The organism is Lentzea sp. NPDC051208, from assembly GCF_040682435.1.
Classification (GTDB): domain Bacteria; phylum Actinomycetota; class Actinomycetes; order Mycobacteriales; family Pseudonocardiaceae; genus Lentzea; species Lentzea kristufekii.
Genome location: NZ_JBFBAW010000001.1, coordinates 294401 through 351124 on the forward strand (window position 1 = coordinate 294401; position 56724 = coordinate 351124).

52 protein-coding genes (1 of these 52 running past the window's edge) are annotated in these 56724 nt (G+C 70.7%); 22 read left to right on the forward strand and 30 right to left on the reverse strand.

Annotation, left to right across the window (positions count from 1 at the left end):
- Positions 1-165: 165 nt before the first annotated feature.
- Both AB0M48_RS01160 and AB0M48_RS01165 read right to left on the reverse strand, forming a co-directional pair.
- Positions 166-1536 carry a glycoside hydrolase family 2 TIM barrel-domain containing protein gene (locus AB0M48_RS01160; protein WP_363835115.1) on the reverse strand — a complete coding sequence of 457 codons (1371 nt, stop codon included), beginning with the start codon at positions 1534-1536 and terminating at the stop codon, positions 166-168.
- The gene (locus tag AB0M48_RS01165) at positions 1533-1865 is read right to left on the reverse strand and encodes a discoidin domain-containing protein (protein ID WP_363835117.1); all 333 of its coding nucleotides are present in this window, start codon (positions 1863-1865) and stop codon (positions 1533-1535) included. Before AB0M48_RS01165 ends, AB0M48_RS01160 begins: the two co-directional genes overlap by 4 nt.
- A gap of 181 nt (positions 1866-2046) precedes the next feature.
- On the opposite strand from AB0M48_RS01165, the gene AB0M48_RS01170 reads away from it, so the two are divergent.
- Positions 2047-2949, forward strand: a complete 903-nt coding sequence (locus AB0M48_RS01170; RefSeq protein ID WP_363835119.1) for a DUF1996 domain-containing protein — start codon at positions 2047-2049, stop codon at positions 2947-2949.
- A gap of 185 nt (positions 2950-3134) precedes the next feature.
- Here the strand turns inward: AB0M48_RS01170 and AB0M48_RS01175 are convergent, their stop codons facing one another.
- From AB0M48_RS01175 to AB0M48_RS01205, 7 genes are all read right to left on the reverse strand, one after another.
- Positions 3135-5333, reverse strand: a complete 2199-nt coding sequence (locus AB0M48_RS01175) for a discoidin domain-containing protein (RefSeq protein WP_363835121.1) — start codon at positions 5331-5333, stop codon at positions 3135-3137.
- A gap of 94 nt (positions 5334-5427) precedes the next feature.
- Positions 5428-6441: a LacI family DNA-binding transcriptional regulator gene (locus AB0M48_RS01180; RefSeq protein WP_363835123.1), complete on the reverse strand. Its 1014-nt coding sequence runs from the start codon at positions 6439-6441 to the stop codon at positions 5428-5430.
- Positions 6442-6480: 39 nt separating this feature from the next.
- Positions 6481-9573: a PA14 domain-containing protein gene (locus tag AB0M48_RS01185; protein ID WP_363835124.1), complete on the reverse strand. Its 3093-nt coding sequence runs from the start codon at positions 9571-9573 to the stop codon at positions 6481-6483.
- A 129-nt stretch (positions 9574-9702) separates the two neighbouring features.
- Positions 9703-10356: an HAD-IA family hydrolase gene (locus AB0M48_RS01190; protein ID WP_363835126.1), complete on the reverse strand. Its 654-nt coding sequence runs from the start codon at positions 10354-10356 to the stop codon at positions 9703-9705.
- Positions 10353-10610 (reverse strand): DUF6510 family protein, encoded by a 258-nt coding sequence (locus AB0M48_RS01195; protein ID WP_363835128.1) that lies wholly within the window; start codon positions 10608-10610, stop codon positions 10353-10355. The genes AB0M48_RS01190 and AB0M48_RS01195 overlap by 4 nt, the downstream gene beginning before the upstream one ends.
- A gap of 13 nt (positions 10611-10623) precedes the next feature.
- Entirely contained in the window at positions 10624-11364 is a 741-nt protein-coding gene (locus AB0M48_RS01200) for a ferredoxin reductase (RefSeq protein ID WP_363835129.1), read from the reverse strand.
- Entirely contained in the window at positions 11334-11933 is a 600-nt protein-coding gene (locus AB0M48_RS01205; RefSeq protein ID WP_363835130.1) for a sulfite oxidase-like oxidoreductase, read from the reverse strand. The genes AB0M48_RS01200 and AB0M48_RS01205 overlap by 31 nt, the downstream gene beginning before the upstream one ends.
- A 55-nt stretch (positions 11934-11988) precedes the next feature.
- On the opposite strand from AB0M48_RS01205, the gene AB0M48_RS01210 reads away from it, so the two are divergent.
- The gene (locus AB0M48_RS01210; protein WP_363835132.1) at positions 11989-12774 is read left to right on the forward strand and encodes a crotonase/enoyl-CoA hydratase family protein; all 786 of its coding nucleotides are present in this window, start codon (positions 11989-11991) and stop codon (positions 12772-12774) included.
- Here the strand turns inward: AB0M48_RS01210 and AB0M48_RS01215 are convergent.
- From AB0M48_RS01215 to AB0M48_RS01225, 3 genes are all read right to left on the reverse strand, one after another.
- On the reverse strand, positions 12752-14851 hold the full coding sequence (locus AB0M48_RS01215) for a penicillin acylase family protein (RefSeq protein ID WP_363835133.1): 2100 nt from the start codon (positions 14849-14851) through the stop codon (positions 12752-12754). The genes AB0M48_RS01210 and AB0M48_RS01215 overlap by 23 nt on opposite strands.
- A gap of 91 nt (positions 14852-14942) precedes the next feature.
- Complete coding sequence (locus tag AB0M48_RS01220) at positions 14943-17240, reverse strand: FtsX-like permease family protein (protein WP_363835135.1); 2298 nt, start codon at positions 17238-17240, stop codon at positions 14943-14945.
- The gene (locus AB0M48_RS01225; protein WP_363835136.1) at positions 17237-17929 is read right to left on the reverse strand and encodes an ABC transporter ATP-binding protein; all 693 of its coding nucleotides are present in this window, start codon (positions 17927-17929) and stop codon (positions 17237-17239) included. The genes AB0M48_RS01220 and AB0M48_RS01225 overlap by 4 nt, the downstream gene beginning before the upstream one ends.
- 137 nt (positions 17930-18066) lie before the next feature.
- Here AB0M48_RS01225 and AB0M48_RS01230 point away from each other — a divergent pair, with 137 nt between their 5' ends.
- Together AB0M48_RS01230 and AB0M48_RS01235 are read left to right on the forward strand one after the other, a co-directional pair.
- A complete protein-coding gene (locus AB0M48_RS01230; protein ID WP_363835137.1) occupies positions 18067-18852 on the forward strand; it encodes a histidine kinase in 786 nt (261 codons plus the stop codon).
- On the forward strand, positions 18849-19505 hold the full coding sequence (locus AB0M48_RS01235; RefSeq protein WP_363835139.1) for a response regulator transcription factor: 657 nt from the start codon (positions 18849-18851) through the stop codon (positions 19503-19505). The genes AB0M48_RS01230 and AB0M48_RS01235 overlap by 4 nt, the downstream gene beginning before the upstream one ends.
- Here AB0M48_RS01235 and AB0M48_RS01240 read toward each other — a convergent pair.
- Entirely contained in the window at positions 19489-22194 is a 2706-nt protein-coding gene (locus AB0M48_RS01240; RefSeq protein ID WP_363835141.1) for an AAA family ATPase, read from the reverse strand. The two genes, AB0M48_RS01235 and AB0M48_RS01240, sit on opposite strands and share 17 nt — an antisense overlap.
- 109 nt (positions 22195-22303) lie before the next feature.
- On the opposite strand from AB0M48_RS01240, the gene AB0M48_RS01245 reads away from it, so the two are divergent.
- Both AB0M48_RS01245 and AB0M48_RS01250 read left to right on the forward strand, forming a co-directional pair.
- Complete coding sequence (locus AB0M48_RS01245; protein ID WP_319983827.1) at positions 22304-22624, forward strand: hypothetical protein; 321 nt, start codon at positions 22304-22306, stop codon at positions 22622-22624.
- On the forward strand, positions 22621-23130 hold the full coding sequence (locus AB0M48_RS01250) for a YceI family protein (protein WP_363835142.1): 510 nt from the start codon (positions 22621-22623) through the stop codon (positions 23128-23130). Before AB0M48_RS01245 ends, AB0M48_RS01250 begins: the two co-directional genes overlap by 4 nt.
- Here AB0M48_RS01250 and AB0M48_RS01255 read toward each other — a convergent pair.
- The 5 genes from AB0M48_RS01255 to AB0M48_RS01275 all read right to left on the reverse strand — a co-directional run bounded on the left by AB0M48_RS01255 (position 23118) and on the right by AB0M48_RS01275 (position 27997).
- Positions 23118-23273 carry a hypothetical protein gene (locus AB0M48_RS01255; protein WP_363835144.1) on the reverse strand — a complete coding sequence of 52 codons (156 nt, stop codon included), beginning with the start codon at positions 23271-23273 and terminating at the stop codon, positions 23118-23120. The two genes, AB0M48_RS01250 and AB0M48_RS01255, sit on opposite strands and share 13 nt — an antisense overlap.
- Positions 23274-23411: 138 nt before the next feature.
- On the reverse strand, positions 23412-23684 hold the full coding sequence (locus AB0M48_RS01260; protein WP_363835146.1) for a prolipoprotein diacylglyceryl transferase family protein: 273 nt from the start codon (positions 23682-23684) through the stop codon (positions 23412-23414).
- A 61-nt stretch (positions 23685-23745) separates the two neighbouring features.
- On the reverse strand, positions 23746-25527 hold the full coding sequence (locus AB0M48_RS01265; protein WP_363835148.1) for a CocE/NonD family hydrolase: 1782 nt from the start codon (positions 25525-25527) through the stop codon (positions 23746-23748).
- A 120-nt stretch (positions 25528-25647) separates the two neighbouring features.
- Positions 25648-26766 carry an acyl-CoA desaturase gene (locus tag AB0M48_RS01270; RefSeq protein WP_363835149.1) on the reverse strand — a complete coding sequence of 373 codons (1119 nt, stop codon included), beginning with the start codon at positions 26764-26766 and terminating at the stop codon, positions 25648-25650.
- A 163-nt stretch (positions 26767-26929) separates the two neighbouring features.
- A complete protein-coding gene (locus AB0M48_RS01275; RefSeq protein ID WP_363835151.1) occupies positions 26930-27997 on the reverse strand; it encodes a ferredoxin reductase in 1068 nt (355 codons plus the stop codon).
- 86 nt (positions 27998-28083) lie between these two features.
- Between AB0M48_RS01275 and AB0M48_RS01280 the strand changes: the two genes are divergently transcribed.
- The 7 genes from AB0M48_RS01280 to AB0M48_RS01310 all read left to right on the forward strand — a co-directional run bounded on the left by AB0M48_RS01280 (position 28084) and on the right by AB0M48_RS01310 (position 34243).
- The gene (locus tag AB0M48_RS01280; RefSeq protein WP_363835153.1) at positions 28084-29226 is read left to right on the forward strand and encodes a helix-turn-helix domain-containing protein; all 1143 of its coding nucleotides are present in this window, start codon (positions 28084-28086) and stop codon (positions 29224-29226) included.
- Positions 29227-29323: 97 nt separating this feature from the next.
- Complete coding sequence (locus AB0M48_RS01285; RefSeq protein WP_363835155.1) at positions 29324-29878, forward strand: RNA polymerase sigma factor; 555 nt, start codon at positions 29324-29326, stop codon at positions 29876-29878.
- Positions 29879-29945: 67 nt separating this feature from the next.
- Complete coding sequence (locus AB0M48_RS01290; protein ID WP_363835157.1) at positions 29946-30734, forward strand: zf-HC2 domain-containing protein; 789 nt, start codon at positions 29946-29948, stop codon at positions 30732-30734.
- Complete coding sequence (locus tag AB0M48_RS01295; protein WP_363835158.1) at positions 30731-31489, forward strand: ABC transporter ATP-binding protein; 759 nt, start codon at positions 30731-30733, stop codon at positions 31487-31489. The genes AB0M48_RS01290 and AB0M48_RS01295 overlap by 4 nt, the downstream gene beginning before the upstream one ends.
- A gap of 83 nt (positions 31490-31572) precedes the next feature.
- Positions 31573-32334, forward strand: a complete 762-nt coding sequence (locus tag AB0M48_RS01300; RefSeq protein WP_363835159.1) for an ABC transporter ATP-binding protein — start codon at positions 31573-31575, stop codon at positions 32332-32334.
- Positions 32331-33683, forward strand: coding sequence for a hypothetical protein (locus AB0M48_RS01305; RefSeq protein ID WP_363835160.1), 1353 nt, complete (start codon positions 32331-32333; stop codon positions 33681-33683). Before AB0M48_RS01300 ends, AB0M48_RS01305 begins: the two co-directional genes overlap by 4 nt.
- A complete protein-coding gene (locus AB0M48_RS01310) occupies positions 33680-34243 on the forward strand; it encodes a hypothetical protein (protein ID WP_363835161.1) in 564 nt (187 codons plus the stop codon). Before AB0M48_RS01305 ends, AB0M48_RS01310 begins: the two co-directional genes overlap by 4 nt.
- On the opposite strand, the gene AB0M48_RS01315 is transcribed toward AB0M48_RS01310, so the two are convergent.
- From AB0M48_RS01315 to AB0M48_RS01335, 5 genes are all read right to left on the reverse strand, one after another.
- Positions 34240-35454 (reverse strand): GDSL-type esterase/lipase family protein, encoded by a 1215-nt coding sequence (locus AB0M48_RS01315; RefSeq protein WP_363835163.1) that lies wholly within the window; start codon positions 35452-35454, stop codon positions 34240-34242. The genes AB0M48_RS01310 and AB0M48_RS01315 overlap by 4 nt on opposite strands.
- A gap of 59 nt (positions 35455-35513) precedes the next feature.
- Positions 35514-36170 (reverse strand): response regulator transcription factor, encoded by a 657-nt coding sequence (locus AB0M48_RS01320; RefSeq protein ID WP_363835165.1) that lies wholly within the window; start codon positions 36168-36170, stop codon positions 35514-35516.
- Complete coding sequence (locus AB0M48_RS01325; RefSeq protein WP_363835166.1) at positions 36167-37291, reverse strand: histidine kinase; 1125 nt, start codon at positions 37289-37291, stop codon at positions 36167-36169. Before AB0M48_RS01325 ends, AB0M48_RS01320 begins: the two co-directional genes overlap by 4 nt.
- Positions 37288-38115 (reverse strand): CPBP family intramembrane glutamic endopeptidase, encoded by an 828-nt coding sequence (locus AB0M48_RS01330; RefSeq protein ID WP_363835167.1) that lies wholly within the window; start codon positions 38113-38115, stop codon positions 37288-37290. Before AB0M48_RS01330 ends, AB0M48_RS01325 begins: the two co-directional genes overlap by 4 nt.
- Before the next feature lie 67 nt (positions 38116-38182).
- The gene (locus AB0M48_RS01335) at positions 38183-39190 is read right to left on the reverse strand and encodes a MerR family transcriptional regulator (protein ID WP_363835169.1); all 1008 of its coding nucleotides are present in this window, start codon (positions 39188-39190) and stop codon (positions 38183-38185) included.
- A 207-nt stretch (positions 39191-39397) separates the two neighbouring features.
- Between AB0M48_RS01335 and AB0M48_RS01340 the strand changes: the two genes are divergently transcribed.
- The 8 genes from AB0M48_RS01340 (at position 39398) to AB0M48_RS01375 (ending at position 47885) form a co-directional block, all read left to right on the forward strand.
- The gene (locus tag AB0M48_RS01340) at positions 39398-40372 is read left to right on the forward strand and encodes a TerC/Alx family metal homeostasis membrane protein (RefSeq protein WP_363835171.1); all 975 of its coding nucleotides are present in this window, start codon (positions 39398-39400) and stop codon (positions 40370-40372) included.
- Between the two features lie 90 nt (positions 40373-40462).
- Positions 40463-41269 carry an IclR family transcriptional regulator C-terminal domain-containing protein gene (locus AB0M48_RS01345; protein ID WP_363835173.1) on the forward strand — a complete coding sequence of 269 codons (807 nt, stop codon included), beginning with the start codon at positions 40463-40465 and terminating at the stop codon, positions 41267-41269.
- A gap of 74 nt (positions 41270-41343) precedes the next feature.
- A complete protein-coding gene (locus tag AB0M48_RS01350) occupies positions 41344-42762 on the forward strand; it encodes an amidohydrolase family protein (RefSeq protein ID WP_363835175.1) in 1419 nt (472 codons plus the stop codon).
- The gene (locus AB0M48_RS01355) at positions 42762-43898 is read left to right on the forward strand and encodes a CoA transferase (RefSeq protein ID WP_363835177.1); all 1137 of its coding nucleotides are present in this window, start codon (positions 42762-42764) and stop codon (positions 43896-43898) included. Before AB0M48_RS01350 ends, AB0M48_RS01355 begins: the two co-directional genes overlap by 1 nt.
- Positions 43885-44652: a citryl-CoA lyase gene (locus AB0M48_RS01360; RefSeq protein WP_363835179.1), complete on the forward strand. Its 768-nt coding sequence runs from the start codon at positions 43885-43887 to the stop codon at positions 44650-44652. The genes AB0M48_RS01355 and AB0M48_RS01360 overlap by 14 nt, the downstream gene beginning before the upstream one ends.
- A gap of 3 nt (positions 44653-44655) precedes the next feature.
- Positions 44656-45522 carry a dioxygenase gene (locus AB0M48_RS01365; RefSeq protein ID WP_363835181.1) on the forward strand — a complete coding sequence of 289 codons (867 nt, stop codon included), beginning with the start codon at positions 44656-44658 and terminating at the stop codon, positions 45520-45522.
- Positions 45507-46394, forward strand: a complete 888-nt coding sequence (locus AB0M48_RS01370) for a zinc-binding alcohol dehydrogenase family protein (RefSeq protein WP_363835182.1) — start codon at positions 45507-45509, stop codon at positions 46392-46394. Before AB0M48_RS01365 ends, AB0M48_RS01370 begins: the two co-directional genes overlap by 16 nt.
- Before the next feature lie 45 nt (positions 46395-46439).
- Positions 46440-47885, forward strand: a complete 1446-nt coding sequence (locus tag AB0M48_RS01375; RefSeq protein ID WP_363835184.1) for an FAD-binding oxidoreductase — start codon at positions 46440-46442, stop codon at positions 47883-47885.
- A 55-nt stretch (positions 47886-47940) separates the two neighbouring features.
- Here the strand turns inward: AB0M48_RS01375 and AB0M48_RS01380 are convergent, their stop codons facing one another.
- The 4 genes from AB0M48_RS01380 to AB0M48_RS01395 all read right to left on the reverse strand — a co-directional run bounded on the left by AB0M48_RS01380 (position 47941) and on the right by AB0M48_RS01395 (position 53497).
- The gene (locus tag AB0M48_RS01380) at positions 47941-48843 is read right to left on the reverse strand and encodes a S1 family peptidase (protein WP_363835185.1); all 903 of its coding nucleotides are present in this window, start codon (positions 48841-48843) and stop codon (positions 47941-47943) included.
- 314 nt (positions 48844-49157) lie between these two features.
- Positions 49158-49598, reverse strand: coding sequence for a GNAT family N-acetyltransferase (locus AB0M48_RS01385; protein ID WP_363835187.1), 441 nt, complete (start codon positions 49596-49598; stop codon positions 49158-49160).
- A gap of 79 nt (positions 49599-49677) precedes the next feature.
- A complete protein-coding gene (locus AB0M48_RS01390) occupies positions 49678-51957 on the reverse strand; it encodes a proprotein convertase P-domain-containing protein (RefSeq protein ID WP_363835188.1) in 2280 nt (759 codons plus the stop codon).
- Positions 51958-52210: 253 nt separating this feature from the next.
- Positions 52211-53497, reverse strand: coding sequence for an MFS transporter (locus tag AB0M48_RS01395; RefSeq protein ID WP_363835190.1), 1287 nt, complete (start codon positions 53495-53497; stop codon positions 52211-52213).
- 154 nt (positions 53498-53651) lie between these two features.
- Here AB0M48_RS01395 and AB0M48_RS01400 point away from each other — a divergent pair, with 154 nt between their 5' ends.
- Positions 53652-54206 carry a class I SAM-dependent methyltransferase gene (locus AB0M48_RS01400; protein WP_363835885.1) on the forward strand — a complete coding sequence of 185 codons (555 nt, stop codon included), beginning with the start codon at positions 53652-53654 and terminating at the stop codon, positions 54204-54206.
- Here the strand turns inward: AB0M48_RS01400 and purU are convergent.
- The 3 genes in view from purU to AB0M48_RS01415 are tightly spaced (each overlapping or abutting the next) and all read right to left on the reverse strand, a layout consistent with a single transcriptional unit that may run on beyond the window.
- Positions 54203-55045, reverse strand: coding sequence for a formyltetrahydrofolate deformylase (gene purU, locus AB0M48_RS01405; protein WP_363835191.1), 843 nt, complete (start codon positions 55043-55045; stop codon positions 54203-54205). The two genes, AB0M48_RS01400 and purU, sit on opposite strands and share 4 nt — an antisense overlap.
- Positions 55027-55623, reverse strand: coding sequence for a sarcosine oxidase subunit gamma family protein (locus AB0M48_RS01410; protein WP_363835193.1), 597 nt, complete (start codon positions 55621-55623; stop codon positions 55027-55029). The genes purU and AB0M48_RS01410 overlap by 19 nt, the downstream gene beginning before the upstream one ends.
- A protein-coding gene (locus tag AB0M48_RS01415; RefSeq protein ID WP_363835195.1) for a 2Fe-2S iron-sulfur cluster-binding protein crosses the window boundary here: on the reverse strand, positions 55613-56724 show its final stretch. 1726 nt of this gene lie beyond the right edge of the window; 1112 of the gene's 2838 nt are visible here — the last part of the coding sequence; its start codon lies beyond the right edge, outside the window; its stop codon occupies positions 55613-55615. Before AB0M48_RS01415 ends, AB0M48_RS01410 begins: the two co-directional genes overlap by 11 nt.

The following is a 56724-nucleotide window of genomic DNA, read 5'->3' on the forward strand; positions in this document are numbered from 1 at the left end:
CCCTGTGTGTGGGGCGGTCGCTGCCCCCCCCGACCCTGTGGTGGGAGCGCGGCCACGGGCGGGTTCGTCACGGCGATCTGGTCAGCACCAGCGCCTTCGAGCCGGCGGAAGGCGTGGTCGTGTTCGTGGAACTGGTGTAGCTCAACGCCGGCGGACGCCGGACGGCTACGGCGCCACGACCCGCACCGAGCGGGTCTCGATGCCGGTGTTGCCGCGCCCGTCCTCGGCCATGACGTAGACCTTCCACACGCCGAGCCGGTCCGGGGCGGTGACGGTGAGCCTGTTCCCGCCGACCCGCACGGGCGTTCCCGCAAGGCCACCGCTGTTGTCGATGTACTTGCTGTTGAACGCGGCCGACCACGCGAGGGCGTCGCCGTCGGGATCGGCCGCGGTAACGTCGACGGTCAGCGGCGCACCGGCCGCGACGGTCCGGGGCACGGTCATCGCGGAGATCACCGGCGGGGTGTTGGCGGGAGTGGCGCCGCCGAACGCGCGCTGGACCGAGTAGAACGAGAGCCGCTTCTTGCCCGCGGGGGTGAGGTTGAACCAGACCGCGCCGAAGTCGTACTCCGTGCCGTAGTGGAAGAGCGTGCCGCCGAAGGACACTCCGGTGTGGCCGGTGATGCAGTTCCAGGCCTGGGTGTAGCCGTCGCGCTTCTGCAGGTCGGTCGGCTCGGCCGGCACGCCGTTGGCGTCGTTCGGCACCTCCCACTCCCCCGCCGGCCCGGCCTCGGTGAGGACGTACGGCTTGGTGTAGCCGCCGGAGATCCAGTCCTGCCGCACCTGGCAGACGTTGCCGTAGGAGTTGACGGAGTACAGGTCGAGGTCGGGCGTGTGCGCCTTGAGGTACACCCACGCACCGGTCCACGCGTCGGTGTTCGTCACCGGGTGGTTCGTGTCGATGGCGTGGATCACCCGCGCCGCCTCGTTCAGGTAGCGGGCGTACGCGACGCGCTGGTTCTCCAGTTCCGTGCCGGAGTAGCAGTTCTGCAGACCGAGGATGGACTCGTTGCCGACGTTCCACATCAGGACACCGGGGTGGTCCCTGTAGGTGGTGACCCACTGGCGGATCTGCCCGAGCATGTCCGCCTTGTACGGGGCGTCCGTCACGTAGTTCACGCAACCGCCGGAACCGGGACCACCGCCGGGCTGCAGCCAGAAGCCGTTGATCACGCGCAAGCCGTGGGACGCGGCCGCGTCGAGCAGCGGGCGGGTCGAGGCGTCCGTGCCCCAGGTCCGCAACGTGTTGACGCCCATGGACTTCAGCTCCGGCATGTACCGCGCAGCGTCGGCGGCGGGCGGCCCCCAGGTCAGGCCCTTCACGACCCACGGCCGGCCGTCGACCGTGAGCTGCCAGTTGCCCTGCGACCCGGTGACGTGCACACCACTTCCCGGTCCGACGCCCTGCGTGCCGTAGACCCGGAACTCCCACAGCGAGACGCCGTACCCGTTGGCGCGCTGGGTGGCGTTCACCCGGACGAAGCGACCGGTGCCGGTGACGTCGTAACCCTGCCTGCCGCCGGTGGACCCGGTCACCGAACGGATCGGCTGCACGCGTCGCCGTCGGCCGAGACCTGGATCTCGAACACCGTCGCGTAGGCGCCCTCCCAGTCGAGCTCGACCCTGCTGAGCGTCGCGGAGGCGCCGAAATCGACGCGCAACCACTGCGGGGCGCTCCACTCGCTGGACCAGCGGGTGTCACCGTTGCCGTCGACCGCGGCCGACGCGGGCGTGCCGCTGTTCTCGGTTGACGAGGCGAGGGCGGGTTTGCCCTGGGAGAGCAGGGTGGGGGCGGCCTGTGCCGGGACCACCGCGAAGCCGAGGAGCACGGCGACCACCGTGCAGATGGAGCGGACGCGAGCCATTGCGCCTCCTGCCACGAAGTAGGGATGTGTGAGGAGAGCGCTCTCACAACCCTGCCGCCGACGGTACGACCAGACGTCGGCAGTGTCAAAAGAACCGGTCTTGACACCTCGCGAGGACGAGCGGGACGCTGGGTGGGAGAGCGCTCTCCAAGCCGGTTCCCCACTCGGCAGGAGGACAAAGGTGTCCAGAAAACTCAGCGCGTTGACGATGACGGCCGCCCTGGTGGCGGCCGTGGTCGTGACCGACTCGGCTCAGGCCGACGACCTGGTCACGCACCACGAGTTCCAGGCGAACTGCTCGGTCACGACCCACCTCCCGGACGACCCGATCGTCTTCCCGGGACTTCCGGGCGCGTCGCACATGCACACGTTCCTCGGCAACCAGTCCACGAAAGCGAGCAGCACCAACGACTCGCTCAAGGCAGGGCAGACCAACTGCAGGACGCCCGACGACAAGTCCGCGTACTGGTTCCCGTCGGTCGTCAACGGCGACCAGATCGTCCCGCCGGACTTCCCGCAGGTCATCTACTACAAGTCCGGGATCCTGAGGTACCAGGACGTCGTGCCGTTCCCGCCGGGCATCCGGTTCGTGGTCGGCAGTCCCGCGGCGACGCAGGAGCAGTTCCGCACCGCGCCCGGCGCGGTCGAGGGCTGGGAGTGCGGCGACAGCTTCCACAACTGGGACATCCCGGCGTACTGCCCGCCCGGTACGCAGCTCAACATCCGTTACCAGGCCCCGAGTTGCTGGAACGGCCGCGACCTCGACTCGGCGGACCACAAGTCGCACATGGCCTACCCGGACCGCGCGACGCTGGTCTGCCCGCCGAGCCACCCGGTCGCGGTGCCGATGATCGAGTTCAAGATGGCGTTCCCGGTGTCCGGTGACATGTCCCGCGTGCGGCTCTCCAGCGGGCGCGGGTACACCTGGCACTACGACTTCATGAACGCCTGGGACGCGCCCACGCAGGCCGCGCTGGTCCGCCACTGCATCAACGGCGGGCTGCAGTGCGATCCGCGCGGGTTCGACCTGTACAAGCCGAATCGAGGCGCCGCACTGGGACCGGACTACCGATTGCCGCGGTGAGGCTCCTCGCCTCATGCACCCCAGGGCGGCGCGTGCCCTGGGGTGTTTCCGCGTTGCCGCTGTTCGCGGGGTGCGCCTGGGTCGCAGCAGCACTCAGGACCACAGGAGAACGGAACGGACGCCGCGACCAAGGAGGTCGCGGCGTCCGTCGAGTCACCCCGCAGGGATCAGCTCAGCACGCTCGGTCAGGGGTAGTTCACGACGTACCGGACCTGGTTCGCCAGGTCCGCCTGCCCGCCCGTGCCGTTGATGACGTTGGCGATCGTGCCCACGCCACCCAGTGACACCGTCACGAGGTGCGTGAACCGGACTCCCGAGCGGTTCGGCGCCTCGAAGCCGTTGTCCGTCACGATGCTCGGATCGGCCTGGTTGAAGGCGTACACACCGACACCGAACGCCTCGTGCGTCGTCACCGAGTCGGCGACCTTGTAGCCGGCCCAGCCCCGCTTGGACCCGTTCATCCACGCGGCCTGGTTCGGCGGGTCGTACGGCAGCTCGTTCTGGTACAGGTAGACGCGGCCGCCGTTGCCGTTCCAGATCAGGTTGTGCTGCTGGTAGTGCTCCACGAACAACCCGTACGCGATCACGTTGTCGCCGTTGACGACCACGCCGTTCTGGCCGGGGTTCGCGGTCCAGCTGACGCCCGCGCCGTGGTCGGCCCGCCACACCCAGGTGTGGTCGATGATCGTGTTGCGGCTGTTGACGCGCATGCTGACCGTCGCCTTGCCCGCCTGCGACCCGCCGACGCGCAGGTACACGTCGTGCAGCGAGGTCGGGTTGGCCGCGTGCGAGTTCGCGCTGGAGTCGCCGACCTCCAGCAGCACCGGGGAGTTCTGCACGCCGGCGTCGACCAGGAACCCGGCCAGCCTGACACCGTCCACATCGGACGTCGTGAGCGCGGCCCTACCCGTGGTCGGCGTCAGCGTCGCGAGGCCTAGGCCCAGCACGACGGTGTTCGGGCGGGTCACCCGGATCGTGTCGTCCAGCTGGTGGATGCCCGGCGTGAGCAGCAGGTGCTTGCCCTGCGCCAGCGCGGCGTTGATCGTCGCGGCCGGCGTGCCGGGCTTGACGATGAAGAAGTCCGCGAGCGACACGGACGTGCCGGGGTTGCCGTTCTCCCAGCTCGTGCCGCGCGAGTTCTGGCGCAGCGCGGGCAGGAAGACCCGGTACTCACCGGAGTTGTCGAAGTACAGGTACGGCTTCTCCCGCGTCACCGGCGAGGTGTCCACGGTCGTGTGCGACGGGTTCGGGAAGTGGTTGGGCGGTGCGCCCTGCGTGCCGGCGAACACCATGTTCCACACCGAACCGGACCAGCCGCCGACGAGGTTGCTGTTGCGGGTCAGGAACTGCTGCTGCGAACCGGACACGGTCACGCCGTCGATCTTGCTGTCCACGATCAGGCCACCGCTGGCCCAGCCGTCGTAGCCGTTCCACAGGTGTGCCTGGCCGCGCAGGTGCATCCGCCGGTACGCGGTGGCCTGCGAGACGGCCCAGCGCTCGATCTGACCGGGAGGCAGCGTGACCGAGAGGTTCTCGGTGCCGCGCCAGAAGTTCTGCGTGGCGTTGCCGAGGTTGTTCGGGTCGTTGCCCTGCTGCAGCCAGTCGGCCTCGACGCGGATGTGGCCGTTGATGTTCACGTCGTCCGGCATCAGCCCCAGACCGACGATCTGCGTGTAGAACCGGAGGTTGACGTCGGCGTTGTAGCTGCCGGGCTTGAACAGCACGGCGTGCCGCTGCGGACCGAACTGGTTGGTCTTCATCTGCGCCGAGATCGAGTCGAGCCGCGACTGCATCTCCGACTGCGACGAACCCGGACCGTAGACGTGCACGTTCGGGCCGAAGTCCGGGTTGCGCGGGTCCGTCGGCGTGACGCCGGGGGTGTCGGGCGTGGTGGTGAAGACTCCCAGCTCCCACAGGGAATAGCCGTAGCCCGTGCCGCGCTGGGTGCCCAGCACGCGCAGGTAGCGGCCGGACCCGGTGACGTCGACGGACTGCGTGCCACCGGTGCCGGTGGTGGTCGAGTAGACGGTGCGCCACGAGCCGGAGTCCGCGGCGTTGTCGGTCACCTGGACCTGGAAGGCCTTGCCGTACGCGCCTTCCCAGCTCAGGGAGACGCGGCAGACCTCCTGCGTGGAGCCGAGGTCGACCTGCAGCCACTGCGGGTCGGAGAACTGCGACGACCAGCGCGTACCCGCGTTGCCGTCGACCGCGGCAGACGCGGGCGTGCCGCCGTTCTCCGTCGAGGACGCGGTGGCGGGCCGGTTGAGAGCGACGTTGGAGGTGCCGCACGCGGCGGCTCCGGCTTGGGAGGTGACGCTGATCGTGGTCACGAGACACAGAGCGGCAGCGGTGAACGCGGCGGCCCTGGACAGGGTTGAGCCCATGGTCCTGCCTGACGGGGGAAGGGCTGAAAGCCTTGGACAGGGGCGTGAGAGCGCTCTCCCAAGGGACGTTAACGCCGGGTGTCGAACAGGTCAATCAGGCAGAGGCCCGTACGACGAGTTCCGGTTCGAAGATGACGGATCTCGGCCGTTGTCCCGGTTTTTCCAGCTCCGCGAGCAACAGGTCGGCCATCTGAGCGGCCATGCGCTCCACCGGCTGCCGGATCGTGGTGAGCTGCGGGCGGCAGGCCAGGGCCGGCGCGCTGTCGTCGAACCCGACCACGGCGACGTCCTCCGGCACGCGCAGCCCGTGCTCCAGCAGCACGTCCACGGCCGCCTGCGCCATCAGGTCGTTCGCGGCGAACACGGCGTCGAGGTCGGGGCACTCGGTGAGGAGCCGGTGCATCGCGGCCGCGCCGCTCTCGGCGGTGAAGCCGCCCTCGGCGGTCGGGACGTACGGGAACCCGTGGCGGGCCATGGCGTCGCGGAAGCCGGCGTGCCGGTCCTGGCTCGCCAGCACGTCCATCGGGCCGGAGATGGTGGCGATGTTGTACCGCCCCGCCGCGACCAGGTGGTCCGCGGCCAGCCGCCCGCCCGCGCGGTGGTCCATGTCGACGTAGCCGATCGGCATCGGCCTGCCGGGCCGCGCGTAGAGCACCGAGGGGACACCGGCTTCGAGCAACCGCGGGGGCAGCGGGTCGGCCGGGTGCGTGGACACCAGCAGCGCGCCGTCGGCGCTGCCCTGTCTGAGGAACTCGACGACCTCGGTCCGCGCTGGGTCGGAGTCGGCGAGCATGAGCACCGGGTGCACGCTGTGGCCGCGCAGGAAGTCGACCACCCCCGCCGTCACCCGGCCGAAGAACGGGTCGGTGAACACGTCCGATCCCCCGCCCGCGCCGGAGATCACCAGCGCGACCGTGCCGGTGCGGCGCGTGACGAGAGACCGGGCCACGCGGTTGGGCGTGTACCCGGTCTGCTCGATCGCGTTGCGCACCGTCTCCTGGAGCTCAGGATCGACGTTGCGCGTCCCGTTGACGACCCGGGACACCGTCGCGCGGGACACGCCCGCGACTCTGGCGACGTCCTCCAACGTGGGTGCGACCCTGCTCATGCACCGGTTGTACCACGTCAGGAGAGCGTTCTCCCAACATCATGAGGTGACGACCACGTCCTTGATCGCACCTCGCCAGAAGTCCACGTTCTGGCCGTTGTACTTGGCTCGTCCCACCGCGAACGCGCCGGTGCTCTCGATGGCCGGTCCCGCCGGTGCCGTGGCGACCAGCGCGCCGTCGAGGTAGAGCCGGATCTCGCCGGCCTTCCGCTCGCCCTTCAGTTCGTACCAGCGGCCGATCTCCGGCGTGATCTCGTAGCGGGCCCGGTTGCCACCGGGCGTGCTGAACGCGAACGCGCCCTGGCCGTACTGCAGGTAGAAGGGGTTCTCCGCCTGACGACCGTCCTGGCTCACCGCGGAGGCGTAGTTGCCGGGCAGTTCGTCCAGCCGCACCTTCGCGGACACCGAGTAGTCCTTGGTCGTGTCGACGACCGGGCCGTAGGTGTCCGCCGAGCCGTTGCGGAGTTCCAGCGCGCCGTCCTTCCAGGTGGCGCCGGTCGGGCTGAGCGTCAGCGGGTTGCGGCCACTCGAGTCCTTCGCCGTCGTTCCCGTGGTCTCGTTCAGCTTCCACTCGCCGCTGCCCGCGTACGGGTACGGCTTGCCCGCGTTCGCCCCGGCCTCGATCACCCGCCGGTTGATCTCGCGGACGGGACCGGGATCGACCTTGATGCGCTTGCGGTCGTAGGTCCACAGGCCGTTGAGCTCGCCCTCCAGGTCGGTGACCTGCGTGTAGACCGACGCGGACATCTCCTGGCGCGCCTGGCCCAGGTAGAACGTGCGGGTGTTGTCGACGTACTTCGCCGTCAGCGCCGCCTTGTCCGGCACGCCGCTGTAGATGGCGATCGGCGCACCGGGCCACTGGTGTCCCGGCGTGCGCAGCGTGAAGCCGCCGTGCTCGCCGTCCATCACGACGCGCTTGCCGTCCGGACGGGCCGGGTCGGTGTTGTTGTAGTCGTGGTGGTCGATGACGTCGCCCTTGCCGCTGTCGCCCTTGGAGGCGCAGCAGTTCACGCCGCTGTGCGCGCTGACGATCCGGCTCGGGTCGGCCGCCTTGACGTCGTCGGTGATCTGGCCGGTGACGGTGCGGTCCCACTCGCCCCATCCCTCGTTGAACACGATCCACGCGTAGATCGACGGGTGGTTGTGCATCTGCTGCATCAACTCGCGGCTCTCCTTGAGGAAAGCCTGCTGGGCCGTCGGGTTGCTGCCGTCCTCGACCGACACGAAGTCCTGCCACACCAGCAGTCCCAGCCGGTCCGCGTGGTAGTACCAGCGGGCGGGTTCGGCCTTGATGTGCTTGCGGACGGAGTTGAAGCCGAGGTCCTTCTGCGCCTTCAGGTCGAAGATCAGCGCCTCATCACTCGGCGCCGTGTTCAGGCCGTCCGGGTAGAAGCCCTGGTCCAGCTGCATCAGCGAGAAGATCGGCTGGCCGTTGAGCGTCAGCTTCGGCGTGCCGCCGACGTTCGCGATCCCGGTGGACCGCATGCCGAAGTAGCTCTTGACCTTGTCCTTGCCGAGCGTGACGTCGAGCTTGTACAGGTACGGGTCGTCCGGCGTCCACAGGTGCGGGTTCGGCACCGGCAGCGTCAGCTTGGTGTTGGCCGGTCCGGTGACGGTGCCGACCTGCTTGCCCTTGGCGTCCCTGGCGACCGCGGTGACGGTGGCGGTGCCGGCGGACCTGACCTCGACGGCCAGCGAGCTGGTGGCGAGGTCCGGGGTCGTCCTGATCTCGTCGATCCCCTTGTCGGCCACCGGTTCCATCCACACGGTCTGCCAGATGCCCGACGACGGCGTGTAGAAGATGCCGCTGGGGTTGGGCGACTGCTTGCCCTTGGGCTGGTGCGGGCCGGTGGTGTCGGTGACCGCGACGACGATCTCCTGCTCACCGCGCTTGAGCACGTCGGTGATGTCCGCGCTGAACGCCGTGTAGCCGCCGGTGTGCTCGGCGACGAGCGTGCCGTTCACCCAGACCTTCGCGTGGTAGTCAACCGCGCCGAAGTGGAGCTTCAGCCGTTGCCCGGACCCGATCCGCCAGTCGTGCGGAACGCTGACCGTGCGGCGGTAGAACATGTGGTCCTCGTGCCGTTCGAGCCCGGAGAGCTGCGACTCGATCGGGTAGGGCACGACGACCTTCTCGCGCAGCTTCTTCCCGAACACCGGCTGCTCGCCGGCCTTGGCGGCCGCGAACTCCCAGGGGCCGTTGAGGTTGAGCCACTTGTCGCGTTCCAGCTGCGGCCTCGGGTACTCCGGCAACGGGTTGCGCGTGTCGACGTTCTCGCCCCACGGCGTCCTGAGCCGTTCCGTGGAGACGTTGCCGACCGTGCGCGCGGTCTTCTCGACCTTCTTGCCGTCGACCGCGAGCGCGCCGGCGCCGTCGTAGTAGATGCGGACCCGTTGGCCCTTCAGCACTTCCTCGGCCAGCCGGATGGTGAGGCGGTTGCGGCTCGTCGTGACGACCGAGATCGGCATCGGCGTCGCGTCGACGTCGATCCGCAGGTGGTCCTTCAGGTCCGACGTGCCCGAGATCCGGCCGTCGAACTCCGCGGTGAGGGTCCGGCCGTCCTTCGAGACCCCGGCCGTGCGCGGCACGACCTGGAAGCCGGCCGGCGGCGTGAACGCGGACTCCGGCACGATCTGCTTGGGCGTGGTCGCGCTCGACCAGCGCAGGAACATGTTGGCGCCGCCGACGTCCTGGAACATCTCCAGCCGGAAGTCGTACTGGCGCCCGGCGGTGAGCGTCACCGGCGCGCTGGTCTGCTCGCGGTCCCAGTCCGGCACCCAGTGGTCGATCACCGGCTTGCCGTCGATCAGCAGCCGGAACCCGTTGTCCCCGACGGCGTGGAACGTGTAGTCGCCGGTCTGCGGCACCGCGATCTGCCCGGTCCACCGCGCGGTCGTGTGCTCGGTGCGGCCGTTCAGGAACCCGAACACACCGGTCAGGTCACCGTGGTTCACGTCGGCGTCGAGCACGGTGCCGCCCAGGGTCGCGAAGTCCCGCGCGCCCGGTGCCGACATGCTGAAGTACTCGCCCTTCAGACCGTGCACGGGCTCGGCGGCACCCGCGGACGGCGTGCCGGGCGCTATGCCCAGCGCCAGCAGCAGCGCGACGAGTACGGGGGCGGTTTTCTTCATCAGCGAAGATCCCCTTCGTTTTTACAACGTTGTAAGAGCGCTCCCATACATCCACGCACACGGCTCGGAGGCCGGGCTACGGCCGAACGGAGGTATCGGGCATGTCAAACCGGACAGGTTTCTGGGACGTCACGAAACGCGGAGGTCCTCGGTCACCTCGATGCCGTGCCCGGTCCACCGGACGGCCCGCAGGTCAGGCCCGACGACGGGTGCGGGTGTCTGCAGGGCGCCGGTGCCGACACCGACCACGGTGGCGGCCCCGGCGGCGAGACCCGCGGCGACCCCGTTGCCGCTGTCCTCGAAGACGACGCACTCACCGATCGGCAGCCCGAGCTTGTCCGCGGCCTTCAGATAACCCTCGGGGTCGGGCTTGCCGCGCGTCACGTCGTCGCCGTTGATGACCACCGACGGCAACGGGATCCCCACCGCGGCCAGCCGGACCGTGAGCAGTTCGGGCGGAGCGGACGTGACCACGGCCCAGTTGCCCGGCAACGAGTCCAGCAGCTCGCGGGCTCCGGGGATCGGGGCGGTCGAGCCGGCGTCGGCGACCTCGATCTCGTTGATCCGCCGCAGCGCGCCGGCCTGCGCGGAGGCGGGCACGTGCAGGCGGACGGTGTCCGCGGCACGACGGCCGTGCAGGCCGCACAGGACCTCAGCCGGGTCGACGCCGAACTCGTGCGCCCACTGCGTCCACGCGCGTTCGGCGGCGACCGTCGAGTCGGTCAGCACGCCGTCCATGTCGAACAGCACCGCCCGGCAGGCCAGGTTCGTCGTTGCACTCACGGCAGCGGGATCTCCAGGCTCACCGTGCCGCGCAGGTCCAGCCACGCGCGGTCGCGTCCCCGGACCAGCCGCAACACGACCTCCTCGCAGTGCGGGCAGCGCGCCACGGTGCCCGGAGCGCTCTGGTAGACGCGCAGGCTCGCCACCGGACCTTTGTAGCCGCAGCTAGAGCACTGCCCGGTCGCGGCGGTCAGGTCCACCGCGAAGATCTCGCGGAGGTCTCCCGCCAGCGCGTTCCCGTCCACATGGCTCATCGGTGCTCTCCTGTCAGCCGAAGCGTTCGGTGCGGACGCGCCGCGGGTCGTGGCCCAGCGCCACGAAGATGTCGGACACCGTCTCGACGAACCCGGTCGGCCCGCACACGAAGACGTTCGGGGTGAAGTCGGCCGGCCATGCGTGGGTGTTGAGCGTGGCCAGGCCGAGGCGCCCAGGTGGTTGCGCAGAGCCTTCCGGGGCCTGGCGGGTGTGCACGACGTGGACGTCGAGGCCACTGTCCTCACGCGCGCGCCGCCGCAGTTCGTCGGCGTAGTAGACGTCCTCGGGCGTGCGCACCGAGTAGATCAGCCGGAACGGCACCCTGCTGCCCTCCGCGGCCCGCGTGCGGATCATCGCCATCAACGGTGCGATGCCCGATCCGCCCGCCACGAGCGTGACCGGTGCCTGGTCGGCCGCGCGCCAGACGAACCAGCCGCCGACCGGGCCGCGCAGCTCGATCCGGTCGCCGGGCGAGAGCACGTCGCACAGGTACGGCGACACCTCGCCGTCCTCGACCCGCTGCACGCTCAGCTCGAACCGCTCCCCGTCCGGCGCGGAGGAGATCGAGTAGCTGCGCTGCACCGAGTAACCGTCCTCGGCGGTCAGGCGCACGTCGACGTGCTGGCCCGGCAGGTGCCCGGGCCAGCCGGGCACGTCGAACACCAGGCTGCGCGCGCTCTTGGTGATGTCGGTGGCCTCGGCCAGTTCGGCCTCCCGCCAGTTCAGTCGCCCTGATACCGCTGCTCGCGCCATGGGTCTCCGTAGTCGTGGTAGCCCGCGCTTTCCCAGAAGCCGGGTTCGTCCTCCAGCAGCAACTGGATCCCGCGGACCCACTTCGCCGACTTCCAGAAGTACAGGTGCGGCACCAGCAACCGCGCCGGCCCGCCGTGTTCGGGCGTGAGCTCGTCGCCGTCGTAGCGGTACGCGATCCACGCCTGGCCGTCGATCAGGTCCTCGAGCGGCAGGTTCGTGGTGTAGCCGCCGTAGGACTGGACGAGCGCGAAGTCGGCGGCCGTCTCGACGTCCTCCAGCAGCACGTCCAGCGAGACGCCCTTCCAGCGGGTGCCGAGCTTGGACCACTTGGTGACGCAGTGGATGTCCGTCGTGATCTTCTCCGCGGGCAGCTCCATCAGCTGCTGCCACGACCAGTCGTACCGCTGACCGGCCTCGGTGTTGATCCTGAACTGCCACCGGTCGGTCGGCACGCGCGGCGTCGGCCCCGCCGTGAGGACGGGGAAGTCCTCCGCCAGGTACTGACCGGGCGGCAACCGCACGTCCGGTGACTGGCGTCGCCCGGTGAAACCGGGAGAGACGATTGGCATCGTGTCAGTACACGCCAGCGGCGCGCCGTTCGCCACTGCTGATCACGGAGGTCACATGGACGTCAGGGTCGAGATCACCGGCACGACGACGTTGATCAGGATGAATCGCCCGGACCGGCGCAATGCGGTCGACGGGCCGATGGCCGCCGAGCTGCGGGACGCCTTCCTGGCGTTCGAGGCGGACCCGTCGCAACGGGTGGCGGTGCTCGCCGGCGAAGGCGGGACGTTCTGTGCCGGGGCGGACCTGACCTCCGTCAGTGACCCGGTCCGGCGCAACGAGCTCGATCCTTCCGGGGGCGGGGCCGGGCCGATGGGGCCGACCCGGTTGCAGCTGAGCAAGCCGTTGATCGCGGCCGTCAGCGGCTATGCGGTGGCGGGCGGGCTGGAGCTGGCACTGCTGGCCGACCTGCGGGTGGTCGAGAGCGACGCGGTGTTCGGGGTGTTCTGCCGGCGGTGGGGCGTGCCGTTGATCGACGGCGGGACCGTGCGATTGCCCCGGATCGTGGGGCTGGGGCGGGCGTTGGACCTGATCCTGACCGGACGTCCGGTGCACGCCGAGGAGGCGCTGGCGATCGGGCTGGCGAACCGGGTGGTCGAACCGGGGCAGGCGGTGGCGGCGGCGCTGGAGCTGGCTGAGCAGATCGCCGGGTTCCCGTTCGAGTGCGTGCTGGCCGACCGGGCGTCCACCTACGGCGGGCTGGACCTGCCGCTGGCGGACGCGTTGCGGGCGGAAGGGGCGGCGGGGGTGCCGATCGTGGCGCGGGAAGGGGCGGCCGGCGCCGCCCGGTTCGCGGGCGGCGCCGGACGGCACGGGCAGTTCAGCGGAGACGGCGAACGCTGAGATCGGGATTGGCGGCGATCTCCCGTTCGGTGAACTCCCCCTTGACCCACTGCTTCCTCGCGTACAGCCGGGCCTGGTCGGTGTGGTGCGGCGAGGCCGGGTCCGCGGACTGCCCGTAGATGAGCATCGAACTCATCCTCGGGCCGTTCTTCGTCAGCTCCACCGCCATCACGAAGCTGGAGCCGTGCGGGATCTCGGGGGCCATGCCCGGCCGGGGCGGGCCGGGCACCGAGATGACGTTGAAGCAGCCTTCCGGGCCACGGCACCCGTGGATCGGGATGCCCTCGTACTGCTGCACGGCGTCGAGCGGCACGTCCACCGCGACTCCGGCGGCCGCGAACATCCGCACCGCGTCGGCGAAGGCACGCTGGACGCCGGGGTCGTGCGCGTTGATGCCGCGCGGGGTGTGGACGGGGTCGGCCGGGTCGAACGGCACCTGCCACAGCTCGGTGCCGGGGCGGCCGGTCAGCGCGAGGAACGAACGCCAGAAGTAGGCGCCCCGGCTGCTTTCGCCGGTGTCACCGGTTCCGGGCCAGGCCGCCAGAGCCGCACAGGCCGCGCGGACGTCCACGGGCTGACCGTCGGTCGCGGGCAGAGCAGGATTCGCCTGGCACATCGCCACGACGGCGGCCCGGCCCTGTTCGGCGGTGAGGTTGCGGTTGCCGACCATCGCGGATTCCAGAGTGGACAGTGTGAAGTCGTTGGTGCCGATCATGTCCAGACCCATGCGGGTGCGGGCGGAGCGTTCGGTGCCCACGTCGCCGACGATGGACGGGTAGCCGGTCAGCGGCGCGGCCGGGTTGGCGAGCCACGGGCTGTCGTTCATGTTGCTCACGTGGTCGTGCCGGATCAGGTGCGGCAACCGGCCCGGGCCGAACCTGCCCGGTGTCACGGCGTCGGGGTCGGTGCCCCAGCCGCAGTCCGACCGGCTGCCGTCGAGGACCACCAGGCCGATGGGTGTGCTGACACCGCAACGGGTTCGCTGGTCGTCGGTGACGTGCGGGACCACCTGGACGTCACCGTAGTAGGCGGTGCCGGTGGCGTCCGAGGCGAGCGTGTTGACCCACGGCAGGGCCTGGTGCCGGACGAGCGCCTTGTGCAGGTCGGGCACGCTGCGGGCGCGGGCGATGGCGAGCCACTGGTCGACGACCTGCAGGTTGCCGTGGTTGGCGTCGCGCAGGACGAACGCGCTGGTGTCCGTCCACTGCAACGCGCGGTCGTCCTCGACCACCGGGCCGTCCGGGGTGCGGTAGAGGGTTCTCGTGGTGCCGCCGGCGGTGACCTGTTCGGCGATCATGCGGTGCGCCTTGCCGTCGACGACGTAGCTGGTCGGGTCACCGGGGACGAGCGTGAGCTTCGAGAGCGTGATCGTCTGCGCTTCGGAGGCCGTGTGGGTCCAGCCGAGCTTGTCGTTGTGGCCGATGTTGACGAGCGGCAGGCCGTACAGGCCGGCGCCGCTGACGTTCAGCTCGCCGGGGATCGTGAGGTGGTGCTGGTAGAAGCGCCAGGTGTCGTCCCAGTCGAAGTGCGGGTTGCCGAGCACCATGCCGGTGCCCGACGCCGTCGCGTCACGACCGAGAGCGATGCCGTTGCTGCCGGGGCGTTCCGTCGCGACACGGGCGGGCGCCGTGACCGCTGATCCGGGCGGCTGCGCCGACACGAGTTGCTCCTGGAACCCCTCGCCGCCGGTCAGCCCCGCCACCTGGTGGACGCGCCGCCAGACGTCGATCTCGGTGATCGGCCGCGCGTACGTCTTGCAGGCGGCGGGCAGGCCGTTCTCGGTGAGGTAGCGGTTGAACCCGGCGACGTAACCGCGCACCAGATCGCGTGCCTGCTTCGACGGACCGCGGGCCAGTTGCCGTTCGACCACCTCGGACTGGTTGAGCCGCTGGTAGTAGAGGTCGCTGTCCCCGTTGTCCGGCCCGAACCAGCGGGACCGCTCGGCCGCGAGCGTCACGACGATCTCGGCCATCACGCAGGCGTTGTCCTCGGCGAACGCGTACCCGAGGCCTTGGCCCGCACCGCGGTAGTCGGCGGCCAGCACGTGCGGGATGCCGTAGGACGTCCGTCTGATCACCGTGCCTCCACCGGCGACGGCGGGCGGACTGGTGGCCAGAATCCCTGCTATCACAAGCGATAATGCGATGAACCTGCGCACTGTGATCCCCCTATTCGTTGTGCAGGACGGTGGCGATCGAAAGCCGCGCCGCTCCCCTGGCCGGTACGACGGCGCCCAGCACGGCGATGACGACGCCGGTGAGGGCCAGCAGTGCGAGCAGCGGCGCGTGGTAGACGTTCATGAGGATGTCGACGGCGTCGGCCTGGCCCGCCTGCGCCATCGCGGGCACGACGAGCCGGTGCACGGCGATGCCGATGGGCACGCCGGCCACACCGCCGAGCACCCCCAGGCCGCCCATCGACGTCACGAGCAGCACGGTGACCTGGCGCGGTGTCATGCCGATCGACTTGAGCATGCCGAGGTCGCGGCGCCGTTCCCGGGCGTTGAGCACGACGGTGTTGAACACCCCGAGTGCCGCGACGGCGCCCAGCACCAGCGTCAGCACGACGGACGCGCTGATGATGATCACGGCGGTCGAGGAGGTGCCGTCGCGCGGCGGCAGGACGCGCAGTCCTGGATCGGCGGCCCGCACCGCGCTGGTGAAGGTGCCGCGGTCCGTGCCGGGAGCCATCTGCACGAGGTAGGTGTCGGCCCGGGCACCCGGCACCAGAGCGTCCACCGCGGACCAGTCGGCGAAGATCTCGTCGGCATTGTTGGTCAGCACGACCCCGGCGATCCGCACCTGCGTCCGGTTCCCCTGCGCCTGCACCGTGATGGTGTCGTTCAGGGCGAGCCCGCGCTGGTTCAGGAACCTCGACGGCACCACGACCTGACCCGGACCGTCCGGCCAGTGCCCGGACAGCACGCGAGGCCGGAAGACCGTGTCCCCGCGGTGGAACAGGATCGTCGTCTCCTGGGTGCCGCCCGCGACCTCGGCGTCGAGCCGGGTCGTGGCCAGCACCGCCTCGGCACCGGGCAGCGAGCGCAACATCGCCTCGTCCCCGGCGTCGCTCAGCCTCGCCGCCGGCGGTTCCTCACCGGGCAGCCGGAGTGCGGGCGCGCCCGGCGGTGATCCGGCCATCAGCTCGAGCCGGTCCGTGCGGTCGGGCCTGACCCCGTCGTTGTACGCCGTGACCGACGAGGTCAGCCCGGTCGCGAGCGTCACGATCATGACACCGAGCACGACCGACGCCAGGGTGAGCGCGCTGCGGCCGATGCGCGCGAACGGCATCCCGAGACCGAGGCTGACCGACCGCGGCAACCTCGTGCCGCTCAGCCAGCGCTGGATCCTGAGTGCCCGCCCGGTGTGCGTGGTGGTGCCCGCGCTGATCGCCCGTGCCGCCGGGAGCCGACGGGCGCGCAGGGCCGGGACGAGCGCGGCCGACGCCACCAGGACCGGCATGCCCAGCGCGGCGACGAGGTTCACCCACGGCGCGAAGCTCAGCTCCTCGACGCCGAAGCCCTCCACCGCGTCCTGCACGATCGGCTTGGCGAAGAGGTTGCCCGCGACCGTGCCGAGCGCGCAGCCCGCGACCGCCGGGATCGAGACCATCACCAGGTACACGGCCATGACCTGGTTCGGGGTGAAGCCGATCGCCTTGAGCATGCCGATGTGCCGCAGTCCCGCGACGACGGCGCCGCTCACGACGTTGGCGACGATCAGGATCGCGACGGCCAGACCGAGGATGCCGAAGATCATCAGGAACGGGATGAACACGCCGAGCTCGGAGGTCGCCTTGTCCTTGACGGTGAGGTGCGAGAGCGTGCCGAGCAGCCCGTCGCGCGGCAGGCTCGCCGTCGCCGTGGCCATCTCGGCGGCCGTGCCGGCCTGGGCGAACCGGTAGAGCACCTGCACCGCGTCCGGTCGCAGCGCCTCGACCTGCTCCGGCGTGACCCAGGCGTCGGCGGATCCCGTGACCGAGTGGGCGAAGCCGACGACGGTCAGCACCGGGCGTCCGGGCGGTGCGATCCGGAAGCCCAGGCCGATCCGGCCTTCCGCGCCCCGTGTGCGGTTGAGGACGATCTCGCCGGAACCGGTGGCCCACCTGCCCTGCCACACCGACAGGCGGTCGACCTGACCACCGGGATCCGCCCGCCCGGCGACGGTGAGCGAGCCCAGGAAGACCTCCCCCGCCGAAGTGTCCACAGTGGCCTGCCGGAACGGCCCCGCGGTGGCTTGCGCGGCAGGGTGCGAGAGTCCGGTCGCCTTGTCCAAGTCGTACTCGGCGGCGAGGTGCGCGCCCTGCTGGGCGGCGAAGGCGCGGTCGAACGGCGCCGCCGCCGCTTCCAGCAGGCCGAGCGCCATCACGAGCGTCGCGCTCGCCGCGCAGACCACGACGCCGATGACGATCGTCTGCAGCTTCCGCCGGCGCACCGCCGCCCAGGCCGCCGACCACACCGCGGTCATGCCCGCTCCAGGCTGTTCTCGCGGGCGATCCGGCCGTCGGCGACCTCGATCAGCCGCGTCGCGCAGCGGGTGGCGAGGCGTTCGTCGTGGGTGACGAGCAGCAGCGTCTGGCCGATCTGGTTGAGGTCCAGCAACAGGTCCATGACCTGCTCGCCGGACCTGCTGTCGAGCGCGCCGGTCGGTTCGTCGGCCAGCAGCAGGGCGGGGCGGTTCATCAACGCCCGCGCCACCGCGACGCGCTGCCGTTCGCCGCCGCTGAGCTGCGCCGGGTAGACGTTCCTGCGGCTGGAGATGCCGAGCTCCCCGAACAGTTCCATGGCGCGTTTGCGGGCCTGACCGGCCGTGGTGCCGGTGAGCTGGGCGGCGAGGGCGACGTTGTCGAGTGCCGAGAGGTCGTCCAGCAGGTTGAAGAACTGGAAGATCATGCCGATGCCCCTGCGGCGGAACAGCGCCAGGCCGGTCTCGCTCAGCTTCCCTAGGTCGGTGCCGTGCACGACGACCTCGCCCGCCGTCGGGCGGTCGAGGCCCGCGATCACGTTCAGCAGCGTGGACTTGCCGCTGCCGGACGGCCCCATCACCGCGACGGCCTCCCCGGCGCGGACGGTGAGCGACACCCCGTCCAGCGCCGTCGAGTCGCTGTACTCCTTGCGCACGTTCGTCAGTTCGACGACGACGTCTGCGTTCTGCATGGCGGCCATCCTGCTCAGCCACGCGTCCGGAGGCGTCAGTCTGCGGAGGTAACTCGACCGGCACGTCATCCCAGGGGTGTAGGGCCTGCATCCGGGGTTTGATGCGCCGGTGATCGCCGCTCTGGGACAGTGACGGGGTGTGGGAGCTGGTGGTGGCCGTCGTCGCCTGCCTGGCCGCCGCGTACTTCGCGGTGCGGCTGGCGGCGGCCCGGCGCGCGTACACCCGTGCGATGGAGGAACGAGGCTGGTTGCTGGAACGGGAACGGGAGTCCGCCGCGCGCGGCGCCGTCGACGCCGAACGCGCCCGGATCGCGCGGGAGCTGCACGACATCGTGAGCCACAACGTGAGCGTGATGGTGGTGCAGGCTGGGGCGGCGCGGCGGGTGCTCTCGAACGGTGCGGGCCAAGCGGCCGACGCGTTGCTGGCGGTGGAGAGCGCGGGCCGCGACACGATGACCGAGCTGCGGCACATGCTCGGCCTGCTCGCGCCGTCGGGCGACAGCGATGATCTGCTGGCGCCGCAACCAGGTCTGAGCCGGCTGAGCTCGCTCGTGGACCGGATGTGCTTCGCGGGCCTGCCGGTGGAGGTGCGCATCTCCGGTGAGCCGCGGCCGTTGCCGTCCGGTGTCGACCTGACGGCGTACCGGATCGTGCAGGAGGCGCTGACGAACGCGTTGAAGCACGGCGACGGTCGGCAGGCGGAGGTGACGGTGCGGTACGCGGAGCACCACCTGCGCGTCGAGGTGCTGAACTCCGGGCCCAGCGCGTTGTCCGGCGACCGGGTGTCCTTCGAGGACGGACAGGGGCGGGGGCTGCTCGGGTTGCGGGAGCGGGTGGCGGCGCTGGGCGGCGACCTGGACGCGCGCCGGCGGCTCGGCGGCGGGTTCCGGGTCCGGGCCAAGATCCCGGTCGAGCGGCCGTGAGCGGGCCGCGGGTGGTGATCGCGGACGACCAGGCGTTCGTGCGCATCGGGTTCCGGATGATCCTGGGCTCCGGCGGTGTCGAGGTCGTCGGTGAGGCCGCGGACGGGGCCGAGGCGGTGACGGCGGTGCGCGAGCTGCGGCCGGACGTCGTGCTGATGGACATCCGGATGCCGGGCATGGACGGGCTGGAGGCGTGCCGGCGGATCGTGCGGGAGCCGGGTGACTGCCGGGTGCTGATGCTGACCACGTTCGACCTCGACCGGTACGTGTACGAGGCGCTCGCGGCCGGTGCGAGCGGGTTCCTGCTCAAGGACGTCACGCCGGAGCACCTCGTCGCGGCCGTGCGGCTGATCGAGACCGGGGACGCCCTGCTCGCGCCGTCGATCACGCGCCGGCTGGTGGAACGGTTCGCCTCCGGCGTCTCCGTGCCCGCCGTGCACCGGGATCTTGCCGTGTTGACGCCACGGGAACGTGAGGTGCTCACGCTCGTCGGCAGCGGGCGGTCGAACTCGGAGATCGCCGGCCATCTCACGCTGAGCGAGGCGACGGTGAAGACGCACGTGGCCCGGATCTTCGCCAAGCTGGAGTTGCGCGACCGCGCGCAGGCCGTCGTTCTCGCCTACGAGACGGGCCTGGTCACGCCCGGCGCGTGAGCTCCCACGCGGCGATCTCGGTCCTGGTGCGCAGCCCGAGCTTGGCCAGCACGCTGCGCACGTGGGTCTCGACGGTGCGTTCGCTCAGGTGCAGGCGCGTCGCGATCTGACGGTTGGTGAGGGCCTGCGCGACCAGGTCCACGACCTCGGACTCACGCGGGGACAACGGGTCCTGCGCCTGTTCCGCCGCGCCGATCCGTTTGAGGAGCCGGTCGGCCTCGGCCAGCCGGATCGGCATGTCCAGCGCGCGGAACTCGGCCGCCGCCTCGGCCACGAGCGTGCGGGCCTGGGGCAGATCGCCCTGCTCGACGAGGGCGCGGGCGAGGCCGAGCCGGCTCAGCGCGGCGAACGGCCGGGCGCCGATGCGGGCGTTCATCTCCAGGGCCAGCCGGTAGTGGCCGGCCGCGACCTCCGTCCGTCCGCACGTCATCGCGAGGTCGCCGAGCAAACGCGGCGTGGCGGCGGTGGAGAACACCGCGCCGGACCCGTCCGCGGCGAAACAGGGGTCCAACGTGGACAGCACGGCGTAGACGCCCGCTGCCGCCTCGGCGTCGTCGAGCATGCAGGCGACCACCCCGATCTGCCCGACCAGCGGAGCCCACGTCGGCCCGGCCTCCAGCACCGTCGGCATCGCCCGGAACTCCTCGAACGTCGCCCGGGCCTGGTCGGTCTGCCCGAGCATCGCGTGCAGGAACGGCACGTAGACGCGGGCCAGCGGGATGTCGCCGACCAGCTCGATCACCTCGAACACCTCCCGCGCCGCCTCCTCGTCCATGCCGCCGACCAACTGCGCCAGCTCGTTGCGGAACGCGTGGTACATGCCCTTGGCCGCCGCGACGCCCATCCGCTCGGCCACGGCACGAGCCGTCTCGTTGCACTCCCGCGCCCTCTGCAACTGCCCGACCAGCGCCGCCCGCGTGGCCCGCAGCCGGTGCAGGTGCCACCACGCGACCCCGTGCTGCCGCGCCGCCGCGAACTGCTCGATCAGGTCCAGCTGCCGGTCCACCTCGGCCAGGTCCCCCACCTGGATCGCCGCGTCGACCAGCCAGACGTGGCCCCACAGCTCGGCGTGCGGCTGCCGTGCGGTTTCGGCCAGCACGACGGCCCGGTTCGCGAGCTCGACCCGTTCGTCCCGGAACTGCGGCGCGCACAAGGTGAGGTGCCGCGCGTGGATGCCGTCCAGCTCCGCGTCCGGATCACCGCTGCGCACGGCGAGTTCCAGCGCCGTGGCGGACAACTCGCGCGCCCGTTCCGCCGCACCGGTCGTGGTGGCCGCCATCGCCCGGCGGGCCAGCAGCCGGGCCCTGGTCGCGGTGGCCTCGTCCGGCAGGTGCCGCAGCGCGGTCGTGCAGAGCTGGTCCACGGCGGCCAGCAGCGAGCGGTCGCCGAGGCCGGTGATGACGAGGGCGGCCTCCGCCATCAGGTCAGGGGCGCCGGCCTGCTGGGCCAGGCGGGCGGCGGTGCGGCAGTGGGCGAGGCTTGCTTGGGTCTCTCCCGCGAGGAACTCGGCGCGCGCGAGGCAGAGGGTGAGCTCCGCCGTCTTCTCCTCCGCCGCATCCAGTGCGAGCGCCGCGAACGCGGCCGCCTCGTCGTAGGCGACTTCCGCGGTGGCCGCGATCGCCGCCTCCGTCGCCCACCGCGAGCACTCCGCGGCGGCGTTCGTCCCGCTCGCCCGGCGCCACTGCGCCGCGATCCGTCCCGGCGCACCACCGGTGGCGGCGAGTGCCAGCGCGCAACGCCGATGCAGCTCCGCCCGCACGGACGGCGCCAGGTCCTCGTACACGGCGTCCCGCACGAGAGCGTGCGTGAAGGCCAGCGACCCGTCGTCGACCTGCAGAACCCTGGCGGCGACGGCGTCGTCCAGCGGCGCGGCGGGGTCCTCCCCGGTCACAGCCGCGAGCAGCGCGGGATCGATCCGCTCCCCCAGGACGCTGGCCACGCCGAGCACGTCACGGGCCCGCGGGCTCAGCCGGTCCAGCTTGGACAGCACCAGCCGGTGCAGTTCCGGGTGTCCCGCGGCCTCACCGCTGTCGAGCAGCATGCGCACGTAGAGCGGGTTGCCGCCGGTGCCGTCCACCAGCCGTGCCGCCAGCGACTCCGGGTCCGGATCGGCTGTGGCGGAGCGCACCCACCCGGCCACGTCGCCGCGGGTCAGCCCGCCGAGGTGCAGGGTGCGAACGGGCATCACGCCGGACAGGTCGCCCTCGGCCTCACGACAGGTCGCGACGACCAGGATCCGGGAGGACGGCAGTTCGGTGGCCAGGTGGGCGAGCAGGCGCAACGACGTGCGGTCGGCCCAGTGCAGGTCCTCCAGCACGAGCAGCAGCCCGCTGGGCGCGGCCTCCGCCACCAGGGCGTCCGCCGCGTCCGCGAGCAGGGCGAAGCGCGCCGAGTCGTCCGTGCCGGAGTGCCCCTCGGAGAGCACGCGGTGCAGCGCGGGCAGGGAACGGGCGAGGCGGCGCCAAGGCCACAACGGAGGCATGCCGGGATCGTCGACGGCGTGGCCTCGTGCGACCGGGATTCCGTACGAGGCGGCCATCGCGGCGACGGCCGTGGCCAGGCGGGTCTTGCCGATGCCCGCTTCGCCGACGACCAGCACGAGACGGCCCGCGCCGCCCGCCGCCGCGACGAGGCCCGCCCGCAACGACGCGAGTTCGCGGTCGCGGCCGAAGATCGGGGCTTCCTCCACGCCGGGAGTATCGCCGACCGGTGGCGGTTCGGTACCGCACTGCGTACTGGCACGGATCCGTGTCGCCCCGGCCGGGCAGAAACTCGGTGCACCACCAAAGGAGGCGACCATGTACGCGCAGCTCACCTACTTCGACGGGCCCCGCGGCCCCGAACAGCTGGCCGCCGCGGACTTCGCGGCGAAGCAGCGGATCGCACCGGCGGCCATGAAGGTGCCGGGCAACATCAGGACCTACGTGCTGCGCCGGGCCGACGGGTCGGAGGTCGTGCTGTCGATCGCCGAGTCCGAGCAGGCGCTGATCGACACCCAGAAGGCGATCATGAGCACCCCGCTGCTTCCCGGCGAGGACCCGGCGTTGCTGCGGGGCGCGGACCGCGTCGAGATCTACCCGGTCCTCGAGGTCTTCGAGCACGACGGAGCCCGGTCATGACCGCCACGCGAGCGCTCGCCGCCGGTGTGTGGCGGGCCGACCTGAGCCGCAGCACCGCGTCGTTCGAGGTCGGCAACCTCGGCCGCAAGGCGCACGGCACCGTGCCCGTCACCGCGGGCACCGTCGAAATCGGCCCGGACGGCGCGTTGCTGGCCGTGCACGGCACCCTGGACCTCGGCGCCATCGACACCGGGATCGCCAAGCGCGATCAGGACCTGCGCAAACCGCGCCTGCTCGACCTCGACCGGCACCCCGTGATGACGTTCACCGCGACGTCCGCGCGGGCCGCGGGCAACGGCTGGCACGTCACCGGCACGCTGGCCGCGAGGGGCACGCAGACCGAGCTCGGCGGGACCGTCGAGGTGTCCTCACTGGACGGACGCGAGGCGGTGCTGACCGCGACGGCCCGGCTGGACCGCAGGACGCTCGGCATCCGCGCGCCGGGGTTCATGATCGGCCGGTACGTCGACATCACCGTCACAGCGGTGATCGCTCAGTCCGCCTGAAGGACGAAGATGCGGAACTCGGCCGCGGCGAACGCGTCGGTCGTCGCGTGCAGCGGCCGGTTCCAGAACGTCACCTCGACCACCCGATCCCCCACCGGCCACCACGCGGGGGCCAGCGTCGCCGGCCGCTCGTAGATCGCCATCCAGAAACGCCCCGGCTGATCTGGCGGTACCAGAGCGCCGCGGCACCACAGAGCGCATTTCCTCTCGGCCGTGAACGGCCGGGCCTCCTGCGGTTAGCCCGTTGAACCAGTTGCCGAGACGGCGGATCCGTTGTGCCATCAAGGTTTCAGGTGCTGACGCGTCGGCCAGCGGAGATGCGCGACGCCGGCTCGCCTGGCACCGATCCAGGCTCCGAGCGCGCCGAACGGAACACCCCAGGTGGCGATCTGGTTGATGACACCGGGCCTGCCGCCGCGCTGGACGTAGCGGCGTTCGGTCAGCCAGGCGGCGACGAGGACGCCGGCGATGATGCAGAACGCGTAGGCGCGGATCGGCACCGGGCCGAGGTGCCACACGCCCTGGGTCGGGCTGGGGATGGCGGCCAGAAGCATCGCGCCACACTAACGACGCCGGGGCCCGTGCACTGTGAAGTCCGCGGGCCCCGGCTCGTCATCACCTGTTCAGCGCACCGCCGACGATCGGCAGCACCACTTTGCTGACGCCCAGCGACACGTTCAGCGAGACACCGCTCGCCGCCGTGTCCGCGGCGATGTAGCCGTTGTGGTTCGTGACGAGCACGATCCCGATCCGGTGCCCGGCCGGGATCAGCGCGTCGCGGGCGTGCAGCTTCCAGGTCACGTCCGCGGTGGCCCCGTTGGTGGGCAACGGGGTCGCGGTCTCCAGCGACAGGCGGTTCTTGGCGTCGACGGCACCCTTGGTCAGCATCGTTGCCGTGACCGCCTGGATCGACACGTCCGGCGGGCGCGCGCAGCCGGTCTTGTCCCGCAGGTCGTTCCTGCCGCACACCTCCGTGGACAGCTGCAGCGGGCTGCGTTCGGACAGCACCGCCTGCGTGCTCGGGCCGTAGTCCACCAGCAACGCGGTGAGCGGCGTCGACGCCCGGTTCGACCCGATGCGGACGGTCAGGCTGACCTCACCGGACAACCGCGCGTCCTTCGTCAGCGGTGCCGTCACGTAGGCCAGCCGGCTGGTGTTCGCGGTCTCCGGGTTGGCCATCATGGCCGCCTCGCTGATGTTCGCGTTCGCGCGCAGGCCCTGGGTGCCGCCGGAAACCGGTGCGGTGGTCAGCGATCCGGACATGCCACCGGCCGCCGGACCGAAGTACAGCGTGGTGTCCTTGGTGTCCGGCCGCGGCCACGTGGCGGCCTGCTCCCAGCTGCCGTCCGGCTTCTGCACGTCGGCCATGGGCTCGTTCATGATCCCGTTGTCCGCGCCCTTGAGCCAGTGGTCCATCCACAGACCCATGACGCGCTGCCACTCGGCCTGGCGGAACGAGATCGGGTCGAGGTGCCCGCCCCGGTGCAGCCAGATCTTGCGCGGCACGTTCCGGTCCGCCAGCTCCTTCCACCAGCGGCCGAACTGGGACGGCTTGACGTTCCAGTCCGCCTGGCCGTGCACGGCGAACACCGACGCGGACACGTTCTGCGCGCCCACCCGGTAGTCGCGGGCCTTCCAGAACGACGTGTAGTCGAAGGACTCGTCGCCGTCCTCGCGGGACAGCTGGTCGAACACCGGCTTGCACTTCGCCTTCTGCGCCGCGCTCACGACGTAGTTGGCGAGGAAGGTCGGGTAGTTGGACTCCCAGCCCTTGTACCCGACGCCCTGGTCTCGGGCGTACTCGTACCAGCTGGAGATCGCGGCGATCGGCACGATCGTCTTCACACCGGGGATGTTCGCCGCGGCGGCCGCGTTGGGCAGCGTGCCGTTGTAGGAGACGCCGAGCATGCCGACGTTGCCGGTGCTCCAGCTCGCGACCGCCGCGCGGCCGTCCGCGTAGAACGCCTTGGCGCGGCCGTTGAGCCAGTCGACGACCGCGCGGACGCTCGCGGTGTCCTCGGGACCGCCCGTGGTCGGGCAGCCGGTCGAACGGGAGGTGCCTTGCATCTCCATCTCGACGACGGCATACCCGCGCGGCACGAAGTACTCGTCGTACCAGCGGCCGAAGCCGCGCGGCACGTTCGTCGCCGACGCGGCCGTCGCACCCAGCCCGTAGTAGGGGCTGGCCTCCATCACGACCGGCACTCGCCCGGCCGTGTCGGGCCGCATGACGTCGGCGGCGATCCGGTCGAGCTTGCCGTCCGCGTCACTGTCGATCGTGGACTCGACGTAGACGGCCTCGGTGATCGCCGCGGCGGCAGGAGCCGCGTTCGAGGCAGGCGTGTAGATCGTCGCGGCCATGAGCAGGGTGGCCGTGACGAGGTAGACCCTTCGCATGAGTTCCTCCGTCGGAGGGCCCGATGAAGCAGCAGGGGTGGAACTCGGGCCCTACGAAGGAATCTCACCGAATCCGGCGGTGTCGCCGGTACGGCCGAAAGATCTAAACCATTGCCTGTCTCAGGCGGCGACCAGTTCCTTGTCCTTGGCCGGCGTCTTGACCTTGGGCTTGCGGTTCGGCAGCGACAGGCGGAACACCTTGTGCCACGCCGAGAAGACCTGCTTGGGCAGCGGGCCGGTCACGTAGTCCAGTTCGTACTTCTCGAACAGCGCCTTCACCTTGACCGCGACCTCGGCGTACCGGTTGCTCGGCAGGTCCGGGAACAGGTGGTGCTCGATCTGGTGCGACAGGTTGCCGGTCATGAAGTGCATGGCCTTGCTGCCGCTGATGTTCGCGGAACCCATCATCTGGCGCAGGTACCACTGGCCGCGCGTCTCGCCCTTGATCGAGCGGCGCTCGAAGGTCTGCACGCCCTCGGGGAAGTGCCCGCACATGATCACCGAGTGCGACCAGATGTTGCGGACCAGGTTCGCGGTGAACGTCGCCGCGAGCGTGGTCAGGAACGACGGGCCCGACAGCAGCGGATGGATCACGTAGTCCTTGAGCACCTGCTTGCGGATCTTGCGGCCCACGGCCCTGGCGCGCGCCCGGAACTCCGGGTTGTTGCGGCGGCGCTTGTGCAGGTTCTTGCCGAGCTCCAGGTCGTACGCGGCGATGCCGTACTCGAAGAAGCACGCGTTGATGAAGTTCCACAGCGGCTGGCCCAGGTGCATCGGGTGCCACTTCTGGTCCTCGTCCACGCGCATGATGCCGTAGCCGAGGTCGTTGTCCTTGCCGATCACGTTGGTGTACGTGTGGTGCAGCTCGTTGTGCGAGTGCTTCCACTGCTCGGCCGGCGAGACGTGGTCCCACTCCCAGGTGGTGGAGTGGATCTTCGGGTCGCGCATCCAGTCCCACTGGCCGTGCAGGATGTTGTGCCCGATCTCCATGTTGTCCATGATCTTCGCGACGGACAGACCGGCGGTGCCGATGATCCAGGCCGGCGGGAAGAGCGAGAACAGCAGGATGCCGCGGCTGGTCAGCTCCAGCTTGCGCTGCACCGAGATGACCTTGCGGATGTAGGCCGCGTCCTTCTCACCACGACTGGCGATCACCTCGTCGCGAATCGCGTCGAGCTCGCGGCCGAGCTCCTCGATCTGCTCGTCGGTCAGGTGGGCGGTGGGATCGATGGCGGTCATGAATCTCGCTTTCCGGGGAGCAGTGGCTGGGGGAGGGCCACTTCGCGGGGGAAGGAATGTCTGTGGTGGGCGCTGGCCCGTGGTGTGGCTGGGAGGTTGCCGGGCTGATTCGCGGTCAGACGGGTGTCCTTGGAATACCCAGGCAACGTCCTGAGTCACACCACTAGCGTTCGAGTTCGCAAGGGCCCGCCGCGGCGGACACGCAGGTCTGGACGAGCACGTGAGCGGTGGGGCTGTCCTCGGCCTGGGTGATCTCGCCGGTGCGCAGGTCCCGCACCGCGCCGGACTTCAGCGGCGTGACGCAGCCGAAGCAGATGCCCATGCGGCAGCCGGACGGCATCAGCACGCCCGCTTCTTCACCGACGTTCAGCAACGGCGTCGCACCGTCGGCCTCGACGGTCTTGCCGGTCTTGCCGAACGTGACCTCGCCACCCTCGCCGGCCACGACCACGGTCGGCCGGAACCGCTCGGTGTGCAGGCGCTCGGCGATGCCGTGCTCCGCCCAGTGCGCCTCGGCGGCGTCGAGCAGACCGGCCGGGCCGCAGGCCCAGGTCTCGCGCTCGGCCCAGTCGGGCACGAGCTTCTCCAGCTCGGCGATGTCGAGCATGCCGTCGGTGTCGGTGTGCAGCTCGATCAGCTTCAGCGCCTTGTCGGCGACCAGGTCGTGCAGGTCGTTGCGGAAGATCACGTCTTCCTTGCGCGGCGCGGAGTGCACCATCACGACGTCGGCGAGCCGCGAGTCGCGCAGCATGCCCATCGCGGGCGTGATGCCGCTGCCGGCCGTCAGGTAGAGCACCTTGGCGGGCTTGGCGGCGGGCAGGACGAACTCGCCGGTGGCCTGGTCGAGCTGGATCACCGTGCCGGGCTTCGCCTTGCGGACCAGGTGGTTGCTGACCTTGCCGTCGGGGATGGCCTTCACGGTGATCGTGATGCGGCCGTCCGCGCGGTTCGTCGGCGACGTGACCGAGTACGCGCGCCACAGGCGCACGCCGTCGACGTCGATCCCGATCCGGATGTACTGACCGGCGACGTGACCGCGCCAGCCCTTGCCGGGCTTGATCACGATCGTCGCGGCATCGTCTGTCTCGCGGTGTACGGCCTCGATGCGTCCGCGCAGGTCAGCACCTGAGCGGAGGGGACTCACCAGGTCGAGGTAGTCGGACGGCAGCAGCGGCGTCGTGACCAGCTCAAGCAGTTTCCACGCCCTGCTGCGTAGGGCGGCACTCGTCATGACTCCAGCTTGATGCGCCCCAGGGCGTAAAGTCCTGTCCGTAGGACGTGAATCTGCCGGGCTGGATTGTTCGCGGGGAACAAATCGTGAGTCACGCAATGCAGAGGGCCACCGAACTGGCCCTCGATGAGAAGACCGTGACCGCGTTGCGGGCGGTACTGAGGCCGACCGCCGACGAGGTCGTCCGAGCCATCATCACCGAGGTGCCGAGCTACGCCAATGCGCTTTCCGGACGCATGGGTGGCACCATCCGCCGTGCCGTTCGCACGGCGCTAGGACACTACTTGGACCTCGCGAGCGGCACGGGCGGGGGCGGCGACGCCAGCGACGCGGCCTACGAACTGGGCCGCGGCGAGGTGCGCGACGGCCGTTCGATGGACGCGTTGCTCAGCGCGTACCGCGTCGGCGCCCGCGTGGCCTGGCGAGGCCTGGCCGCAGGCGCCGTACCAGCGGGTCTGCCGGCCGCGGAGGTGGCGAAGTTCGCCGAACTGACCTTCGCCTACATCGACGAACTGTCCGCCGCCAGCGCCGCGGGCCACGCCGACGAACTGGCCGCGCGAGGCCTCGCCCACGAGCGCCACCTCGAACAACTGGCCCGCGACCTGTTGGCCGGCGCGAACTCAGAGGTCCTGTTGACCGCCGCCGGACGCGCCGCGTGGCAGCCGCCGACCACGCTGACCGTGGTCCTCCTGCCCGCGTTCCAGGCCCGTCCGGCCTACCGGTCGCTCGACCCCGGCACCCTCGTCCTGGACGACCTGCCGGACTCGACCGGCGTGTTGTTCGTCCCCGACGCCGACCGCGCTCACCTGCTACGACAGCTCAGCCACCGCCACGCCGTCGTCGGGCCAGCGCGTCCATGGATGCGTGCCGCCGCCTCGTACGAACGGGCCGTACGCGCGCGCTCCCTCTCCTCCGACATCCGTGACACCGAGGAGCACCTCCCCTCTCTCGTGCTGAGCGCGGACCCCGACGCCTACGCCGACCTGCGCGCCCGCGCCCTGGCTCCCCTGCTGGAGCTGCCGGCCACCACGGCCCGGAAGCTCGAGGAGACGCTGCGCGCCTGGTTGCTGCACCACGGCCGGCGCGAGGAGGTGGCCGCCGCCCTGTTCGTGCACCCGCAGACCGTCCGGTACCGGATGGGGCAGCTCCGGGACCTCTTTCCGGACCTGGGGTCTCCGCAGCGGGTTTTGGAGCTGACGCTGGCCGTGGGCCTGCCTCCGTCGGATTGATTTTGGTCAATACTGAAGCTATCGAGTGGTTTGATCGGAGTGGCGCACACCACAGCCGGACGAGAACCCGAGCCCCGATCTCGACGTCTTGCGGAGTGTGAGAGCCATCCGGGGTGAGGCCGGCCTCGATGAGGAGCAGCTCGTGCGCCGAGTCGCACGAGGTGACCGCCGCGCGTTCGAAGAGCTGTACCGCCGCACCTCGCCGTGGCTGACCGTGCGGCTGCGCAGGCGTTGCTCGGACGAGCAGATCGTCGCCGAGGTGCTCCAGGAGACCTACCTGGCGGTGTGGCGGGCGGCGGACGCGTTCGCCGGCGCGGCGGCGGGCGGCACCGCGGTCGGCTGGCTGTGGACCATCGCCGCCCGCAGGCTGATCGACGCGTTCCGCCGCCGCGCACACCACGCCGCACCACCCACCGCGGCCGCGCCCTCCCCAGCCGCCGCTGCCGACGAGGAGGTGCTCGACGGAGTGGTCGGGGACGAGGTGGGCGACGCGCTGCGCCGCCTGGCGCCGGAGCTGCGGCAGGTGTTGCAGGCGATGGTGCTCGACGGGCTGTCGGTGCGGGAGACGTCGGTGCTGCTCGGAGTGCCGGAGGGCACCGTCAAGACCCGTGCCCGGCGGGCGCGGATCGCGATGAGGGAGGCCCTGGCATGACCGCTCACCGCATCTACCGCCCAAGCCCGCCCAAGCACCCGCACAACGCGACGCAGGAGGCGCGACCATGACCACCGACCACCCCGGCGACCACCTCCTGCACCGCTACTGCCAAGGCGACGACAGCCCCGCCGACGAGCTGTGGGCCGTCGAGTCGCACCTCGAAACCTGCGCCCCCTGCCGCGCCAGGCTCGCCCCGGAGCCGATCGCCCAGGCCGTCTGGACAGGCCTCTCGCCGCTGCTCGACCACACCCCGCAGATGCCGCGCGCACGCGCCTGGCGGCGGGTGCACGGGTGGGTCTCGCCCGCGGCGGGGCCGTGGCTCGCGATGATCCTGCTGGTCATCGCCGCCGCCGTGGCGCTCGACCGCGCCGGGTTCGCGGTGGGCGACCGGGTGTCGCTGGTGCTGCTGGTCGCGCCGGTCCTGCCGGTGCTCGGCGTCGCCGCGTCCTGGGGGCGGTCGCTGGATCCGGCGTGGGAGCTGGCGGCCGCCACGCCCCGTGCGGGGTTGCCGCTCGTCTTTCGGCGGACCGCCGCGGTGCTGGCCGTGGTGGTGCCGGGGCTGGCGGTGGCGAGTCTGCTGACGGACGCCGGGTTCGCGCGGTGGCTGTTGCCCTGTCTGGCGTTCACGGTCGGCACGCTCGCGCTGGGGACGCTGATCGGGGTGACGCGGGCCGCGGTCGTGCTGATCGCGGCGTGGGCTTTGGCGATCGTGGCGCCGACGATCGCGTTCAGCCGCACGGCCGTCGTGCTCGGTCCGGCTGCGGCACCGGTCTGGATCGCGTTGCTGGGTGCCGGTGTGGTGGTGCTCGGCTTGCGGAGGATGGCGTTCACGCGTCTGGAGGCGAACCGATGACCGCGCCCACCACTTACGCCTGGGAGATCGAGGCCCGTGACTTGCGGGTCAAGGCCGGGCGGCGGATGGCCGTCGACGGCGTCACGCTCACCATGGGGCGGGGCGTGCACGGGCTGCTCGGGCCGAACGGTGCCGGCAAGACGACGCTCATCCGTGCGCTTGCGACCGTGCTGAAACCGCACTCCGGTGAGCTCTCGATGCTCGGCGGCACGGAGCTGCGCCACCTGCGCCGCCAGGTCGGGTACCTGCCGCAGGAGTTCGGGCACTACCGGCGGTTCACCGTGCGGGAGTTCGTGGCGTACGTGGCGTGGCTCAAGGAGATGCGGGACATCCCTGCGGCCGTGCAGCGCGCCGTCGAACGGGTCGGGCTCGCCGACCAGGCCGACGACAGGCTGAAGACGTTGTCCGGCGGCATGATCCGGCGCGTCGGCATCGCGCAGGCGATCGTCAACGACCCCGAGATCCTGTTGCTCGACGAGCCGACGGCCGGCCTCGATCCCGCCCAGCGCCTCAGGTTCCGCGAGTTGCTCACCGAGATCGGCACCGACGCGTGCGTGGTCGTCTCGACGCACCTGGTGGAGGACGTCGCTGCCGCGTGCACGGACGTCGTGCTGCTGTCCCAAGGAAAACTCGTCTTCCAGGGCACCCCGGACCAGCTCGCGGCGCAGGGCACGGAACGGCACGCGGGTGACAGTCCGCTCGAACGCGGCTACAGCGCTCTGCTCGGCATCCCCGGCCGGCCCGGCAGCTGGTGACCGCCGTCACAGCATTCCGAGAACCTCGCGAGCCCCGGCGCCGTCTAGCCCGTCAAGAGCGGAAACACTTGAGGGAGAACAGGATGCAGGCGATCGAAGCCGACCACCTGGTGGTGCGCGTGGGCGGGCGCAAGGGCCGCGACGCGGTGAACGGACTCAGTCTCGGGCTCGGCCGCGGCGTGCACGGGCTGCTCGGCCCGAACGGCGCGGGCAAGACCACGCTGATCCGCACGCTGGCGACGGTGCAGTCCCCCACCTCGGGCACGTTGTCGCTGCTCGGCACACCGGCGAGCGGCGAGCTGAGGCCCGTCCGGCGCAGGCTCGGGTATCTGCCGCAGCACTTCGGCTACTACAAGCGCTTCAAGGTGCGGGAGTTCGTCGAATACCTGGCGTGGCTGAAGGAGATGCCACCGGCGCGCATCCCGGAGGCCGTGCGGGAGGCACTCGAACGAGTCGGGCTGACCGACCGCGCCGAGGACCGCATGAAGTCGTTGTCCGGCGGCATGGTCCGCAGGGCCGGCATCGCGCAGGCGATCGTCAACGAACCCGAACTCCTGCTCCTGGACGAACCGACGGTCGGCCTGGACCCCGCGCAACGGCTGCGGTTCCGCGAACTCGTCGTCGAACTGGGCCGGGAAGCCTGTGTGCTGATCTCGACCCACCTGGTCGAAGACGTGGCGGCGGCGTGCACGGACGTGGTGCTCGTCGACCAGGGATCCCTCGTCTTCCAGGGAACTCCGGCTGATCTCGCCACCGCCGGCACGGCGGCGCACGTCGGTGACAGCCCGATCGAACGCGGCTACTCGGCACTGATCAGCGCGAAGCCCGCCGGGGGTGCCTGGTGACCGGACTGCGCATCGAACTGCGGCGCTCGACCGCGCTCTGGGCCGGGCTGCTCGTGCTGGTGTCCAGCACGGGAATGCTGCTGCTGATCACGTCCGAGAGCGCGGCGTGGCCGGCCAACTCGACGTCGGCGGTGCTCGAACTCCGCCTGCCCCTGGCCTACGTGTGGGCACTCGTGGTCGGCTTCGCCGTCCTGCAAGGCATGCGGGACAGCCGCGCACGGGTGACCGAGCTGTTCACCGCCACCTCCCGCCCCGGCTGGGTCAGGCTCGGCACGCTCGCCTCGGCGGTGGCGGGTGTCGTCGCGGTGGCGGGTGTGCTGCTGTGCGCGGGCCTGGTGGTGAAGGTCGCGCTCGGCGGAGGGTTCGTCTCGACCGGGTTCGTCCCGCTCATGGTGACGGTGGTGCTCGCCCTCGCGTCGAGTGTCCTCTTGGGACTCGCGGTGGGCCGGTTCCTGCCGCACCCGCTGACCGTGCCGGTGGCGCTGGTCGCCACGTTCATGGTCTCGACCAGCGCGGCCCAGGCGCTCGAGGCGCGCTCGCCCGACGACGAGATCTCCCGGCTGGCGCTGCTCACGCCCGTCCTCGACCCGCCGGGCTCGGACCTGGTCACGACTGCGACGTCCGTCGACCTGGGTCAGATCGTGTGGTTCACCGGCCTGGGCGTGACGGCGTTCCTCCTTCTCGCCGCACGAACCCACCTCGGCCGGCTGGCCGCACTCCTACCGGTTGTTCTGGCGCTCACCCTCGCCCTGTCGATCATGCCGGCCAAGTACTCCGAGGTGCTGGTGACCGACTCGATCGCGGGCAAGCTGGTCTGCGAGGGCACCGTGTGCCTGAGCCAGGTGCACGCCGCCAGTCTCCCCGCCGTCGCCGCGGTCGGCCGCGACGTGCTCGCCAAGCTCTCGGTGTTGCCCGACGCGCCTTCCGAGGTCCGGGAGGACACGTCGGCGATGGCTCATGTGACGGCGCCCCAGCGTGATCGGCGCATCGTCTACGTGCAGTCGCAGCGCTTTCCCAGCCACCTGACCATGACCGGTGACCAGCTGCGGCTGGAACTGCTGGCCGGTGCGGGCGTCGCCGGGTGTGCCGGCCCGAACACCTTCGACACCAGCGGCGGCGTCGTCCGCCACCTGACCGCCGGCTACTTCAACGGGGAACTGGCCGGGCTGCCCTCCGACTCCCTCATGTGGAACAACACCCGGCTGCGGGGCGAGATCGACGAGGCGTGGCGGCAGTTCCGCGGCCAGCCCGCGCGGGAGCAGCTGGACCGGGTCGTGCGGGCACGGCAGATGTTGCTGGCGTGTGAGGATTCCGAACGCGTGCTCGACGTGCTGAGGGCGGGCCGATGAGGCCGTTCGCGCTGTACGCGCAGTCGCGCGGAGTCCCCGCGGCACTGGTGGTCCTGCCCGTCGTGGTGCTGATCGCGTGGTCGGCGCTGCACTCGCCGTGGACGCCGCTCAGCGCGTCGCTGACGACGCTGGCCGCCGTGCTGGTGACGACGGCCGGTCTCGCGGGCCAGGACCCGGAACTCGACAGGTCGACCGCCGTCCCGTGGCCGCTGTGGCGCCTCGGGCACCTCTTGCTCGCCGCGGCGGTGGCCGCGACCTCGGTGCTGCTGGTGCAGGAACTCGGCTACGAACCGTTCGACGCCGCGTTCGTCGTCCGCGACACCACGGGCATGATCGGTCTGGCCGGCCTCGCGGCGGCGGTGGCCGGGGCCCGGCTCGCCGCCACCGCGCCGGTGCTGTGGTGGGCGGTGGCGGCGATCATGCCGCCCGCCGGGTCGGCGCTCGGCCGTGTCGTCACGTGGCCGGTCGGCGCCCCGGACGACGCGCTGACCCGGTGGGTGGCGGGAGTGCTGTTCGTGAGCGGGATCGCCGCGTACAGCGCACGCGGCGCACGCCGCTAGACGATGGTCTCCAGCGCGATGTAGTCGGCGATCGCCCGCTGTCCCCTGATGTTCACGTGGACGCCGTCACCGACGTCGTACCGGGCGTCGACGCTGTTCGGCTTGACCGGGTCCTCCAGCACCTGGTCGAAGTCCTGCACCGAGGCGCAGGTGTCCGAGCAGTCGCCACCGCGCTTCACGAAGTCGTTGACGGCGTGGCGATCGATGTTGTTCTGGTCGCTGTAGCCGGGCCGGGGCGTGATCGGTGTGACGTGCACGGCGATCCCGGCCTCGCGCAGCCGCTGGAACACCGCGCGGTAGCCGGTGACGATTTCGGCTGCGGTGCAGCCGTTCGCGAGGTCGTTCGTGCCGTAGTAGTAGATGACATCGGTGACGCCGTGCAGCGCCAGGACGTCCCTTTCGAGCCGTGTCAGCGCATCCAGGCCGACGAACGGCGCCGGGGTGTTCGGGCAGACGGAACTGGTGGTGCCGCTGATGCCGGCGTTGGCGACGGCGAGCTGGGGACCGGACGAGGCGGCGATGTGGCGGGCCAGCACGTCGGCCCAGCGCTTGTTCGTGCCGAGCTCGGTGCAGCCGGGGCCGCAGTCGGTGCTCCCCACGCCGTCGACGACCGAGCTGCCGAACGGCACGACCGTCCCCTTCAGCCGCGGGTTGAACACGTCGACCGCGCTGACCAGGTAGGTCGACTGCACCGTCTGCGTGTACGCGGCCCCCTGGCCGGCGGTGTGGTCGCCCGAGCCGGGCGGGGTCAGGTAGTTGTCGCGGAACGCGGCGTCGTGCCGGCCGGGCACGACCTCACCCGCGACGTGCATGCTGACCGCGAGATCGGTGTCCGGCCTGGTGTTCAGGGACGTGCGGTCACTCCACATCTCACCGCCCGCGGGGATCGTCACCGTGCGGCGGCCTCCGAACGTCACGTCGCGCGTGCCCTCCACCGCCGCGCCGCCCGCGCTGAGCGCGACAGTGGTCCGGTCGATCGTCAACGGCTGCCTGCCGAACGTGTTCTGCACCCGGATTCGGACCGCGCTGCCGCCCTGGCTGAGGTGCGTGATCATCCGCATCGACTGGTCGTGCAGCGTGACGGGGGCGAGGTTCTGCTGCGACTGCGCCCACGAGGTGAACCAGACGGGCCGGTCCGCTGATGCCGCCGGTGTCAGCAGCGCTCCTACTGCAACGACGGTCGACGCGATGGCGAGGTCCCGAGTTCTCATATCCCGGTCCTATCGCTTCGTGACGACCAAGTCACGTCTTGTAATCACCCGGTAAGACGCTAGGTGACCAGGCCGCGGCGATAGGCGTAGACGACGGCCTGCACCCGGTCGCGCAGGTCGAGTTTGGTGAGGATGCGCGACACGTACGTCTTCACCGTCTCCTGGCTGATCACCAGGGCCGCGGCGATCTCGCTGTTCGACAGGCCCTCCGCGATCAGCCGGAGGACCTCGAGCTCCCGCGGCGCCAGCTGGGTCTCGGCGAGCTCCCCGGCGGGCCGGATGCGCGCCGCGTACCTGCCGACGAGCTGCCGGGTCACCTCCGGCGCGAGCAGGGCGGCACCGCTCGCCACGGTCCGGATGCCGTGCAGCAGCTGGGCCGGTGGCGCGTCCTTGAGCAGGAACCCGCTCGCACCGGCCCGCAGCGCCTCGTAGACGTACTCGTCGAGGTTGAACGTCGTGACCACGAGGACCTTGACGGGGTCGGGGACGCCGGCGCCCGCGAGCAGCCGGGTCGCGCCGATGCCGTCGAGCACCGGCATCCGCACGTCCATCACGACGACGTCCGGGTTCAGTCTGCCGGCGAGCTCGACCGCCGCGCGCCCGTCCCCGCACTCCCCCACGACCTCGAGGTCCGGCTGGGCGTCGATGATCGTGGCGAACCCGGTGCGGATGAGCGCCTGGTCGTCGCACACCAGCACGCGAACCGGTGCGGTCACGCCGGGTTCCCCGCGGGAATGCGCGCCCTGACCACGAACCCGCCGTCGCGTTGTCCCGCCGAGAACTCGCCACCCAGCACGTCGACGCGCTCACGCAGCCCCGCCAGACCGCGGCCGCTGCCTCCGACCGCCGTGGACGACCTCGCGCCCTCGGTACCCACCTCCACGGTGATCTCCCTTTCGCCATAACGCACGTGCACGTTCGTCGGTTTGCCGTGCGCGTACTTCAACGCGTTCGTCAGCGCCTCCTGCACGACCCGGTACGCGACGGCCTCGGCGCTGCCCGCGTCGCGCGTCGCCTCGCCCTCCTCCGCGAACTCCACGGGCTGCCCTGCCAGCCGGGTCTGCTCGACGAGCGTGCGCAGGTCTCCGAGCGTTTCCGTGCTGTGGTCGGGGTTCAGCAGGTCCAGCAGGTGCCGCAGGTCGGTCAGCGACCGCCGGCCGGTGTCGGTGATCGCCTGCAACGTCTGGTCCAGCCGGTCGGGGGCCGCGGTGAGGTACCGCGCGGCCTCCGCCTGCACCACCATCGCGGTCACGTGGTGGGTCACCACGTCGTGGAGCTCGCGGGCGATCAAGGTCCGTTCCGCGACACGGGTCGCCGCGGCGACGTGCCGGCGGCGTTCCTCCTCGGCGGTGCGCGAGAGCCGCAGCCACGCGCCGATCGCCCACAGGGCGGCCACCGCCAGGTAGAACGTGGCGAACCCGGCCACGCCTTCCGTGGCTCCGTTCAGGTCCAGCGCGACGGCCAGCCCGGCGTACCCGGTGGAGAGCGCGATCACGGTGGCACGCCGGTGGTGCGACAGGTGCAGCCCCGCGCTGATCAACGCGATCGACAGGGCCGTGCCGGCGACGGTGTGGTAGCCGCGCAACTGGTCGACGGCGAACGCGACCGACACCACCGCGAGGCAGACGAGAGGCCACTTCCGGCGGACGACCAGCGGCAGGCACTCCAACGCGATCACCGCGATCGCGAGGGCGTCGAACGGCCGGTTCGGCAGCCCGCCGAGCTGGGTGCCCTTGTCGTGCAACGCGGGCACCAGCGATGCCAGCACGAGCAGCAACGCCAGTGGCGCGTCCTGGACGCGAACGTCCCAGGCGCGCCACCGCTGAAGGCTGATCACGCGGCGAGAGTAGCGGCCGGCGCGGTGCGGCCACGGCGCGGCATGATGTTGCCGCGGCGCTTCGCGAGCCACAGGAACACCGCCGTGACGACCAGGCCGGCCAGCACCGAGTACGCGCTCGCCTCCGGCCCGAACGCCCCGCCGGTGACGAGCGCGGGACCGGACGTGACGCCGTCCAGCAGCCCCTGCGGCGCGTCCTGGCCGGAGACGCTCGTGCTGAAGATGCCGCCCTGGGCGAAGTTCCACGCGAAGTGCACCCCGATCGGCACCCACAGGTTGCGCGTGGCCACGTACGCGGCGCCGAGCATGAGCCCCGCCTCGATCGCGATGGCGAGCGAGCTCCACACCGTGGCGTTCGGGTTGAAGATGTGCGCGAAGCCGAACACCAGTCCACTCAGGACAAGGGAGAGCCACGTGCCGAGGTGCTCCTCGACGATGCGGAACACGATGCCGCGGTACATCAGCTCCTCGGTCACCGCGACGGCGACCATGAACCCGAAGATCGCGATCGTGCCGGACACCGAACCCCAGCCGCGCACCTCGTACCCGCCGAGGAAGGTGATGTTCAGGATCACCGCCCCGAACATCGCGAGTCCGACGAGGACACCGCGGCCCAGAGCCCCCGCGGCGATCTTGAGCGAGACCTCGGTGGGCTCCCGGCGTTCGGTCTTGCGCACCACCCAGGCGTACGTGGCCAGTGCCAGCGCGGCCGCGACGACACCGGTGACCAGGGTGAGCGGCGCGTTCCACCCCAGCGCCTGCACACCGGTGGCACCCACGAACGAGACGGCCGCTACCAGGAGAAACTGCTTCAGAAATCGCATGGCCGGAACGTTAGGGATTTCGCGCCTCCGGAACGTCACCGTGCGGTGGACATTCGCGTGTAGCTCGCTAGGGGGACACGGGGTCGCTTGGAGATGCAGACGCCTTGAGTGCCGCGGACAGCCAGGCGAACGGCATGAACTCGGCGGCCTCCTTCGCGGTCCCGTCGATGATCGCCACCAGCGACTGGTACCGGGTGTACGGATCGGTGGACGTGGCGGCCTCCTCGATCGACTCCAGGTGCAGCCGTTCGATGTCGAGCACGTCGGCCGCCAGCTTCTCGCGGTACTCACGGCTGTCCGGGGTCTCGGTGATCTCCCCCAGGTGAGCCGCGTAGAGACCGGCGATCTCGCGCCCCAGCGGCGAGTCCGCCGGCTCACCGGCCTGCTGCGCCTCCTGCGCCCGCACGAAGATCTCGCCTCCCCGTTGGAACGCGCCCACCATCTCCGCCGACGTCATCATCGCGGCGGCGGGCCCGGAGAAGGTCTCCCGCAACGCCTTCTTCACCTCACGGCGGAAGTCCGCGTCCTGCAGGAGGTTCGCCAGCTCGATCCACGCCTCCAGCTGTTCGGTGGCCGGCTCGTCCGGCAGGACCAGAGGGCCGTTGCGCATGAGCTCGAGGAACTCGGGGCTGATCTGGAGGCCCTCGCTGATCTCGTTCCAGAAGTCGTCGAACAGCCGATCGCGCTCCTCGTCGGACATCCCGACCAGCTTGTGCATGAGGATCACCTGTTCTGCCTCGGTGTGCTGACGGGCGATCGTCCGCAGCACCGCCCGCCTCGACCGGATGCGCCGGGCCTGCTCGTCCAGACGGGACAGGTGCGCGGTGGCGAGCTCGGAGAGCGTCACGCGGCCGTCCAGCAGCCGCCGGATGTCGTCGAGCCCCGCGTCCAGTTCGCGCAACGTGCTGACGAACTCCAGCCGGGCGATCGCGTGGACGTCGTAGAGCCGGTGCCCGGCCGCGGTGACCTCGGCGGGGGTCACGATCCCCTCGTCGGAGTAGAACCGGATGGCGCTGACGCTCAGCCCGGTCCGGCGCGCCACCTCTCCGATCGCGTACAGCCTGGTGTTGTTCATGAGGGCCACTATCGGACCTCAAGCGGCTTGAGATGCAACCCACACGATCGACTTACTTGAGCATTACCAATCCTTTACCTATGCTCTGCGGCGAGGGGAGTACTTCCCAAGCGCCTGCCCGGTCAGTACGGACATCCCGAGGTGTCCTCGGGAGGCCACCCGCGCCGGGTGAAGGAGACCTCGAACGATCATGTTCGAGGAGGCTCTGTGCCCGTGCAATCCGTGGCGTCGCCCGGTCTGTGGTTCGTGAGCATCGCGGCGTTGCTCGTCCTGCTGGTGGTGGACTTCCTGGTGACCCGCCGCCCGCACGAGGTGTCGGTCAAGGAGGCTGCGGGCTGGTCCGTCTTCTACCTGGCGCTGCCGCTGGTGTTCGGCCTCTGGCTGTGGTTCGAGTTCGGCAGCGGTCAGTCGCTGGAGTTCGTCACCGGGTTCGTGGTGGAGAAATCCCTCTCGGTCGACAACCTGTTCGTCTTCATGCTGCTGCTCGCCGCGTTCAGCGTGCCGGCGGAGATCCAGCAACGCGTGCTGCTCTACGGCATCGTCGGCGCGTTGGTGCTGCGCGGCATCTTCATCGCGGCCGGCGCGGCGATGCTGTCGGCGGGGACCTGGGCGTTCCTGGTGTTCGGACTGGTCCTGTTCGCCTCGGCGCTGAAGATCCTGCACTCGGCCCTCGCCGGTGAGCCGGCCGCGAAGGACACCTCGAAGATGCTGTCGGTGCGGCTGCTGCGCAGGCTGATGCCGGTCACCGACGACTACCGCGGCACCAGGATGACCGTCCGCGAGAACGGCCGGAGGGCTCTCACCCCGCTCGCGATCGTGGTGGTGGCGATCTTCGCGACCGACGTCGTGTTCGCGATCGACTCGGTGCCGGCGGTGTACGGCATCACCGAGGACCCGTACCTCGTGTTCACCACCAACGCGTTCGCGCTGCTCGGCCTGCGGGCGCTGTACTTCGTGCTGCAGTCGTTGCTCGCCAAGCTCGTGCACCTCAACCACGGTCTCGCGATCATCCTGGCGTTCATCGGGGTGAAGCTGGTGCTGCACTGGGCGCACGGCGTGTGGCCGGCCGTGCCGACGATCCCGACCCCGGTCTCTCTGGGCGTCATCGTCGCGACGCTGGGCATCGTCACCCTGACCAGCCTGCGGTCCCGCCGAAAGGAAGAAGCGGTCTCCGGGCCCTGAGTTCGGCGGTCGCGGCTTCGCGGACGACCTGTGGGCTTCGGCCACAGGTCGTCGGCCGCTCCACGGACAAGTGTCCGATATCGTGGGCACATGCCTGCTCGCCCTGACACCGGCCCCGACTTCATCGAGGCGCTCGCCCGCGGCCTGGACGTGATCCGCGCGTTCCGGCCGTTGCGCCCGGTGATGACGCTCAGCGAGGTCGCCTCGGCCACCGGGCTCGCGCGGCCGACCACGCGCCGCATCCTGCTCACGCTCGCCGAGCTCGGGTACGTGCGGCAGAGCGAGGCCGGCTTCGCGCTCACCCCGCGCGTGCTCGACCTCGGCGTCGCGTACGTGCGGTCGATGGGCCTGTGGGACGTCGCCCGCCCGCACATGGAACGGCTGTGCGCCCGCACCAACGAGTCCGTGTCGATCGCGCAGCTCGACGGGCCGGACATCATCTACGTCGCACGGGTGGCCGTGCCGAAGATCGTCACGCTGTCCGTGCAGATCGGCACGAGGTTCCCGGCTCTGCCGACGTCACTGGGGAAGGTGCAGCTCGCCGCCTTGGCGCCGGACGAGCTGGAGGCCGTGCTCGCGCAGCCGACCCGGTCCGGGCTGACGTCGCGCTGGCAGCCGCACGCGGCCGAGCGCGACGCCGAGCTGCGCGACGTCCGGGCGCGCGGGTGGGCGTTGACCGACGAGCAGCTCGCGCTGGGCATCCGGTCGGTCGCGGCGCCGCTGCGCGACGGGACCGGCAAGGTCGTGGCCGGGATCAACGTCAACTGCCACGCGTCCGAGACGTCGGTCGAGCACATGGTCGAGCACCACCTGCCCCTCCTGCTGCAGGTCGCGGGCGAGATCAGCGCCGACTTCGCCCGGCTCGGCTCGGTACCGCACGAGGTCGTCGCGTCCTGAGGGGTTGACCAGCGGCCGTCGAAGGTTGACGATTCAACGGACACCTGTCCGCCAGACGGTCAGGGGAGTTCCCGATGGGTTCCGTCGTCCTGAGAAACGGCACTGTCCTGACCATGGACGGCCGCCAGCCGCTCGTCGATCACGACGTCCTCGTCGCCGACGACCGGATCGCCGCGATCGGGCCCCGGCTGGAGGTGCCGGAGGGGACCGTCGAGATCGACGCCACGAACGGCATCGTCATGCCGGGCATGATCGACACGCACCGGCACCTGTGGCAGACGGCGATGCGCGGCTACGGCGCCGACTGGACGCTCACGCAGTACTTCGTCTGGTACTACCTGGAGTGGGGCAAGGTCTTCCGGCCCGAGGACGTCCACGCCGGCAACCTCCTCGGTGCGGCCGAGGCGCTCGACGCCGGTGTCACCACGACCGTCGACTGGTCGCACGGCCTGCAGACCACCGACCACGCCGACGCCGCCGTCGACGCGCTGCAGGCGGTGCCGGGCCGGTTCGTGCTGGCCTACGGCAACATCCAGGACAGCCCCGCCGCCTGGACCGCCACGCCCGAGTTCCGGGACTTCGTCTCCCGCCGCATCACCGGCGACGACATGCTGGGCTTCCAGCTCGCGTTCGACGTCACGGGCGACCCGTCGTTCCCCGAGAAGGCCGCTTTCGAGGTCGCGCGGGAGCTCGGCGTCCCCGTCACGACGCACGCGGGCGTGTGGGGTGCGACGAACGACGACGGCATCAGGCTGATGCACGACAACGGCTTCATGACCCCGCAGTCGATCTACGTGCACGCGGCGACGTTGTCCGCCGACTCCTACCACCGCATCGCGGCGACCGGCGGCTCGATCTCCGTGTCGACCGAGAGCGAGCAGAGCGCGGGCCAGGGTTACCCGCCCACCTGGGCGATCCGCGAGCACGGCATCCCGGTGTCGCTGTCGATGGACACGTCGGTGTGGTGGAGCGGCGACCTGTTCTCCGCGATGCGCGCGACGCTCGGTGCCGACAGGGCCCGCGAGCACATGGCCGCGCACGCCACCAACGACACCGTCACGCACTCGTCGTTGCGGGCCGAGCAGGTCGTGCAGTGGGCGACGATGGGTGGCGCACGGGCGTTGGGACGCGACGCGGACCTCGGCAGCCTCGAAGTCGGCAAGAAGGCCGACATCGTGCTGCTGCGCAACGAGGACTCCCCCGCGATGTTCCCGATCCTCAACCCGTACGGGCACGTGGCGTTCCAGGCGCAACGGTCCGATGTGGACACCGTGCTCGTCGACGGCCGGATCGTGAAGCGCGACCACAAGCTCGTCGGCGTCGACCTCGGCTCCATCCGCGCCCGGGTGTCGGACACCGTCGACCACCTGCGGGCGCAACTCGGCGAGGAGGCGTGGGCGAAGGGCATGAACCCCGACATCCCGGAGTCCAAGGTGCTGGACAACCCCTACACCTACACCGAGTACCGCGGCGACACCCGGACGTCCGTCTGATGGGCCCACTCGAAGGCCTGCTCGTCGCCGACTTCTCGCGCGTGCTGGCGGGCCCGTACGCGACCATGCTGCTGGCCGACATGGGTGCCTCGGTCGTCAAGGTCGAGGGACCGGGCGGCGACGAGACCCGCACGTGGATGCCGCCCGTCCGCGACGACGTCTCGACCTACTACCTGGGCGTCAACCGGGGCAAGCGGTCGATCGCGCTCGACCTGCGCTCCGAGGACGACGCCGCGCTGGGACGGGAACTCGCCCGGCGCGCGGACGTGGTGATCGAGAACTTCAAGCCCGGTGGCCTCGCCAAGTACGGTCTCGACCACGCCTCGGTCAGCGCGTCGAACCCGCGGGTGATCTACGCGTCGATCACGGGGTTCGGGTCCGGGGAGGGCAGCCACGTTCCCGGCTACGACCTGATGGTGCAGGCGATCTCCGGGTTGATGAGCCTGACCGGTGATCCGGACGGGCCGCCGTACCGCGCGGGCATCTCGGTGTTCGACGTGATGGCGGGCAACCACGCCGTCATCGGCATCCTCGCCGCGCTGCGCCACCGCGACTCGACGGGGCAGGGCCAGCTCGTCGAGGTGAACCTGCTGTCGTCGGCGCTGACCGGTCTGGTCAACCACAGCTCGGCGTTCGCCGCGGGCGGCGTCGTGCCGTTCCGGATGGGCAACGCGCACCCCAGCGTGTTCCCCTACGAGCCGTTGCCGACCGCGGACAACGACCTCATCGTCGCGGCGGCCAACGACGGCCAGTTCCGGCGGCTGTGCGAGGTCCTGGAGCTGCCCGAGGTGCCGGACGACCCGCGGTTCGCCCGCAACGCCGACCGCACGCGACACCGCGGGGAACTGCGGCCGATCCTGGTGGAACGGCTCCGGAACCGCGGCGCCGTCGAGTGGTTCGACCTGCTCGTGGCGGCCGGGGTGCCGTGCGGGCCGATCAACACGATCGACGGCGGGTTCGCGATGGCCGAACGGTTCGGGCTCGACCCCGTCGTGGTGGTCGGGGACGTGCCGACGACCCGGCACCCGATCCGCTTCTCGGAGACACCGGCGGTCTACCGGTTGCCGCCACCAGATCTCGACGAGCACGGCGAAGAGCTGCGCGCATGGCTGAAGGAGGACCGTGACGGTCTATGAAACGGCGCTCGGTGCGTCCACGACCGACACCATCACGTTGCTGGGCCAGGACCTCGCGCGTGACGTGATGGGCACCGTCGGGTTCGGTGAGCTGGCGTTCTGGCTCGCCACCCAGCGCAGGCCGAGCCCCGGCGAGACGCGGCTGTTCGAGGCGGTGCTGGCCGCCCTCGCCGACCACGGGTTCACGCCGACCGCCATCGTCAGCCGCCTGACGTTCCTGTCCGCCCCCGACTCCGTGCAGGGCGCGCTGGCGGCGGGACTGCTCGGCGGCGGTTCGCGGTTCCTCGGTGTCACCGAGGACGCCGGCCGGTTCCTCAACGCCGTGGTCACCGCCCAGGCGCCTCGCGAGGACTGGGACGCACTCGCGCTGGAAACCCTCCAGGCGCAAGGAAAAGCCCGCGTTCCCGGGCTCGGTCACCACGTGCACAAGAACGGCGATCCCCGCACCCCGCGCCTGTTCGAGATCGCCGAGGAGGAAGGCCTGGTCGGACCGCACCTCTCGTTGTTCGCCGCGATCGGCCGCGTGCACCCGCAGGTGCTCGGCAGGACGTTGCCCCTCAACGGCGCCGGCACGTGCGGCGCGGTGCTCGCCGACCTCGGCCTGCCACTGGAGTTGCTGCGGGGCTTCGCGTTGCTGGCCCGCACCGCCGGTCTGATCGGGCAGCTCGCCGAGGAGCTGCGCAACCCCGTCGCCAACCAGATCTTCCTGTCCGTGGACACGAACACCAGGTCCGTCGCGCCTGTCGAGGAGTGAGCAATGCAGCTCGTCACCGAGGACAACATCACCGCGCTCGCCGAGCAGCGCTGGGCCACCGCGAAGGACCCGCGGACCGCGCAGCTCATGACCGCGCTCATCCGGCACCTGCACGACTTCGCCCGCGAGGTGCGGCTCACCGAGGCCGAGTGGATGGCCGCGATCGGGTGGCTCACCGCGACCGGGCAGATCAGCGACGCCAAGCGCGAGGAGTTCATCCTGGCCTCGGACGTGCTCGGCCTGAGCATGCTGGTCGTGCAGATGAACCACCGGTTCGACGCGGGTGCGACACCGGCGACCGTGCTCGGGCCGTTCCACATCGACGGCTCCCCCGAGCTCGGCTTCGGCGGTGACATGTCCGACGACGTGGACGGAACCCCGCTCTACCTCACCGGAACCGTGCGTTCGCTGGACGGTTCGCCGGTGCCCGGCGCCGTGCTGGACGTCTGGCAGGCCGACGCCGAGGGCGCGTACGAGGCGCAGCTCGAAGTGGACGAGGCGCGGTTGCGCGCGAAGTACCGGGCCGAACCGGACGGCACCTACTGCGTCCGCACGATCACGCCGAAGGGGTACGCGATCCCGATGGACGGGCCGGTCGGCGCGTTGATCGGGCAGACCGCGATCAGCCACTTCCGGCCGGCGCACGTGCACTTCCTGCTCACCGCCGAGGGGCACGAGCCGCTGATCACGCACCTGTTCGAGGAGGGCGCCGAGTACCTCGACAGCGACGTCGTGTTCGGCACCAAGCAGGAGCTCGTGGTCAGGTTCCAGCCCCGCGAGCCCGGTCCGACGCCGGACGGCGGCACGTCCGAGGTGCCGTGGGTTCTCGCCGAGTTCGACTTCGTGTTGCAGCCGTGCGCGCCGCGGTAGTCGTTCGTCCCGGTCAGCCCCCGTCGCTCGTTGACCGGGACGAGCCCTCCGGCGAGGTCGTAGTGGACGTCCTCGCCGCGCCCATCACCCCGCTGGATCGCTTGTGCGCCAGCGGCACGTCCTACTTCGGCGTGCCCGCGACGCCTTATGTGCCCGGGGTGCAGGGGATCGGGACCGTCAGCGGGCGGACGGTGTGGTTCCCCACCAGCGCCGGGATGGCTCCCGGTGACGGGAGCATGGCCGCGAAGGCGGTGGCACGGGAGGAAGACCTCGTGTTCCTGCCGGACGTCGACCCGGTCGTGATGGCCGCGCTCGGGCTGTCCGCCGTCGCCGCGCACAGGGCGTTGAGCAGTCTGTCGCCCGGCGAGTCCGTGGTCGTGCTCGGCTGCGGCGCCGTTGGCCAGGCCGCGATCCAGCTCGCCCGGCTCGCCGGTGCCGGACGGGTGGTGGCCGCCGCCCGTTCGGAGGAAGCACGTGCACGGGCGGTGCGGGTGGGAGCGGACGTCGTGGTGCCGCTGGAGGACGTGGCCGAGGCCGCCCAGGGCGCCGACCTGCTGATCGACCCGCTGTTCGGGGCTCCCGCCGCCGCGGCCGCCCAGGCGTTGCGTCCCGGCGGCCGGTGGGTGAACCTCGGCGGGTCGGCGGGCGAGACGAGCCCGATCACGTCGTCCACGTTGCGCAGCCGGTCGTTGCGCCTGTCCGGCTACACCAACAACGAACTGACCGCACGACAGCGGGCCGACGCCATCTCCGTGATCGCCGGGCACGCGGCGGCGGGCGCGCTCACCGTCGACCACGAGGTGGTGCCCCTGGCCGACGTCACCGACGCCTGGCACCGCACCGCGCACGGCCGGGTCGTGCTGGCCATGTAGTTCCCGCACCGCCACGGAATGCGGAGCTGATCATGGCGTGCCAGCATGGATCACGTGGATCGACGCGGATTTCTGAAGGTCGCGGGCCTGGCCGGTGCGAGCGCGGCGCTCGCCGCCTGTTCCTCCCCCACCACGACCCCCACCCCGGTGCCGCCACCGTCCAGTTCGTCCGTTCCGAGTGGACCGCCGGACTGGACCGCTTTGCGCTCCCGGCTTTCCGGGCAGCTCGTGCTGGCCGGCGACGACGGGTTCGCCTACCAGGGCTTCAACCCCGTGTGGGACGGCCGTAAGCCCGCCGCCGTCGCCGAGGTCGCCTCCGCCGCGGACGTGCAGGCGTGCGTCGAGGCGGCACGGGGACGCGTGGCCATCGCCGCCCGCAGCGGAGGTCACAGCTACGCCGGGTACTCGTCGCCGGCCGGTGGCCTGCAGGTCGACGTGCGCGAGCTGGCCGGCGTCGAGGTGCTGCCGGGTGACCAGGTCCGCGTCGGGTCCGGTGCCGCTCTCGGCGACGTGGCCAGGAAGCTGGTGGCCTCCGGCCGGTGCCTGCCGACCGGCACGTGCCCGTCCGTCGGCGTCGCCGGCCTCACGATGGGCGGCGGTATCGGCGTGCTGTCGCGCAAGTACGGGCTGACGTGCGATCACCTGGTGTCGGCGACGGTGGTGACCGCCTCCGGGCAACTGGTCACCGCGTCCGCCCAGCAGGAGCCCGACCTGTTCTGGGCCCTGCGCGGTGGTGGCGGGGGCAACTTCGGGATCGTCACCGAGTTCGTGTTCTCCACGGTGCCCGCGCCGGACGTCACCGTGTTCTCGCTGTCCTATCCGGCCGGTGCCGCGGCGGACGCGCTGGGCGCGTGGCAGACCTGGATCGCCGAGGCGCCGGACGAACTGTGGTCCAACGTCGTGGTGCGGGGTGGCGGCCGGCCGAGCTGCAAGATCGGCGGGTGCTTCATCGGCTCTGTCGGCGGGCTCGCCGCGCTGGTGAACAAGTTGCCGGCGCCGGCGCAGCGGTTCATCCAGGCCCAGACCTACGCGGAGGCCACGCGGTACTTCGCGGGTGGTCCGATCGCCCGTGAGTCGGCCGTGGCGTCGTCGCGCATCGTGCGTGAGCCGATCAGCGACCCCGCGCAGGCCGTCGACCTGCTGGCGGGCCAGTCCGACGAGACGTACCTGATCTTCGACGGTCTCGGCGGCGCGGTGGCCGGCGTCGCGCCGGACGGGACCGCGTTCCCGCACCGCAAGGCTCTCGCGAACGTGCAGATCTACCTCAAGACGCCGCCCGAGGCCGCCGAGCAGGCGCGCGGGACCCTGGCGACCATCCGCGACGGACTGGGCGCGCTGGTCGGCGACGCCGGGTACGTCAACTACATCGACCCCCAGATGCCGCAGTGGGCGCAGGCGTACTACGGCGGCAACCTCCCCCGCCTGAAGGAGGTCGCCGCCAAGTACGACCCGGACCACGTGTTCGCCTTCGCGCAGGCCGTGTCCGGGTGACACTCCGGCCGGGATCAGGCGGCGTCCCGTGAGCAGGCGGGACGCCGCCTGACGATCAGGGGATGCGGGCGCCCACCGCGGCGAGCGCCCTGGTGACGGGCTGGAAGAACGTCACGCCGCCGCTGCGGCAGTCGCCGCTGCCGCCCGAGGTCAGGCCGATCGCGTTGCCGTTGGCGGTGAAGAGCGGCCCGCCGCTGTCGCCGCCCTCCGCGCACACGGTCGTCTGGATGAGACCGGTGACGCGTCCCTCCGGGTAGTTGACGGTCGCGTTGAGCCCGGTGACCCGACCGGCGCGCAGTCCCGTCGTGCTGCCCATCCGCTGGACCTGCGTGCCGGCCCGCGCCTCGGCGGCGCGCTGGATCCGCACCTTGCGGCCGTTGCCCGTGTCGACCTCGCTGGGCGCGTCGGCGTTGCGGTTGTTGTAGGTGAGCAGGGCGAAGTCGCCGTTGCCGGGGAACGTCGAACGCGCGACGGTCGCGGCGGCCCGGCCGCCAGGGGTCAGGGAGAACTGCCTGCCCGCGGACGTGCAGTGGCCGGCGGTGAGGATGCCGGGACGGCCGTCGTCCGTGACGACGTTGAAGCCGAGCGAGCAGCGGCTGTTGCCGGCGAAGATCCCGTCGCCACCCTCGGCGAACAGCCTGAACGTGCCCTCGGTGCGTTGCAGCCTCACCCCGGCGCCCATGCCCTTCACCGTGGACACCAGGTCGTCCCACTTGGCGCCGGTCACGGTGCTGTCGGCGGTGACCAGGACCTCGTTCGTCGACGGGTTGACGGCCCACGCGGTGCCCGGAACGGACGCCTTCTCCCGCAACGTCTCGGTGGCCTGCTCGGGCGCCGTGCGCTGCTCCGGCGCCGCCTGGCTCGCGGTGAACGTCGCGGCGGTGATCGCCACGGCCACGAGCCCGATGGCGCCGGCGATCACCTTCGCCCGGCGGTTGTCGTCGTGGTGTTTGCGCATGTGGCGCCCTCTCGTTACCGGATCGAGATCCGCTCCTGTCTGGGAGTACGTACAGCGCCGCGTTCCGGTTTAGGTGAATCGCCGGACACAGGACGATCGGCGGACGCCTGCGGATGTCCTCTTAGGACATACACGCGAGGACGAGGGCCTGAACTCGCTGTTGCTCGCCGCCGTGGTCGTCCGGTCGCTGGCGGCGAACCCGCTGGAACCTCGGCGCGCCGCTCGTGATGGTGCTGGCCGGGGTCCGCCGACACGATCACCGTGGTCTGCGTGCTGGGCAGCGGCGCCCTGCAAGGTGTGGGGGCGACGCAGTTTCAGAGGCTCTTGGCGAAGTGGAACGCGGGGATGACGAAGCCCGACGCCAGGTAGAGGCGGTGCGCGTCGTGCCTCGGCGTCCCGGAGTCGAGGTGCACGCCCGCGCAACCCAGGCGGCGGGCCTCCTCGTCCACCCACCGCAGCAGCGCACTCGCGTGGCCCTGCCCGCGGGCGGACGGCAGCGTGCTCAGGTCGTCGATGTAGAGGTGCGACCCGGCGTAGAGGTTGGTCATGTGCCGGAACCCCGCCACCGCGACGACCCGGCCGTCCGCGTCGAACGAGGCGGCGATCCGGTAACCCTCCCGCCGCTGGGCGCGCACGAGCTCGACGAACTCGTCGGCGTCGGTGAGGTGCGGGCGCAGCTCGCGCATCGCGTCGAAGGCGAGGGCGGTGTCCGCGCCGTCCAGCTCGGCGACCGCGAGGGTGTTCTGAGTGGTCATGCTGCCGATGTTGACCGACCAAGTGGCCTCTCAGAATACCCAGTGCAGGGGTAAACCAAGAGGCCACTTGTCATGGGCCCTACGGGGTCAGGTTGATGCCCCACGTGTCGATCGTGCCGGCATCGGACGCCGCGAGGTCGCGGACGCGGAGCTTCCACGTGCCGTTGGCGCTCTCGCCCGCGACGTTCGCCGTGAAGGTGCGGTCGATGTTGTCCGCGGAACCACCCGAGCGGTTGTGCAGCGTGTACGACGAGCCGTCCGGCGCGATCAGGGCCACCGTCAGGTCACCCACGTACGGGTGGACGATCCGCACCGTCACCACCGAACTGGCGGACGGCGTCGCGGAACACCCGGAGATCACGACGTCGCTGTCGACCGCGGCGCCCGCGTCCGGGATGGGGACGTCGGTGGGGTTGGTGCCGGTGCAACTGCCACCACCGCCGCCCGTGACGGTCAGCGAGTAGGTGGCCGTGCGGGAGGCCGAGCCGGCCGCCGTGATCGTCACCGGATAGGTGCCCGCCGCGACGGACGCCGTGGTGCTGATGGTCAGCGTCGAGCTCGATCCTGTCTGGACGGACGCCGGGCTGAACGAAGCCGTTGCGCCGGAAGGGAGTCCGGACGCGGACAGCTGCACGGTCTGCGGGTCACCGCTGACCGTGGCGGTGCCGACGGTGGCCGAGACGGACGAGCCCGCCGCCACCGAACCGGACGTCGGCGACACCGACACGGAGAAGTCCGCGCCAGGCGTACCGGTGCCGACGGCCGACTTCCACAGGGTGTAGGCGATGCCGTCGACAGCGCGGTTGAGGTGCGTGTCGCTGATGTTCGCGACGGTGTCGCACGACGCGTGGTAGCAGGGGTCGAACGCGGCACCCGAGGTACCGCCCCACTTCGTCGCCTGCGCCGCGGTCTTGCGGGCGCTCGCACCCATGGCGTAGCCGGACGCGGGGATGCCCGCGTTGGTGAAGGACGCGTCGTCGGAACGGTTGCGGCCCTCGGTGTTCTCCTCCGGCTGCAGGCCCAGGGAGTCCCAGTACGCCTTCATGTGCGTGGACTGCGCCGAGGTGATGTTGTTGATGAAGTAGCCGCCGTTGGTCGAGGCCACCATGTCGAAGTTGTAGTAGGTCTTGATCTTCGTGCGCTCGGTGGACGGGAGCTGCGAGACGTAGAAGCGCGAGCCGTTGAGGCCCTGCTCCTCGTCGGTCCACCAGCCGAAGCGGACCTTGTTCAGCATCGACGGGTTGGTGCGCGAGAGCACGAGCGCGGTCTCCAGCAGCGCCGACGAGCCCGAGGCGTTGTCGTTGATGCCGGGGCCCGCGGACACGCCGTCGAGGTGGGCGCCGAACATGTAGACGTTGTTCGCGTTGCCGCCGGGCCACTCCGCGATCACGTTCGGACCGGCACCGGTGGTGCAGCCCGAGGTGCACGGCTGCTCGGTGACGCTGAAGCCCGCCGCGGTGAGCTTGTCCTTCACGTACGTCACCGACGCGCGGTAGCCCGCCGAGGTCGAACGCCGGTTGCCGCCGTTCTGCGAGGCGATCGTGCCGAACGCGGACAGGTGCGCCTTGACCGCGTTGATGTCGATGTCCGGGATCTGCGGACCGGTGCCGCCGGTGACCGTCAGCGTGTAGGTCGCGGTCTTGGTCGTGCCGCCCGAGGCCCGGACCGTGATCGGGTAGGTGCCCGACGAGATCGACGCCGTGGTGCTGATCGACAACGTCGAGTTCGTGCCCGTCGTGACGGACGAGGGGCTGAACGACGCGGTGGCGCCGGAGGGCAGGCCGGTCGCGGTCAGCGCGACGGTCTGCGCCTGGCCCGCCGTGGTCTGGGTCTGGACCGTGGTGGAGGCCGTCGACCCCGCCGCCACGGAACCGGAGGCGGGCGAGACGGCGACGGAGAAGTCGTTCGCGGGGGTCGAGCCGCCGAGGTTCAGCGACCACGCGTCGATCCGGCCGACGTCGTTGTTCGCGTTGTCGTTGACCCGCAGCTTCCACGTGCCGTTCGAGGTCTCGCCCGACAGGTCGACGGTGTAGGTCTGGTCGATGTTGTCCGCGGAACCGCCGGAGCGGTTGTGCAGGACGTAGGCGGAGCCGTCCGGGGCGACCAGGCTGACCTGGAGGTCACCGACGTAGGTGTGAACGATCTTCACCGGCACCGTGGCGGTCGCGGACGGGGCCGAGGCGCAGTCGGTGATGACGATCGACGACTCGACGGTCGTGTTGTCGCCGATCGCCACGTCGCCGTCGTTGGCGCCGGAGCACCCGGCCAGCGCGGCGGGCGCGGCCGAGGCGGGAACGGCCAGCGCTGCCACGGTCAACGACACCAGTGCTGTGGCGAGCAGAGATCTTCTTCTTCGCACAGTCGGGCTCCTTCGCAGGGATGCAGGGTCCCGCGACCGTAGCCGTCGAAGTCGCGGCCGACATCCGGTCGTTCGGATGGTCGTCGCCACGATCGACGTGCGGCGATGGCGCCGGAGAACCCGGCCTGAAGGAGACATCGATGTCGTTCCCCGCGGCAGCGATGATTTCGCCGCGCATTTGCACGAGTTGGGCTCTTTCAAAGGCAGGGCGTGAAAACGATGTTCCGATCTGCCTTGAAGGCGCATTTTTCAGTCAGCTTGGCCAGCGCACGTGTTCGTCGTTGATGCGGAACTCGTGGGCGTGCGTCCACACAACGCCCTCGGCGTCACGATGTTCGTGCTCGACCACTCCCGGATCGTGCGTGGGCCAGAACTTCACGGCGATCACCGCGGCCCCCGCGGTCACCGTGCCGAGAACGAGGAAGGCCGTGGCCGTGCTCGCGGACGTCGCGACCCAGCCGGCGAGCGGATAGCAGAGCAGCCAGCAGGCGTGGGACAGCGCGAAGTCCGCGGCGAACAACGCCGGGCGGTCCGCCGGATCGGCGGAGCGGCGCAGGAGACGCGCTCCCGGCGTCAGGGCCAGCGCGCACCCGGCGCCGATCAACGCCCACAACACCAGCAACGTCTGCCAGTGCCCGGCGAGCACGGTCCCAGCGACCAGCACGACGACCAGCAGAATCGCCGCGCGCAGCACCACGGCGCGATCCGCGAACCGGTCGAGCAGCCTGGGCAGGGTGAGTGCCGCGACGAGCGATCCGAGGCCGTTCGCGGCCAGTGCGACGGCGACGTCGGACGCGTCGCGGCCGAGGCCGTCCCGCACGTGCGCCACGGTGTTCACGAACACCATCGAGCCCGCGGCCGCCGCCGCGAGGTGCACGGCGAGCAGCCCGCGCAACCGCGGGGTGGCGAGGTAGATGCGGATGCCCCTGGTCGTGGCGTCGTACCAGTCACCCTTGCGCGGCAACGACATCGGCCGCGGTAGAGCCACGGAGAGCACGAGCAGGGCCGACGCCGCGAAGCCGAGAGCGGTGCCGAGGAACAGCTCGTGGAAGCTGACCAGCGCCAGAGCCATCGCGGCGAGCGCCGGACTGAGGAGGCTTTCCAGGTCGTAGGCCGTGCGCGACAACGTGATCGCGCGGGTGTACTCCCGTTCGTCGGGAAGAACCTCGGGAATGGTCGCCTGGAACAACGGCGTGGACGCGGCGGATCCGGCCTGCAGCAGGAAGATCAGCACGTAGACCTGCCACACCTCGCCGACCCACGGCAGCATCGCCGCGACCGCGACGCGAACGAGGTCCAGCGCCACCAGCACCGCCCGGCGAGGCAGCGCGCCGAGCACCGCCGTGGCGATCGGCGCCACCGTGACGTAGGCGATCATCTTGATCGCCAGTGCCGTGCCGAGCACCGCGCCCGCCCCGGACCCGGCCAGGTCGTACGCCAGCAGGCCGAGCGCGACGGTCGCCAGTCCCGTTCCGGTCAGCGCCACGACCTGGGCGCCGAACAGATTCCGGTAGACGGGATCGCGCAGCACGGAAATCACGGCGGAACTATAAGCACGAGAACAGGTTTGCGTCGACGGTGCAACAGCCGAACACTGGCAACAGCAATGGACTTCCATTAATTCGTTGTAGGATTTTTCTGTGCCCACCCCGTACGACGCCGTCGCCTCGCTGTACGCCGAACTCTTCAGCGACATGCTCGACACCAGGCCCCTCGACCGCGCGATGCTGGCCGCGTTCGCCGAACTCACCGACGGGCCGGTGGCGGACCTCGGCTGCGGCCCCGGGCACCTGACCGCGCACCTGCGTTCGCTGGGGCTGGACGTCTTCGGCCTGGACCTCTCCCCCGCCATGATCGCCCTCGCCCGCGAAGCGCATCCGGAACTGAGGTTCGAGCAGGGGTCGATGACCGCGCTGGACCTCGGTGACGGGGTTCTCGGCGGCATCCTGGCGTTCTACTCGGTCATCCACATGCCGCCGCACGAGGTCCCGGCGGTGTTCGCCGAGTTCTTCCGCGTGCTGGCTCCGGGAGGCCATCTGCTGCTGGGGTTCTTCGCGGGTGACGATCCCGAGCCGCAGGAGTTCGACCACAAGGTGACGCTCGCCTACCGCTGGTCCCCTTCCACCCTCGCGGAACTGCTGGGGAAGGCGGGCTTCGCCGAGGTCGGACGGCTGGTGCGGGAACCGATCGACGGCGAACGGTTCCTGCAGGCTCAGCTGCTGATGCGCAAGCCCGAGGGCGTGTCCTAGCGGAAGACGACGGTGCCGTTGCCGTTGAGCAGGACGCGGTGTTCGCAGTGCCAGCGGACCGCCCGCGACAGCGCGAGTGCCTCGGCGTCGCGGCCCGCGGCGGTCAGCGCACGCGGGTCGTAGGAGTGGTCGACCCGCAGGACCTCCTGCTCGATGATCGGGCCCTCGTCGAGGTCCGGGGTGACGTAGTGGGCCGTCGCGCCCACGTACTTCACGCCGCGGTCGTAGGCCTGGTGGTAGGGCTTGGCGCCCTTGAAGCCCGGCAGGAACGAGTGGTGGATGTTGATCACGCGGCCCGCGAGCTTCGAGCACAGGTCGTTCGACAGCACCTGCATGTACCGCGCCAGCACCACCAGGTCGGCCTGGTACTCCTCGACGAGCTCGACCAGCCGCTGTTCGGCGGCGTGCTTGGTGCCGGCGGTGTTCGGCACGTGCACGAAGTCGAGGCCCGCCGCCTCCGCCATCGGCCGCAGGTCCTCGTGGTTGGACACGACGGCGGCGATCTCGCCGCCGAGACTGCCCGCGCGCCAGCGGAACAGCAAGTCGTTGAGGCAGTGCCCGGCCTTCGACACCATCACGAGGACGCGCGGCGGCCGGTCGTCCCACAGGTCGAACTCCATCGCGAACTGGCTCGCGACCTTCGCGAACTCCGTGGCGAGGTCGACGGCGTTCGAGGAGGCGCAGGAGAACGCGGTGCGCAGGAACAGCTTCCCGCGCACGTCGTCGTCGAACTGCTGGTGCTGCACGATGTCGCAGCCGTGGTCGACCAGGAACGACGTGACGGCGTGCACGATGCCCGCCCGCTCCGGGCAGTGGAGGGTCAGCGTGAACTGGGGCATCGCGCCACCGCCAGGTACTCGGTGCACGCGTCGCTGAGCCACGCCGCGAAGTACTCGGCGAACGACGACCGCACCAGGACCGTGTACCGGTCCTCGCCGGTCACCTGCAGGACGATTCCCGTCCTGGCGAGGAGTGTCTGCACGCAAGTGCCGACGGGAGCCGAAGACGGGTGCAGGTCCACGGAACATCCGTGAGCCAGCACTTGCCGGACGAGCGGCCCTTGAAGGACCACGGTCGTGCGCTGAGCCGAAGTGTCCACAACGGACCCTGCGACAGTCCCGAGCGCGCCACGCAACACCTCCTCGATCGTGACCTGCAGGCCGGGCGAAGCCGTGACGAGGAACTCGTCAGGACCGAGCCAGAGCACCTCGACGTCCCCGAATGGTCCGGCGCCGAAGGTGGAAGTGCAAGCACTGGAAGGGAACGGAACGCCGAGCGCCGATCCCATCGCCGCGACGGCGTCCGGATCGGACACGCGGACGGTGAGCTGCGAGCGGAACGGCACCTCGGCGACGTCCAGCACCGGGGCGAGCGCCGCCAGCCGGTCGTGCCAGGCAGCGAGGGGACTAACCGTCACGACGGGCTCCTTCCTTGTCGTACAGCACGGATTCGGTGACGGTGACCGGCACGAGCGAGTCCTCGACGGGCACGTACAGCGTCTCGCCGATGCGTTCGTGACCCGAGCGCACCAGCGCCAGCGCGAACGTCCGGCCCAAAGCGGCACTCGGGTAGCTCGACGTGACGTGGCCGAGCATCCGGACCGGCGGCTCGGGAAGCCGGTCGGTCTCCACGATCTGCGACCCCTCCGGCAGCAGCACGGCCGGATCGACGGGCAGCAACCCCACGAGCTGTTTGCGGTCCGTGCGGTTGTTCTCGGCACGGGCGAACGAGCGCTTGCCGATGAAGTCGGGCTTCTTCTTCGACACCGCCCACGACATGCCCAGGTCCTGCGGTGTGACCGTCGCGTCGGTCTCCTGCCCGATGATCGGGTAGCCCTTCTCTGCCCGGAGCACGTGCATGGTCTCGGTGCCGTACGGCGTGATCCCGTACTGCTCCCCCGCCGCCATCAGCGCCTCCCACACGGCGATGCCGTGCCACGCGGTTACGTTGATCTCGTAGGCCAGCTCGCCGGAGAAGCTGATCCGGCACACCCTCGCCGGCACACCGGCGACCTCCGTGTCACGCCAGGTCATGAACTCGAACGCCTCGGTGGAGACGTCCAGTGAAGGGGCCACCGCGGCCAGCACGTCCCTGGATCGCGGGCCCACCAGCGGGATCGTCGCCCAGTGCTCGGTGACCGAGGTGCAGTGCACGTCGAGGTGCGGCCACTCCGTCTGCAGCCACTCCTCCATCCAGTCGAGGATCCTGGCGGCGTTGCCGGTGGTCGTGGTGACGAGGTACCGCTCCTCGCCGACCCGGATCACGGTGCCGTCGTCGATCACCATCCCGTCGACGCCGCACATCACGCCGTAGCGGATCCTGCCGACCTTCAGCGTGCTCATCATGTTCGTGTAGAGCATGTCCAGGAACTTGCCGGCGTCACGGCCCTGCACGTCGATCTTGCCGAGCGTGGAGCCGTCCATCATGCCGACGCTCTCGCGCGTGGCCTTGCACTCGCGCAGCACGGCCGTGTGCAGGTCTTCGCCGTCCCGCGGGTAGTACCAGGGCCGCTTCCACT

Excerpts from the sequence above, each read along its gene's own strand:
- AB0M48_RS01165 (WP_363835117.1), bottom strand. The coding sequence starts at position 1,865 with ATGGCTCGCGTCCGCTCCATCTGCACGGTGGTCGCCGTGCTCCTCGGC.
- AB0M48_RS01220 (WP_363835135.1), bottom strand. The coding sequence starts at position 17,240 with ATGACCGCGGTGTGGTCGGCGGCCTGGGCGGCGGTGCGCCGGCGGAAG.
- AB0M48_RS01225 (WP_363835136.1), bottom strand. The coding sequence starts at position 17,929 with ATGCAGAACGCAGACGTCGTCGTCGAACTGACGAACGTGCGCAAGGAG.
- AB0M48_RS01300 (WP_363835159.1), top strand. The coding sequence starts at position 31,573 with ATGCAGGCGATCGAAGCCGACCACCTGGTGGTGCGCGTGGGCGGGCGC.
- AB0M48_RS01205 (WP_363835130.1), bottom strand. The coding sequence starts at position 11,933 with ATGCCAATCGTCTCTCCCGGTTTCACCGGGCGACGCCAGTCACCGGAC.
- AB0M48_RS01250 (WP_363835142.1), top strand. The coding sequence starts at position 22,621 with ATGACCGCCACGCGAGCGCTCGCCGCCGGTGTGTGGCGGGCCGACCTG.
- purU (WP_363835191.1), bottom strand. The coding sequence starts at position 55,045 with ATGCCCCAGTTCACGCTGACCCTCCACTGCCCGGAGCGGGCGGGCATC.
- AB0M48_RS01375 (WP_363835184.1), top strand. The coding sequence starts at position 46,440 with ATGGATCACGTGGATCGACGCGGATTTCTGAAGGTCGCGGGCCTGGCC.
- AB0M48_RS01185 (WP_363835124.1), bottom strand. The coding sequence starts at position 9,573 with ATGAAGAAAACCGCCCCCGTACTCGTCGCGCTGCTGCTGGCGCTGGGC.
- AB0M48_RS01355 (WP_363835177.1), top strand. The coding sequence starts at position 42,762 with ATGGGCCCACTCGAAGGCCTGCTCGTCGCCGACTTCTCGCGCGTGCTG.
- AB0M48_RS01265 (WP_363835148.1), bottom strand. The coding sequence starts at position 25,527 with ATGCGAAGGGTCTACCTCGTCACGGCCACCCTGCTCATGGCCGCGACG.
- AB0M48_RS01335 (WP_363835169.1), bottom strand. The coding sequence starts at position 39,190 with ATGAACAACACCAGGCTGTACGCGATCGGAGAGGTGGCGCGCCGGACC.
- AB0M48_RS01195 (WP_363835128.1), bottom strand. The coding sequence starts at position 10,610 with ATGAGCCATGTGGACGGGAACGCGCTGGCGGGAGACCTCCGCGAGATC.
- AB0M48_RS01330 (WP_363835167.1), bottom strand. The coding sequence starts at position 38,115 with ATGCGATTTCTGAAGCAGTTTCTCCTGGTAGCGGCCGTCTCGTTCGTG.
- AB0M48_RS01175 (WP_363835121.1), bottom strand. The coding sequence starts at position 5,333 with ATGGGCTCAACCCTGTCCAGGGCCGCCGCGTTCACCGCTGCCGCTCTG.
- AB0M48_RS01270 (WP_363835149.1), bottom strand. The coding sequence starts at position 26,766 with ATGACCGCCATCGATCCCACCGCCCACCTGACCGACGAGCAGATCGAG.
- AB0M48_RS01400 (WP_363835885.1), top strand. The coding sequence starts at position 53,652 with ATGCTCGACACCAGGCCCCTCGACCGCGCGATGCTGGCCGCGTTCGCC.
- AB0M48_RS01380 (WP_363835185.1), bottom strand. The coding sequence starts at position 48,843 with ATGCGCAAACACCACGACGACAACCGCCGGGCGAAGGTGATCGCCGGC.
- AB0M48_RS01260 (WP_363835146.1), bottom strand. The coding sequence starts at position 23,684 with ATGCTTCTGGCCGCCATCCCCAGCCCGACCCAGGGCGTGTGGCACCTC.
- AB0M48_RS01180 (WP_363835123.1), bottom strand. The coding sequence starts at position 6,441 with ATGAGCAGGGTCGCACCCACGTTGGAGGACGTCGCCAGAGTCGCGGGC.
- AB0M48_RS01245 (WP_319983827.1), top strand. The coding sequence starts at position 22,304 with ATGTACGCGCAGCTCACCTACTTCGACGGGCCCCGCGGCCCCGAACAG.
- AB0M48_RS01345 (WP_363835173.1), top strand. The coding sequence starts at position 40,463 with ATGCCTGCTCGCCCTGACACCGGCCCCGACTTCATCGAGGCGCTCGCC.
- AB0M48_RS01255 (WP_363835144.1), bottom strand. The coding sequence starts at position 23,273 with ATGGCGATCTACGAGCGGCCGGCGACGCTGGCCCCCGCGTGGTGGCCG.
- AB0M48_RS01275 (WP_363835151.1), bottom strand. The coding sequence starts at position 27,997 with ATGACGAGTGCCGCCCTACGCAGCAGGGCGTGGAAACTGCTTGAGCTG.
- AB0M48_RS01200 (WP_363835129.1), bottom strand. The coding sequence starts at position 11,364 with ATGGCGCGAGCAGCGGTATCAGGGCGACTGAACTGGCGGGAGGCCGAA.
- AB0M48_RS01310 (WP_363835161.1), top strand. The coding sequence starts at position 33,680 with ATGAGGCCGTTCGCGCTGTACGCGCAGTCGCGCGGAGTCCCCGCGGCA.
- AB0M48_RS01315 (WP_363835163.1), bottom strand. The coding sequence starts at position 35,454 with ATGAGAACTCGGGACCTCGCCATCGCGTCGACCGTCGTTGCAGTAGGA.
- AB0M48_RS01350 (WP_363835175.1), top strand. The coding sequence starts at position 41,344 with ATGGGTTCCGTCGTCCTGAGAAACGGCACTGTCCTGACCATGGACGGC.
- AB0M48_RS01365 (WP_363835181.1), top strand. The coding sequence starts at position 44,656 with ATGCAGCTCGTCACCGAGGACAACATCACCGCGCTCGCCGAGCAGCGC.
- AB0M48_RS01385 (WP_363835187.1), bottom strand. The coding sequence starts at position 49,598 with ATGACCACTCAGAACACCCTCGCGGTCGCCGAGCTGGACGGCGCGGAC.
- AB0M48_RS01210 (WP_363835132.1), top strand. The coding sequence starts at position 11,989 with ATGGACGTCAGGGTCGAGATCACCGGCACGACGACGTTGATCAGGATG.
- AB0M48_RS01295 (WP_363835158.1), top strand. The coding sequence starts at position 30,731 with ATGACCGCGCCCACCACTTACGCCTGGGAGATCGAGGCCCGTGACTTG.
- AB0M48_RS01290 (WP_363835157.1), top strand. The coding sequence starts at position 29,946 with ATGACCACCGACCACCCCGGCGACCACCTCCTGCACCGCTACTGCCAA.